The following is a 57,671-nucleotide window of genomic DNA, read 5'->3' as shown; positions in this document are numbered from 1 at the left end:
GACGACCACCGGCAGGCCGGCTTCGACCGCCCGCAGCGCGAGCGGCACGTGCGTGCGGTTGGGCGTGCTGACCACGACGAGGTCGAGGCCGCCGGCGCGCTCGAACAGCTCGTCGGCGCCGGGCACGATCTCCGCGCCCGGGTGGTCGGTGCGGGCCTGGGCGGCGTTGCTCGACGTCGTGATCACGGCCGGGGTCAGCCCGGGCGTCGCCGCCACCAGGGGCGCGTGGAAGACACGTCCCCCGATGCCGTACCCGAGGATGCCCACCCGCAGATCGTCCGCCATGCCGCTATTAAACAACAGCGTTGCCTTATTGACCAGACGTGCGAAGATCCTGCCCATGGCGGACACCGGGGTGAACCTGCGCGACGTGCGCGCGTACAACCGCGCCCTGCTGCTCACGCACATCCTGCGCGCCGGCGGCCTCAGCCGGGTCGAGCTCGCCGAACGCACCGGGCTCACCCAGCAGGCCGTCTCCAAGATCGTGCCCGAACTGCTCGACACCGGCCTGCTGGACGAACAGCGCCAGCCGTCCGCGGGCGTCGGCAAGCCCCGCACGCGGCTGAACATCCGGGCCGGCGCCAAGCACGCGCTCGGCGCCCGGCTCGACCGCGACGAGTTCCACGTCGTCCGCACCAACCTGCTCGGCGAAATCGAGGAGGAGGACGGTGGCCCGCTCCCGGCCGGCTTCACGCCCGCGCAGGCCGTCGAGGCCGTCGGCGCCACCGCGCTCGAACTCGCCGACGGCTTCGACGTGCTCGGCCTCGGCATCGGCGCGGTCGGCCCGCTGGACCACCGGGCCGGCCTGGTCCGCGACGCGACGAACATGCCCGGCTGGCACGCAGTCCCGCTGCGGGCCCTCCTCGAAGCGCGCACCGGGCTGCCGGTGACGCTGGACAAGAACACCAACGCCGCCGCGTTCGCCCGGCTCTGGCCGCACGGCGAGCCGACGGCGACCGCGGTGATCCTGGCCGGCACCGGGATCGGCGTCGGCCTGCTCATCGACGGGCGGCTCTACCGCGGCCCGCGGACCAACGCCGGTGAGTTCGGGCACACCACGATCGCCTACGACGGGCCGCGCTGCGCGTGCGGGCGCCGCGGCTGCGTGGAGATCATGGCCAAGCAGGCCCCCGACACGCGGACCGCGGCGGGGTTCCTCGGCATCGGGCTGGCCGACCTGGTGCAGGTGCTCGACCTGGAGCAGATCGTGCTGGCCGGCCGGGCGGTCCGCGACGAGCCGGGCGTCCACCGCGAAGCCGTTTCGGCCCGGCTCGGGGAGCTGCTGCCGGCACCGCACTGGCAGCGGATCGAGGTCGTCGAAGACGGCTCCGGCGAGGAGATCGTCACCCGCGGCGCGGCCGCCGAGGTCCTGGCCTCGTACTACGCGAATCCGGCATGATCACCGGCTTCACCGCCGCGCACCCCGATCACCGATACCATCCGGCTCGTGCCAGAGGAGACCACGCGGGAGGCGGAGCCCGGACCCGTGACGCTGACCCGGGCGGAACGGGTCGTCCCGAGCTGGACCGACCCCCTCGCGGCGGCGGTCACCAGACCCCTCGGCGGCCCGCTCGGTGAGCACGCCGCGGTCGGCAGGCACTGGTTCTGGTCACCCCAGCGCGTCGGGCTCCTGCTGGCCACGCTCGCGCTGATGCTGTGCTGGTTCGGCAAGGGCTCGTGCATCCAGCAGTACCAGGACGGCAACGGCGTCACCCAGCTCGACTGGCGCGCGGGCCGCCCGTTCGTCGCGATGTGCTATTCGGACATCGTGCCGCTCTACGGCTCCGAGCGGCTCGACCGGCCGGGCACCTTCCCGTACGCCACGTCGTGGAAGGAAAGCTCGCAGACCGCCGAGGACGGCACCCGGTACATGGAGTACCCGGTGCTCACCGGCCTCTTCCAGTGGGCGAACGCGAAGCTCGCGGCGGGCTGGCTGAACGTCGCCGAGTCCGGCTGGCTCCCCGGCGCGCTGCCGGTGGCGATCTACTTCGACATCACCGCGTTCTTCCTGTCGGCCGCGTGGCTGGTCACCGTGTGGGCGACCGGCCGGACGACGAGACGCCGTCCGTGGGACATGGTGCTGGTGGCGGTCTCGCCGCTGGTGCTGGTGCACGCGTTCACCAACTTCGACGCGCTCGCGACCGCGTTCACCGCGACCGGCCTGCTCGCCTGGGCCCGCCGCCGCCCGGCGCTCGCCGGCCTGCTGCTCGGGCTCGGCGCGACGGCCAAGCTGTACCCGCTGTTCCTGCTCGGCGTGCTGTTCGTGCTGTGCCTGCGCGCGGGCAAGCTCAAGCCGTTCTGGAAGACCGCGATCGCCGCCGTCGTGACGTGGCTGGCGGTGAACGCGCCGTTCATCCTGTTCACCACCCGCGGCTGGTGGGAGTTCTTCCGGATGAGCGCGCTGCGGCCGATGGACCCGGACTCGCTGTACAACGTCTTCTCGTACACGACGGGCTGGGCCGGGTTCGACGGCGTGCTGCAGAAGAACCAGACGCCGACGTACCTGAACATCACGGTGGCCGTGCTGTTCCTGGCCTGCTGCGCCGGGATCGCCTACCTCGCGCTGGCCGCGCCGCGACGGCCGCGCGTCGGCCAGCTCGCCTTCCTCGTGGTGGCCGCGTTCCTGCTCACCAACAAGGTGTGGAGCCCGCAGTACTCGCTGTGGCTGGTGCCGCTGGCCGTGCTGGCCATCCCGCGCTGGCGGCTGCTGCTCGGCTGGATGCTGATCGACGCCGTCGTCTGGGTGCCGCGGATGTTCTACTACCTCGGCATCGACCACAAGGGCCTGCCCGAGGGCTGGTTCCTCGGCACGGTCGTGGTCCGCGACCTCGCCGTCGTGGGGCTGTGCGTGCTGGTGGTCCGGGAGGTCTGGCGCCCGGCGGCCGACCTGGTCCGGCTGGACGGCGAGGACGACCCGGCCGGCGGCTTCCTGGACGGCGCCCGGGACGTGATCATCCCGAACGCCACCCGCCGCCGCCGGAAGGCCGTGACCGTCTAACCCAGCTTTTCCCGCAGGTAGGCGATGTCGGCCGCCTGGCCGTCGGGCGGTGTCTCGACGACGACCGGCGCGCCCGCCGCCCGGGCGACGCCGACGAGGACCTCGGGGTCGATCGTGCCCTCGCCCTCGATGACGTTCGCGTGCCGGTCGCGGGTCGAGCCGAACTCGTCGCGGGAGTTGTTGAGGTGCACCAGGTCGATCCGGCCGGTGATGGCCATGACCTTTTCGACGGCGGTGGCGAGGTCCCAGCCCGCGGCGAACGCGTGGCAGGTGTCCAGGCAGAACCCGGCGCCGAACTCGCCGACCTTGTCCCACAGCCGGGCGATCACCTCGAGGTCGCGGGTCATCGCGTTCTCGCCGCCGGCGGTGTTCTCGATCAGGATCGGGACCTTGAAGCCGCCCTTCTCCTGCTCGCGCTCGAAGAGCTTGCGCCAGTTCTCCAGGCCGGCTTCGACGTCGTCGGTCGCGCCGATGTGCCCGCCGTGCACGATCAGGCCCTTGGCCCCGATCGCCGCGGCGCCGTCCGCGTGCTGGGTGACGTTCTTCCGCGACGGGATCCGGATCCGGTTGTTCAGCGAAGCGACGTTGATCAGGTACGGCGAGTGGATGAACACCTCGACCGGGTCGGCCGCGATGGCTTCGCCGTGCGGGTGCGGCTTCGGGGCCTTCCAGCCCTGCGGGTCGGAGAGGAAGAACTGGACGACGTCGGCTTTGCGCTCGGCGACCGCGGTCAACGGGTCGTCGTCACGGACATGGGCGCCAATCAGCATGCCGAGCACGCTACTCCGGATCCCGTTTCCGGCCGGTGGGCCCGGTTGGTGACGCTCGTGGAGTACCGTGAGCGCGTTCCGTGATCCAGATTTGGTCCGACTGCCGGAGGGCATGATGGGGAAGCACGCCGCCCGGATCACCGCACTGGGGTTCACGATCGCCGCCTCGGCCGCCCTGGCCACGCCGGGCGTGGCGAGCGCCGGCAGCCCCACGCTCGGCGGGAGCTGCGAGGCCACGCTGCAGAACGGCAGTGCGTCCGGCCTGGTGCTGGACGCTGGCGCCCCGCTGAACGCCCCGAACCAGCTCACCGTCGGCCTCGATTCCGGCTCGCGGAACACGAACGGCACGGCACCGCTGCTCACCCTGCCGCTGGGCGACACCGTGAAGGCGCTCGGCATCGGCCGGCTGCCGCTGGTCGGCGACGCGACGGCGAAGGGCGTCTGCCCGGCCGCGCAGGGCACGGTCAACGCCGTCGGCAACCTGACGCAGGGCGTGGCCGCCGAACTGCCGCCGCTGCCGCTCCCGCCCCTCCCGCCGGCCCCGAACCCGCCGCAGCCCGCGCCGCCCGGCCCGACCCCGCCGGGTCCCGGCCCGGGTCCGGTGCCGAACCCGCCCGGCAACAGCACCGGCCCGATCGTCACCAATCCGGGCAACGCCGCTCTTCCGGGTGACGCCATTTCGGGCATCTTCACCAACGCCGCCCTGCTGCCGGGCAGCCTGGTGCAGGCGCCGGTGATCGCGCAGGTCATCCCCGGCCAGCAGGTCCCGCCGACCGTCGACGAGCAGCGGTCCGGCACCGCGGAGGCGCTGCCGGGCGGCACGCCGCCGGCGAAGCTGCCGATGCTGCTCGCGGTGCTGGCGCTGGCGATCGTCGCGGCCGCCCTCGTCCGGGCCTGGATCCGTCGCAGCCCGGCCTGACCCACGGTGACGTCCGCTTCCACCCGAATGCCGGACATTTCTGAACGAGCGGGCGTCACCCGGCTGCCTTAGCGTCGTTGTACTGGTAAGTAGGCGACGAGACCAGGGGTGGCGAGCATGCAGGATCGGACACGGAGGGCTACGGCGGTCGGTGCGGCGGCGGTCGTCCTCGCGGGTTCGGCCGTGCTCGGGATGCCCGGTACCGCCTCCGCGGACACGAAGACCGTGCCCTGCGGCAGCACCGTGTCCGCCAAGCCGGGCGACCACATCCAGGGCTCGCTGCTCGGCCTGCCGCTGATCGACCTGGGCTTCGTCACGCAGGCGACCACCGTGCTGACCACCACCGTGAGCGGGCTGCTCAACACCGTCTGCAAGGTCACCGTGAACGTGGTCAACACCGTCGTCTCGCCGGTGCCGGTGGTCGGCGCGCCCGTGGCGAGCGCGGTCAACCAGGGTGTCCAGGGTGTGACCAGCGGTGCCCAGCAGGGCCTGAGCGCGGTGAGCGGGGGCGGCAAGCAGTCGTCGCCGCAGCCCGGCACGGGCGGCAACCCGCAGCAACCGCCGGCCCAGGGCGGGACGGGCGGCACCCCCCAGCAGGGTGGTACCCCGGCGGGCACCACGCCGATCCCGGACGCGAACAGCCCGCTGCTGCCCGGTTTCGCGAGCACCCCGGTGTTCGGCGGCTTCCCCTTCGCCATCGGCACGGGCTACGCGCCGATGCGCGACTACAGCGGCATCCCGTTCGCGACGGCCGGGCTGTTCACGCCGTCGCCGGCGATCCGGTACGGCAGCCAGATCCCGGGTTACGCGCCGCAGTACGGCCTGAACGGTCCGGACGGCACGGCCGACGGCAATTCCGGCGTCCAGACGGCGGGCCAGGCGGAAGCGCTACCCTCCGCACCGGACGGGTTCACGAACGGGTCGAATCTGCCGCTGCTGATTGCGGTTCTGGCACTCTCCGGAGTCAGCGCGGGCCTCGTCCGCACCTGGGTACTCCGCCGAATGGCCGCTGCGAATTGATCTGACTGCCGAGTATCTTTCGCGTATTCCCCTCGTTGATCCTGTTGTCCAGGACGACACCCGATACCCCACGGAGGACTGTGCTCGTGCGGAAGCTGTTGACCGTTGCCGCTCTTGCCGCCTTCGTGACCGGGGGTGCGTTCCTGTCCACCGGCACGGCCGCCGCGACCACGACGCTCGTCAGCAACAGCTGCACCGGCTCGGTCACCGGGCAGATGGGCGACCAGGTGGCGATCGACGGGGCTTCGGTCAAGACGCTGGTCACGAACGGCGCGAACAACGCCGGGACGCTCGCGATCGGCAGCTGGGCGGGCGATTCCATCGCCAAGAACCACTCGATCCCGGTGGGCCAGGTACCGAACACGGCGGGCGGCGAAGCGACCGGCGCCGCGATCGGCAAGGCGGTCCGCACCGCGCTGGCCGCCTCGGGCACGTGGGGCCTCGGGCTCGACTGGAACAAGACGCTCAACAGCGTGGAGAGCACGGTCGCCAAGGGCTGCGGCCTGACGTTGCTCGCGAGCAACTACGTGGCGCCGAGCACCCCGGCCCAGCAGGGCACGGGCGGCACCGGCGGCCAGCAGGGCAGCGCCGGAACCGCCCCCGGCGCGTCCGGCAACCTCTCGAACCTGAACCCCGGCACCGCCGGCGGCACGGGCGGCAGCGCCCCGATGCGCGACTACAGCGGCATCCCGACGGCGACCGCGGGCACGGCCGTCGCACCCGGCGTGCGCTACCCGGCGGACGGCACCCTGCCCGGTGACGCCTCGGCCCCGCAGGCGGGCGCGGGTGACCAGAGCGGCCAGGGCGCGGACGTCCGCGACGCCGGCAACGCGCAGTCGCTGGCCTCGAACAGCGCGTCGAACGACGTGCAGCTGCCCATGCTCATCGCGGTGATCGTGCTCGCCGGCGTCACCGCCGGGCTGGTGCGCACCTGGGTGCTGCGCCGGGCGGCCTGACCCCCCGGCGTCCGGCCCCGCCGGTGCCCCCAGGTAGCCTTACCTGGACAAACCCTCCTGCCACGGACAGCCCGTGGCCGCGAGCCCATAGGAGGTGAGTGGTTGTGTCACGCCATTACGAGGTAATGGTCATCCTGGACCCCACGCTCGACGAGCGCACGGTCGCCCCCACGCTGGACAACTTCCTCAACGTGATCCGCACTTCGGGCGGTTCCGTGGAGAAGGTCGACGTCTGGGGCCGCCGCCGCCTTTCGTACGAGATCAAGAAGCACGCCGAGGGCATCTACGCGCTGCTCGACCTGAACTCCTCGGCCGACGCGGTCAAGGAGCTCGACCGGCAGCTGTCGCTGCAGGAGACCGTGCTCCGCACCAAGGTCATGCGCCGCGAGGTCAAGCGCGCCGCGGCCAAGCCCGCTGCCGCCAAGGCCTGAGCCCGAGGGGAACCCCGATGGCTGGAGACACCGTCATCACGGTGGTCGGCAACCTGACGTCCGACCCGGAACTGCGCTTCACCCCGTCCGGTGCGGCGGTCGCGAACTTCACCGTCGCGTCCACCCCGCGCACCCTCGACCGGCAGTCCGGCGAGTGGAAGGACGGCGAGGCGCTGTTCCTGCGCTGCAACATCTGGCGCCAGGCGGCGGAGAACGTCGCCGAGTCCCTGACCCGCGGCGCCCGCGTCGTCGTGCAGGGCCGCCTGAAGCAGCGGTCGTTCGAGACCAAGGAAGGCGAGAAGCGGACCGTCGTCGAGCTCGAGGTCGACGAGATCGGCCCCTCGCTGCGCTACGCCACGGCCAAGGTCAACAAGGTCAGCCGCGGTGGCGGCGGTGACTTCGGCGGCGGCGGTGGCGGCGGGAACCGCGGTGGCGGCGGTGGCGGCGGTATGCCGGCCGACGACCCGTGGGGTTCCGCGCCCGCCGCGAGCAGCGGTGGCGGCGGCTTCTCGGACGAGCCCCCGTTCTGATCTCGCACACATCCACAAGATTTGAATTTCCAGGAGTAGACAGTGGCCAAGCCACCCATCCGCAAGCCCAAGAAGAAGGTCTGCGTGTTCTGCAAGGCCGAGAAGAAGGGCCGCCCGGAACTGATCGACTACAAGGACACCAACCTGCTGCGGAAGTACATCTCCGACCGCGGCAAGATCCGTGCCCGTCGCGTCACCGGCAACTGCAGCCAGCACCAGCGTGACATCGCCATCGCGGTCAAGAACTCCCGCGAGATGGCGCTGCTGCCCTACACCTCGACCGCGCGCTAAGGGAGGGCACTGACATGGCGAAGATCATCCTCACCACGGACGTGGCCAACCTGGGCGGCCCCGGCGACATCGTCGAGGTCAAGGACGGCTACGCGCGCAACTACCTGCTCCCGCGGGGCTACGCGATCGTGGCCTCCAAGGGCGCGGAGAAGAACGTCCGCACGATCCAGCGCGCGCAGGAGAGCCGTCGCATCCGCGACCTCGACCACGCCAAGGAGATCAAGGCGACGCTGGAGGGCCTCGGCGCCATCCAGCTCACCGGCAAGGCGGCCGAGGGCTCGAAGAAGCTCTTCGGTTCGATCACCGCCGGCGAGATCGTCGACGCGATCAAGGCGGCCGGTGGCCCGCTGCTCGACAAGCGCGTCATCGAGCTGCGCGACCACATCAAGACCGTGGGCAAGCACTCGGTCGGCGCCCGGCTGCACCCGGACGTCAAGGTCGACGTGCGGCTCGAGGTCAAGGCTGTCGCGCAGTAAGGCAGATACGTCGTGAGAAGGCGGGTCACCCCTGGTGGGTGGCCCGCCTTCACGCTTTCCGGGGAACCCCGGACACGACGGCGGCGTCGGAGGAGAATGAGCGGGGACGCGAAGGGGATGGAGCGGGATGGGTAACGAGGTCAACATGTCCGCGCCGGCCGGTGGGGGCGGCGGCTTCACCTTCGACGCCGACAAGATCGACGGCGTCATCAAGAAGTGGCAGGACCTCCAAGCCGACTTGAAGCGCGACTACGACGACGCCAACCTGATGGCGAACGTCAAGGCGCCCGGCAAGGAGTTCGCCAGCGGCGACTGGGAGAAGCTCGCCAACCCGTCCGGCAAGGCGTTCCTCGAGCAGAACCGCAAGATGCAGGAGTACGTCAAGAACTACATCGACGCGCTCACCGCCGCCAAGCAGAAGATCACCACCAAGGAGTCGGACACCCAGGCCGACCTTTCGAAGACGGGGAACCAGGCCACGTGAACCGACGACTGATCGCCGTCCCGGCGCTGGCCTTCGCCGTGCTCGCCCTGGCCGGCTGCGCCGGCAAGACCCGGGGCACCGCCAACCCGGCCCCCGCGTCCGAGTCGAGCACCGAAACCACCACCCGGTCCACCGCCGACACCGCCCCGCACGTGCCGGCCCCGCTGAACACCGGGTCGATCACCTCGGACGCCTGCGCGACGCTGTCGGCGTCGGCGCGCTCCGACCTCGGCCTCGGCGAGGGGCGGCCGCGCACCACCGGCAACGGCCCGAGCTGCACGTTCCAGGAAGCCGCCGACCCGGGCAACCAGATCGACGTGACCACGGTGACGGCGAACAAGAACGGCCTCCAGGACGTCTACGACACGAAGGCCAACGACGCCTACTGGGGCGAGACCCAGGCCGCCGGGTACCCGGGCGTCTACGCCGCCGCGGTGGACGACCGCAAGAACGGCAAATGCGGCCTGTTCGTCGCGGTGACCGACCAGCTGGCGGTCAACGTCCTGGTGCAGTACGACAACGGCGCCGGTGCTTCGGACCCGTGCCCGGTGGCGATGAAGTTCGGCGAGGCGATGATCCACACGCTGGGAGGCTGAAGTGCTGGAACTGGTGCTGCTGGGCGGCTTCGCCGCCTACAACATGGCGACCACGCATTCGGACGACCACACGTCGGTGCAGGGTGACCGCAAGATCGACTGCTACGACATCTGGGAGAAGATCACCACCGGCCCCGGCCCCGGCTCGATCGAAAACGGCCAGGCGGCGGCGAGCCGGCTGAAGGGCGCCTACCAGGAACGGCTCGGCACGATCGACGACCTGGCCAAGGAGATGGACGCCGCCTGGACGGGCGGCGGCTCCGAGGCGGCGCAGAACGCCGGCGCCCACCCGCTGCGGGTGTGGATGGAGGACTCCGGCACCAAGCTCACCGATTCCGACAAGTACCTCGGCGAGCAGCACAACGCGTTCACCACGGTGCACGCGCAGGTGCAGCAGGTGCCGAAGGACCCGCCGAAGAACAACCTGCTCAACGCGATCACGCCGTGGACGACCGACACCGACCGGGCGATCCGCGACTACAACGCCAAGGGCCAGGCCAACGTCGACGCCTTCAACACCTACTACAAGGCGAGCAACGACAACGGCCAGAAGATGCCGACGTACTCCGCGCTCAAGGGGCAGCAGGAGAACGTCGACGTCAACGGCGGCAAGGACGGCAAGAAGAAGCCGGGCGACGACGGCAGCAACGGCAACGGCAACCCGAACGGCACCGGTTCGGTGCCCGGCGGCGTGAACATGCCGGGTCCGGGCGGGGTGCCGTCCTTCCCCGGGCAGCCGAACACGCCGGGCGGTGGCTTCGACCCGTCGAAGGTGCCGGGGTTCGACCCGGGCAAGCCGCCGAACTTCGACCCGTCGAAGGTCCCCGGCGGGAACTTCGACCCCTCGAAGATCCCGGGCGGCGGCAACTACACCCCGCCGAACTTCACCGACGGCACCCACTCGTCGGGCTTCACGCCGCCGAAGATTTCCGGTGCCGGCGGCTTCGGGCCCAGCGGCGGCGGGGGCGGCGCGGGTGACTTCTCCATCCCCGGCGGCGGCTTCGGGCCCGGCGGCTCGGGCGGGATCGGCGACCCGTCGGCGGGCTTCGGGCCGGGCGGCGTGGGCTTCGGACCCGGCGGCTCGACCGGGGCCATGCCCGGTGGCGTGGGCGCGGGTGGCGCGGGCGCCGGCGCCGCGGGGGGCGGCGGAGCGACCGGTGCGGCCGCCGGCCGGCCCGGCAGCTCCGGGATGGGTGGCATGGGCGGCATGCACCCCGGCGGTGCCAAGGGCCAGGGCGGCGGCGACGAGGAACGCACGTCGAAGTACCTGCTCGGCGACGACCCGAACGACATCTTCGGGACCGACGAGCTGACCGCGCCGCCGGTCATCGGCGAGTAGCGCACGCGGGACCGCCGGGCGCGTGCCAAGATGGGCGCGCCCGGCTGCTTCGGGTTCACCAACTGGCTTCAATGGGGGAAGAGCGGTGCTGGACAGGCAAGTCACCATCTCGACCGGCACCCTGATCACCCTGATCCGGCGCCGGGGCGGCGAGCCGCACGTGGTGCTGTCCGAAACGCCGACCTGGTACAGCGACGAGGCCCAGCGCGCCGAGGACGAGCAGGCCAACGCCGAGCTCGCCAAGGCCGGGTTGTTCGGCCCGCGCGGCATGCACCCGGGGTTCGTCGCGACGGTCGAGGCGATCGCGCGGCCGCAGCTGGAGTACTACGGCTGGATCGACGGCGGCTTCCAGGGCAAGCCGGTGAGCTACCGGCTGCTCGCCGGCTCCGCGGGCGGCGAGGCGTTCGTGCTGGCCAAGCACGAGGAGCTGGACGCCGTCGTGCTGGAGTCGACGAAGCCGCACGAGCTGCTCGACGACTTCCTCGGCCAGATCCCCAAGCTGGCACCCGGCCGGGGGACACCGCTCGCGGTGCCGAAGAGCCGGCTCGAGGGGACAGCCCGCGGTGACGACGGCGGGTTCGCCGTGCTCCGCAGCGACCGCCCGGCCGAGGGTTCGCAGGAGGCCGACGAGCTCCGCCGGATCCTCGCGTTACGCCGGATGGGGAGCGGCAGCCTGTACGTCGCGGCCCGCAACCGCACCGGAGCCCGGCACCGGATCGAACGCCCGGTTAACTACATCGATACGTCCGAAGGCCGGTGGCTGACCGAGGAGATTCCGGGACGTGGCGAGAACCGGATCGCCTTCACCCCGGCCGACCAGCGCGTTCTCGCTGACCGGTTACGCAGCGCACAGGGCCGGCTCACCGCGGCCTGACGCGCGGGCCGTTCAGCCCTCCGGGTCACCCCTCCACTCTCCGTGATATTCATCCACAGGCCGCATCGCCCAATGGGTTCGAGCTGGTCCACGACACGCCGAAGAACGGACTTCACGCGACACGCCGGACGAGTTTTCGGCGAGTTCTCCACACCATGTCCACAGCCTTTGACCTGCACTTTCACCAAAGCCGATCACGCTTGTCCCCAACTTGTCCACAGCTCTCGCGGCACCTGTGACTGGTTACCCCCATTCATCCCCAGGTTGTCCACAGAAGGGTCCCCACCCCAAATTGCCATCGGCCTTCCGGGGGATCTAGCGTGCCCGCTCGGGCCTGTACTCACGGTGGCGCTCCGCGTGTCTGCGACAGCTGACCGAGGTCGTCCCCGATCATCGGGGGCGGGTCCGGGGGACGAAAGCACGGGCTCCAGCCGCGTGCTTCGAGAGCGAAGATCCGGCATACTCGAACGGGTGTTCGACGAATGAGGAGGTGTCCGGGGCGGTGGCGCTGACCGACGACCGCAGTCCGATATACGCGGAGTCCGACCCGGGTCCGAGCGACCCCGGCCCTGGGGGAGGCGGCGGCTTCGACCGCCAGCCGCCGCAGGACATCGCGGCCGAGCAGTCGGTGCTCGGCGGCATGCTGCTGTCCAAGGACGCGGTCGCCGACGTCATCGAGGCGCTCGGCCCCGACGACTTCTACCGGCCCGCGCACCAGGCGATCTACGACTGCATCCTCGACCTCTACGGCCGCGGCGAGCCAGCCGACCCGATCACGGTGTCGGCGGAGCTGGAGCGGCGCGGCGAACTGGGCCGCGTCGGCGGCGCGCCCTACCTGCACACGCTGATCGCGACCGTGCCGACCGCGGCGAACGCGGGCTACTACGCGGAGATCGTCTCGGAGAAGGCGGTGCTGCGCCGGCTGGTCGAGGCGGGCACCCGGATCGTGCAGTACGGCTACGGCGCGGCCGCGGCCGACGGCGCCAACATCGACGAGGTGGTCGACCGCGCGCAGGCCGCGATCTACGACGTCACCGAGCGGCGGACCAGCGAGGACTACGTCGCGCTGGAAGAGCTGCTGCAGCCGACGATGGACGAGATCGACGCGATCGCCTCGCGCGGCGGCCAGTCCCAGGGCATCCCGACCGGCTTCACCGACTTCGACGAGCTGACCAACGGCCTGCACCCGGGTCAGATGATCATCGTCGCCGCCCGGCCCGGTGTCGGCAAGTCGACACTGGGCCTGGACTTCGCGCGCTCGGCGTCGATCCGGCACGGCATGACCAGCGTCATCTTCTCGCTGGAAATGAGCCGCACCGAGATCGTCATGCGCATGCTCTCGGCCGAGGCCAAGATCCGCCTCGCCGACATGCGCGGCGGCAAGATGTCCGACGACGACTGGACGCGGCTGGCCCGCCGGATGAGCGAGGTGTCCGAGGCGCCGCTGTTCGTCGACGACTCGCCGAACATGACGATGATGGAGATCCGCGCGAAGGCCCGGCGGCTGAAGCAGCGCAACGACCTCAAGCTGGTCGTCCTCGACTACCTCCAGCTGATGACGTCCGGCAAGCGCGTCGAGTCGCGGCAGCAGGAGGTCTCGGAGTTCTCCCGGCAGATGAAGCTGCTGGCTAAGGAGATCGAGGTCCCGGTGATCGCGATCAGCCAGCTGAACCGTGGTCCGGAGCAGCGCACGGACAAGCGCCCGATGCTGTCCGACCTGCGTGAGTCCGGCTCCCTGGAGCAGGACGCCGACCTCGTCATCCTGGTCAACCGCCCCGACGCCTGGGAGCGCGACGACCCGCGTGCGGGCGAGGCGGACCTGATCATCGCGAAGCACCGCGCCGGGCCGACGGCGACGATCACCGTCGCGCACCAGCTGCACTACAGCCGGTTCGTCGACCTCTCCCACGACTAACCGAGAGCGCTGTACCCGCGGACGAACGCGGTGAGGAGCCGGCCGAACGTCTCGCGGTCCTCGTCCGCCCAGTCCGCCATCACCTCCGCGAAGACCCCGCGGCGGAAGGCGTGCATCTCGTCGAGGTGCGCCTGACCGGCTTCGGTCGGCACGAGCACCGCACGCCGTCCGTCGCGCTGGTCGGCCTCTCGGCGGAGCAGCCCCTGCTCGACCGCGCGCGCCACGAGCCGGCTGGCGCGCGGCTGGTCGACGCCCATCGCCGCGCTCAACGCCGTCACCGTGCCGGCCTCGCCGCGTTCGGTGAGCTCCTCGACGACGTCGAGCAGCTCGTACACCGGGTCGTGCGCGCCGCGGCCTCTCGCCTTGGCGATCCGGCTGAGGGCTCGCCGCTGCTGGCTGCGGCGGATCGCGATCATGGCGCGCTCGACGTCGGCCACCGCGTCCGTCATGGTTGCTTCACCTCCGAACTACATGTACTTTTACATGTAGTTGTTCATCGACATCCAGGAGTACCCGTGAAACCCCTCGGCTGGTGGCTCCGCCACCTCCACGAGCTCCTCGAATCCTCCATGGCCCACGCGCTCGAGGCGGAATCGCTGACCCGCCGGCACTGGCAGGTACTCAACACGATCGCCCTCGGCGCCCGCACGCCGGAGGAGATCGACGCGGCGATGACCCCGTTCGTCACCGCCGAAGGCTCGATGGCACCGAAGCTGGCCGACCTGCGTGCCCGCGGCTGGGTCGCCGAAGACGGCACCTTGACCGGCGAAGGCCGCGAAGCGCACGCCCGCGTCGAAGACCGGGTCAAGGCGTTCCGCACGAAGAGCACCGAAGGCATCAGCGACGACGACTACCGCACCACGATCCGCACACTGGAGCGCTGCGCCGCGAACCTCGAAGCCGCCTGAGGAATATCCCGCGACCGCCAGGCGTCAGGTACTCTAGTAGTTGAACTTTCAATCACTGGAGCGACCGATGACCCGCACCCCGGTTCTCTACCTCAGCCACGGCGCCCCGCCGCTCGCCGACGACGCCACCTGGACCCGCCAGCTCGCCGGCTGGTCGGCCGACCTGCCGAAGCCCCGCGCGATCCTGGTCGTCTCGGCGCACTGGGAGGAGGCGCCGCTGACCCTCGGGGCGACGACGACCGTGCCGCTCGTGTACGACTTCTGGGGCTTCCCGGACCGCTACTACCAGGTGAAGTACGCGGCTCCCGGCGCACCGGAACTGGCGGCGAAGGTCCGGAAGCTGCTCCGCTCGACCGAGACGCCGGTGCACGACGCGCCGGAGCGCGGCCTCGACCACGGCGCCTACGTGCCGCTCGTCGAGATGTACCCGGACGCCGACATCCCGGTGCTGCAGGTCTCGATGCCCTCGCTCGACCCGCGGGAGCTGTTCGACCTCGGCCGCAAGCTCGCACCGCTGCGCGACGAAGGCGTGCTGATCATCGGCAGCGGCTTCTTCACCCACAACCTCAGCGGCATGGCCCGTTCCACCGACGGGACGCCGCCGGCGTGGTCGGCCGAGTTCGACCACTGGGGCGACGAGGTCCTGAGCAGCGGCGACGTCGACACGCTGCTCGACTTCCGGCACAAGGCACCGGCGGCCACGCTCGCGCACCCGCGGATCGAGCACTTCGCACCGCTGTTCGTCTCCCTCGGCGCCACTTCGGACGAGGGATCCGGCCGGACGGTGATCGACGGCTTCTGGCACGGCCTGGCGAAGCGCTCCCTCCAGTTCTCCTGACCTCCCGCGAACGCGAGCGAGCCCCAGGAGCCGGTTGGCTCCTGGGGCTCTTCGTCTCCAGGGAAGGAGAGCTATTCGGTGCTCGCGGGGGAGACCCGCATCCGCGGTCGCGTCGCCGGAGCGCTCCGTGCGAGGTCGCCCTCGCGGCGCGGTGGAGCGCCGGCCGCCGTGACAGCGGGGTTCGTGGGGCCGGCGGGTTCCGGGGAACCCGCCGGCCTTACCGCACTACTTGCGCTTCACCAGGCCCAGCAGCTTCGCGAGGAAGCCGGTGGAGTCCAGGCCCGACATCGCCGGCACCTGCGGGGTGCTGTCCAGCACCGGCAGCTTGGCGTTCACCGGCAGCTGGGCCGGGACGGCCGGCAGGGCCGGGGTGGCGGGCAGGTCCGCACGCTGGGTGTGGGTCGGCAGGACGCCACCCAGGGCGGGCAGCGCCGGCAGACCGGCGGCCGGGAGGGCCGGGGTCGGCAGGTCCGCACGCTGGGTGTGCGCCGGCAGCAGCCCACCCACGGCGGGCAGGCCGGCGGTCGGCAGGAGACCACCCACGGCGGGCAGGCCACCGGTCGGCAGCAGGCCACCCACGGCGGGCAGGGCCGGCAGACCGGCGGCCGGCAGCAGCCCACTGACGACGGGCAGCCCCGCGACCTGACGGTCCGCCCGCTCGGTGTGGCCCTGACCCGGCACGGTCTCACCCACCGCGGCCAGCCCGGCCACGGTGGACAGCGCCGACTCGGTCGGCAGCGCCGGCTTCGGCAGCGACGGGACGCCCGCGGCCGGCAGCTGCACCAGCTTCGTGGCCCCGGCCAGGTTGCCCACCGACGGCACGTCGGCGCGCTTGCTCTCCGGAACGCTGACCGGCGGGAGCCCGCTGGCGGACACGCCGGCGACCGGCAGCTTCGGGGTGGGCAGCCCGGCGACCGGCAGCGCGCTGGTCAGCCCGTCGAACGACGGCAGTCCACCGAGCAGCTTGGTGATCGGCAGGGCGCCGGTCAGCCCGTCCACCGACGGCACGTCGCGGTGGGCCAGGCTGCTGCGAACCGCGGCCAGCGACGGCAGCTCGTCGGCCGCCAGCTCCGAGCCCGCCTCCGGGAACGCGAGGGTGTCCACGGCCTCGTCGTCGATGCTCGTCGCGTTGGTCGCGTACGCGGTCGCGACCCCGAGCAGCTCGAGGGGCACCCCGTAGATCTGCACCGGCAGCGCGAACGCGTGGTACAGGTCGAGGCCCGACAGCGCGGACTCGTCGCCCTTGGTGACGGACGTCCCGCCGTTCTGCGTGGTCAGCGTGTTCTCGCCGACGGCGTTCGCGACGCCGCCCACGGTCACCGCGTCGCCGAACAGCTGCGCGATCGCGGTCACCGGCAGGTCGAGGATGTTGCCGGAGATCGCGCCCTCGACACCGGAGGTGGTGTCGTTGCCCGAGTTCGTCACGTCGGTCATGTTGATGCCGGCGCCCTTGGCGACGCCCGCCACACTGGCGGCGTCCCCGAAGACCTGCGCCACCGGCAGCGCGTCCACGCCGACGATGTTGCCGGCCACGCTGCCGAAGTCACCGCTGGTGGTGGCGTCGCCGCCCGCGATCGACGAGACGTCGTTGGTGCCCACCCCGGTGCCGAGCGCGCCACCGGCGAGCCCGTCGCCGAAGACCGAGCCGGCGCCCGCGATCGGGGCCTTCACGATGTTGCCGGTCAGCGCACCGAACCGGCCGTCGGTCACGGCGTCGCCGCCCGCCGTCGCGTCGGTGATGTTGTCGTTCTCACCGGTGCCGATGCCGCCGACGGCACCGCCGACACCCATCGCCTGCAGCGGCAGCGCGACCGGGGCCTCGATGATGTTGCCCGCGCCGGCCCCGCCGGGACCGTGGGCCTTGACGGGGCCGCCCGCGTTGGACGTCGTGTCGGTCGAGCCCTTGCCGTGGCCCTGGCCGATGAGGGCGCCACCGATGTTGGCGGCCTGCACCGGGATCGACGCCGGGACCGTGCCCAGGTTGGAGCTCAGGAAGCCGCCGTCGTCGACGGTGCTGCCACCGCCGCCGCCGGAGACGACCTTGGTCTCGTCGGCCGCGCCGGAGCCCTGGCCGATGAACGAGCCGCCGATGCCGAAGACCTCGAGCGGGAGGCCGGCCGGCACCTGGACGAGGTTGCCCGAGCCGGACGAGTTGCTGCCCTGCGTGCCGTCGTACGCCCCGGCGGTGACCGTCTTGTCCTCGGTCGCCTTGCCGGTCGCGTTGCCGATGTGGCTGCCGCCGATGCCGAAGACCTCGGGCGCGCCCGCGGCCTGGGTGTTGACGATGTTGCCGCCGAGGAAGGCGCCGTTGCCCTTGGTGTAGCTGCCGTTGCCGGCGTTGGCGTCGGTCGTGTTGTCGTGCGCGGCGTTCGCCTGGCCGATGTAGGTGCCGCCGATGCCGAAGGCTTCGACGGGCAGCGCGATCGACGGGTTCAGGACGTTGCCCGACCCGCTCGAGTCGTCACCGGTGGTCTTGACGAAGCCACCCGAGTCGACCGTGCTGGAGGACGTGCTGGCCCCGGGGATGCCCGTCGAGGCGTTGCCGATCCACGAGCCCGCGACACCCGCGACGTTCGCGATCGGGGACAGCGCGGCCGCCCCGCCGTTGCCGGAGAGGAACGAGTCGTCGCCGCTGGTCTCGAGGTAGGTCGGGATGCCGAGGCGGCCCTTGCGGGTGCTGCCGGCCAAGGCGTCGGCCGAGGTGTTGCAGCTGTCGGAGTTCGACAGCGAGCCCCACACCGCACCGGAGTTGCAGTTGAACTTCACCGGCAGGGCGATCGGCGCGCCGACCACGTTGCCCGAGCCGGAGGCGTTGTCACCGGAGCTCAGCAGCGTGCCGCCGGAGGCCGCGACGGTGTCGGCCGAGTAGCCGTGGCTCTGCCCGTTGCCGAGCAGGTAGGAAGCGGCGTTGCCGGTCACCTGCACCGGGGTGGCGAAGTGGCCCGCCAGCACGTTGCCGGAGAGGGACGAGCCGTCGCCGTTGGTGGCGACGTCGCCGGTCTCGGTCGTGCTCTGGCTGGCCGACCCGCCGGTCACGCGGCCGGTGCCGCCGGCGACCCCGCCGCCGTTCCCGGCGATCTGGACCGGCAGGGCCCAGTCGAGGGCCACGGCGTTGCCCGCGATGCTCGAGTCGCGGCCGGTCGTCTTGACGTCCTGGTCGTGCGACCACGTCTGCGAGTGGTGGCCGCCCTCCACGTTCGCGTCGCCCACGACGCCGATCGCGTTGTCGACGATCTGGATCGGGACGACGACGTCGCCCGTGACCTTGTTGCCCTTGAGGTTGTTGTGGCTCGGGGTGAAGGTTCCCGCGCCGTCGGCCTTGGTGGCACCGCCGATGGTGCTCTGGCTGATCGGGCTGGCTTCGTCGAGCTGCTGCGCGGCCTTGTTCGCCGCGCCGGTGACCGGCTTCGTGCTCAGCTCCGTCTGCCCGGCGGGCAGGTCCAGCTGGCCGAAGGGGGTGCCGACCGCGTTGTTGGCTTCCTGGATCGGAGCCGTGACGTTCAGGTCGAGCGGGGAGGCCGGGGTGTCGGGGTTGACGTTCTCGTCGGCCGAAGCGATGCCGGTACCCAGCATCAGCAACCCACCCGTGACAAGTGCGGTCTGGAGTCCGCGCTTTGCCCACGTCTGCATGGGGTTTTTCTCCTTTATTTCGGGTTCCCTTGCGGGCTTGTGGGGGTGCGCTCGTCGAATTCGGAATGGGTCCGAGCCGCACCAGAGGGGGAAGGACTTCGTGCGGGCGCACCAAGGCGCACCGCCGTGCACGGGAGTTGCGCGGACCCGACGTCGTCAGCGAAGGACGGACGTGAAGTGGTCAGCGACCCGTGGCAGGAGGTGTTCAGTCAGGAGTGACGCCGGGCTGTTCGCCCGGGGTGCGCAGCGAGTGGCGCAGGCCGGCGCGGGTCATCGCCGCGACGGCGGTGTCGACGGCTTCGGTCGTCCAGGACGGGACGCCGAAGTTGAAACCGTCGAGGTGTCCACCGGGGGCAGTGCTGCCACCCGGGGCGGTGGGGACGGCCGGCGCGACCGGAAGCTGCGCCGGGGACAGCGGCGACGGCAGGTCACGGTGCTCGTCGCGGAACTGCTCCGCGGCACCGGTGACGTCGTCGTGCTGGAGACCCGCCGGCGTCGCGTCCTGCAACGCGGCAGGGAGTTCGACGGTGGCGACGCCGGGCGTGCCGGCCGCTTCGCCGGCGCCCGAGGTCACCGGCGCCGTGGCCGAACCGCCACCCGTCAGGCCGCCGGGCAGCGGGACCAGCGTGTCCCGGCCCGCCGGGTCGAGCAGCTGCCACACGTGGCGGCCGAAGTCCTTGGCCGGCTCGGGAGCGATGGTCTCCTCGATGACCTGGCGGGTGTCCTCCGGCTTGCGGGCGATGTGCTCGAACGCGCCGAGGGTGCGCTGCGCCGGGCTCAGCACCGCGTCGTCGGCGAGGTCCGCCACCGAGCCGCTGACGCGGTCGGAGACTTCCTGCTCGACGGTGCGGGCGTCGGTGGGGTCGCACGGGCGGGGCGGCTCGCTCCACGTCGTCGCGTCCTGGTGGCAGGCCGTCTCGGCGACCCCGCCGGCCACGTCGCCCGCGAAGTGCGCAGTGCCGTGGTTCACGTCGCCGAGGCTGCCCGCCGTGGCGTCGCTGACCGGAGTGACGGAGGCGGTGCCGACCTCGACGGTGTCGGCCGAGGCGACCGCGCCGGAGACGAGCCAAGCGGCCGCCGTGCCGGCCACCGCGCCGCCGAGCACCAGCAACGCACGCGACACGAGACGGCCGGCGCGCTTGGCGCCCTGCCCCTCGTTCGTCGCGGTGTTCGCCACTGGTGGGTCTCCTCGGATCGGGTGATCGACCGGCCACATGCCGTTGCGGAAGCGACCTAACCAAATCCGCGCCGGGCCGCGCACCTCCGACCGGACTTGATGCCCCCATCGTGTGAAAGACACACGGTGTAACCCGGTCTGACGAACGGTGATCATGCCTGGCCGCCGGGTGTGTCGGACGCGGCCGCGGGAAAGCGGCCGAATCGGGCGCTCCAGCCGCTACGGTGAGCCGGTGAGCCACGCGCGACGCGAAGACCCGTTCCTGCCGGAGCACGAGGACGTCACCGGGCTGATCCCCCGGGGCCTGCGCATCAGCGCGGCGCTGGCGTGGCGGTTCATCGTGGTGGTCGCCGCCCTGTACGCCGTGGTGTGGGTGATCGGCTACCTGTCCGTGGTCGTCATCCCGCTGGGCATCGCCCTGCTGGTTTCGGCCCTGCTCGCGCCGGCGGTCCAGAAACTGGTGGCGGTGCGGTTCCCGCGCGGGCTGGCGACGGCGATCGTGCTGATCGCCGGGCTCGCCGTGCTCGGCGGGCTGCTGACGTTCGTCGTCACGCAGTTCTCCTCCGGCCTGCCGCAGCTGCAGCAGCAGGTGAACGCGAGCCTCGACCAGATCAAGAACTGGCTGCTCAACGGGCCGCCGCACCTGCGGCAGGAGCAGATCCAGGACTTCATCAACCAGGCGATCGGGTTCATCCAGAACAACCAGGCGTCGATCACGACGACCGCGCTGACCACGGCGAGCACCGTCGGCGAGATCCTCACCGGCTTCCTGCTGACGCTGTTCATCACGATCTTCTTCCTCAGCGGCGGCGACGGGATCTGGACGTTCCTGGTCCGCGCCGTGCCGCAGCGGGTCCGCAACCGCGTCGACGTCGCCGGGCGCCGCGGGTTCGCGTCGCTGGTCAGCTACGTGCGCGCGACGGCCGCGGTGGCCGTCGTCGACGCCGTCGGCATCGGCATCGGCCTGTGGATCATGGGCGTGCCGCTGGTGATCCCGCTGGCGACGCTGGTGTTCATCGGCGCGTTCATCCCGATCATCGGCGCGGTCATCACCGGCGGCGTCGCGGTGCTGATCGCGCTGGTGACGAACGGGTTCATCGGCGCGGTGATCGTGCTGGCCATCGTGATCGGCGTGATGCAGCTGGAAAGCCACGTCCTGCAGCCGCTGCTGCTGGGCCGGGCGGTGAAGCTGCACCCGCTGGCCGTGGTGCTCGCCATCACCGCCGGCCTGGTCGCGGGCGGGATCGCCGGCGCGCTGATGGCGGTGCCGCTGCTGGCCGTGCTGAACGCCGGGGTGCGGTCGCTGCTGCACGAAACCGATCCCGACCCGGCCGAGGTGGACGTCCTGAAGGACCAGGCGGCCCAGCCGAACGACGCCGAGCCCGGCTCGCCGAAGGCCGAGATCGCGACGGTCGGCGAGGACGAAGCCGACTCCTCCACGGCGGAGCCGCCGAAGCGCGCCGAAAAGCCGTGACCGTCCGGCGGTCACCGGACCCGGTCACCCCCATGTGGCGGGGTGTCCTGGCGTTCCGCGTGCTCACCTGGGCGTTCGCGGGCGGCACGGTGATCGTGCAGAGCGGCCAGTACCGGCGCGAGTGGCTGGCGTGGGCGGTCCTCGGCGTGATGGCCGTCTGGTCGGTCGTCAGCAGCTTCCTCTACCTGCGCGAGCGGACACGGCCGCCGTCGCTGGTCGTGTTCGACCTCGTGCTGACCACCGGGCTGCTGCTGACCTCGCCGTGGGTGCTCAGCGACGCGCAGTTCGCGCAGAACGTCCCGCTGATCACGACGGTGTGGGCGGCCGTGGCCCCGGTGGCCGCGGGTGCGCGCTTCGGCGCGGCCGGCGGGGTGCTCGCCGGGCTGGTCGTCGGGGTGGCGACCGGGCTGGCGCGGGAGAAGTTCGACCTCGACGTCGCCCGCGACGGCGTCCTGCTCGCCGCCGCCGGCCTGCTGGTCGGCATGGCGGCGACGATGGCCCGCCGGTCCGCGGCGCGGCTGGAGCAGGCGTTGCGGAAGGAAGCGGCGACGGCCGAGCGGGAGCGGCTGGCGCGGTCGATCCACGACAGCGTGCTGCAGGTGCTCGCCCGGGTCCGCAAGCGCGGCAACGAGGTCGGCGGCGAAGCGGCGGAGCTGGCGCGGCTGGCCGGCGAGCAGGAGATCGCGCTGCGGTCGCTGGTGACCACCGAGCCGGTGCGGCCGAACGACAGCGGCCGGACGAGCCTGCGCGCCGCGCTGCAGGTGCTCGCCACGTCGTCGGTGCAGGTCTCGGCCCCGGCGGACGACGTCGAGCTGCCGGCGCACGTCACCGGCGAGCTGGTCGCCGTGACCCGCGAAGCGCTGTCGAACGTCGAGAAGCACGCGGGCCCCGGCGCGCACGCGTGGGTGCTGCTGGAGGACCTGGGCGACGAGGTCGTGGTGAGCATCCGCGACGACGGACCGGGCATACCGGACGGCGTTCTCGAGCAAGCCGCCGCGGACGGGCACCTCGGCGTGGTGGAATCCATCCGCGGGCGGGTCCGCGACCTCGGGGGGAGCGCGACCCTCGACACCGGGCCCGGCCGGGGCACGGAGTGGGAGGTCAGGGTGCCGAGCACGAGGGGTACGAGATGAGCGACGAGCCGCGGATCTCCGTGATGGTGGTCGACGACCACCCGATCTGGCGCGACGGGGTGGCCCGCGACCTGACCGAACACGGCTTCGACGTGCGGGCGACCGCGCCGGACGCCGGCGCGGCCCTGCGGATCGCCCGGACCGTGCAGCCGGACGTCGTCCTGATGGACCTGAACCTGGGCGGCACCTCGGGCGTGGACGCCACCCGCGAGATCACCGCGGCGCTGCCGTCGACGAAGGTGCTGGTGCTGTCCGCCAGCGGCGAGCACAAGGACGTCCTGGAGGCGGTGAAGGCCGGCGCGTCCGGCTACCTGGTCAAGTCGGCGTCCGCGGCGGAGCTGGTCGACGCCGTGCACCGCACCGCCGCCGGCGACCCGGTGTTCACCGCGGGCCTGGCCGGGCTGGTGCTCGGCGAGTACCGGCGGATGGCCGACGCGCCGGCGGAGGGGGCCGAGCCGCCGCGGCTGACCGAGCGCGAGACCGACGTCCTGCGCCTGGTCGCGAAGGGGCTCACCGCGCGGCAGATCGCCGAGCGGCTCGTGCTGTCGCACCGGACGGTGGAGAACCACGTGCAGTCGACGCTGCGGAAGCTGCAGCTGCACAACCGCGTCGAGCTGGCCAGGTACGCGATCGAGCACGGCCTCGACGAGGAGTGACGCTCAGGGCAGGGTCACGAAGCCCGACCAGACGCCGGCGGGCAGCGCGGCCCGGCTCAGCCGCCACTGCGGTTCGCCGGGGTGCCAGGCGGCGAGGACGCGGTCGGCGAGCACCAGGTCCCCGTCGGCCGACCAGCCGAAGCCGCCGCCGCGCTTGAGGTGCTCGGTGACGAACGGCATGCCCGGCGCGTGGTCCCAGGTCGGTCCGTCCGGGCGCAGCAGCCAGATGTCCCGCGTCTGCGTGCTGGTGGCGCGGTAGGCGGGGTTCGCGAAGTCGACGGCCCAGATCGTCCCTTCGCGCGAGGGCACGACGGTGGGTGCCGAGCCGATCGAGGGCCGGTTGAGCTTCTTGCTGCTGTTGTTCCGCAAGTCGACGAGGGTCAGGTCGGTCAGGCCGTCGAGCAGCAGCCAGTCGCCGGCGGCACCGAGGATGCGCGGCGCCTGCCGGATCGTCCGGCCGGTCGCCGGTTCGATCAGGGCGTCGGTGGACTCGGCGGCGTCGGCGTTGATGGTGATCAGCAGGCCGTGCGGGGTCTCGCTCCGCACCTGCGTGCGGCAGCTGGCGGGTTGGCCGTGGCCGAGCTCGCCGCCGTCGAACGAGACGTGCTGGAGCCGGCATTCGTCCGGCGCGTCCTGCCGGATCAGCCACACGCCTTCGCCGGCCGCGTCCGGCCCCGCCGACCAGGCCCGGCCGAGCGACCGCGGCGGGCTCGACGGCCCGGTGTACTCGAGGATCTCGAAGGGCTCGGCGTCCTTGGGGGAGGCCGGGCGGACCGTCAGGACGACGTGCTTCCCGGCCCGCACCACGTCCAGCTGGTTGTCGCCGCCGGGGTAGCCGGGCGGGGTGGCCACCGGGCCGCGGTCGGCGTCGAACAGGGTGGGCCCGGCGGTCGGCAGCAGCGCGGTGACGCCGATGCCACCGGTCGCCTGGATGCCGGAGAGTTCGGTGAGCGGCCCCGGGGGTGGTGGCGGCACGGGTGCGGCGTTGGTGCACCCGGCCAGCAGGAGGGCGGCCGCGACGGCGGCCATGGCGCGGACTACGGGTCCGTTCAGGGTTTTCCCCCGATCTCCCTGGTGGAATCCAGTTCTACCATCGTGGACATGGGCGAGGAAGAGACCGCGGCGGCGGAACCGGTGACCGAAACCAAGCCGTTGAGCGAGCGCGATCTCCGGGTGTCGGACGACGAGCGCGAGCACGTGGTGGGCGTGCTGCAGAAGGCGATCGGCCGCGGCATGATCGACCTCGACGAGTTCACCGAGCGCACCGACAAGGCGCTGGCATCGCGGACGCGTGGCGAGCTGAACGCCGTGCTGGCCGACCTCGCCGGCCTCTACCACCCGGCCGCGGCCCTCGCCGCCGCTCCGGCGTACGCACCTCCGGCGGGTTACGGCGGCTACTCGCCGGGGCCGCGCGTCGAGCTGAACGCGAAGTACTCGTCCCTGCACCGCGGCGGGCCGTGGGTGGTGCCGTCCGAGCTGGTCGTGCGGAACAAGTACGGCTCGACGAAGCTGGACTTCACCGAGGCCCAGGTGCAGTCGCCGGTGGTGCACATCGAGCTGGACGCCAAGTGGGGCTCGGTCGAGATCATCATCCCGGAGCACGCCGCGGTGGACCTCAACTCCATCGGCGACGTCAAGTTCGGCTCGATGGAGGACAAGACCCGCAGCAACGGGCGGATGGGCAACCCGCGGTACGTGCTGAGCGGCCGGGTCCACGGCGGCTCGCTGGTCGTCCGCCACCCGCGGCGCGGGCTCTTCGGCTAGCCGGGGCCCCTCTGCCCCCGGCGTCAAGAAGGCCTCTCCACCCAGGCATCGGGTGGGGAGGCCTTCGCCGTCGTCAGGCGGCCGCCGGCCGGATCGAGCGCAGGTTCCGGGCGACGAACCAGAAGAGGACGGCGAAAGCGACGGCCGCGAGCCCGGCGACGACGTGCAGCCCGGCGGGCAGCCCGTGGGCGCGGACGACGGCGTTGCCCAGCGTGCCGACGGTCGCGAGGCCGAAGGCGTAGCCGAACTCGTTGACGGTCTGGGCCAGCGAAGCGGCGGCACCGGCCTTGCGCACCGGGACGGAGCCGACGACGAGGTCGGTGCCGAGGGCGACCATCGGCCCGACACCCAGCGACGTCACGGCGAACCCGAGCGACGGCCACACCGGCCCGGCGGCCGGGTCGGCGAGCGCGAGGATCACCATCCCGGACGCGGCGAGGGCGACGCCGCCGGCGATCAGCGCGCCCGGCCGGACGCGCCGGGCGAGCACGGGCGCGGCGAGGAAGCTGACGGTCGAGCAGGCCATCCCGGGCAGCAGCCCCAGCGCGGCCCCGACCGGCGACAGGTGCTGGGCGAGCTGGAAGAACTGCGCGGCGAACAGCATGGTCGTGCCGCCGAGCATGCTGAACAGCAACATCCCGCCGAGCGTGGTGCGGAACGCCTTCGCGGCGAAGAGGCTGAAGTCGATCAGCGGGTCGTCGAGCCGGCGCTGCCGCTTCACGAAGACGTAGCCGACGACGACACCGACGACGAGCGCGAGCAGGGGAACGGCCCGGACGCCGTCGCGGGCGAGTTCCTTGACGCCGTAGACGGCGGGCAGGATCGCGGCGAGGGAGAGGGCGACGCTCGGCAGGTCGAGCCGCCCGGCGGTCTCGTCGCGGTACTCCGGCAGCAGCTTCGGCCCGACGACCAGCAGCAGGACCATGGCGGGCACGCCGAGCAGGAAGACCGAGCCCCACCAGAAGTGTTCGAGCAGGAAACCGCCGACCATCGGCCCGACGATCGCCCCGACGGAGAAGCAGCCGGCCCAGATCCCGATGGCTTCGGCCCGCTGCCGCGGGTTTTCGAACAGGGTCCCGATGAGCGAGAGGGTGGAGGGAGCGAGCGTGGCCCCCGCGATCCCGAGCACGGCCCGCGCGGCGATCAGCATGCCGGCCGTGGTGGAGAAGGCGGCGGCGACGGAGGCGACCCCGAAGGCGGCAGCCCCGATGAGCAGCAGCTTCCGCCGCCCGATCCGGTCCCCGAGCGTCCCCATGGTGACCATGAACCCGGCGACCATGAAGCCGTAGGTGTCCATGATCCAGAGCTGTTCGGTCCCGTCGGCGTGCAGGCTGACGGCAAGCTTCGGCAGGGCGAGCACGAGCACGAAGACGTCGAGCGAGACGAGCAGGGTGGGCAGCGCGAGCACGGCCAGCCCGATCCATTCCCGACGTCCGGCCCTGACGGCATCAGCCGGGGCGGCGATGGTGGCGGTCATGGTGAGGTCCTCTCGGCTCGATCGTTCGCTTCTCACCCCTGCGTCGAGCGGAGGAGGGCAGGATCGACAACCGGCCGGAGTTTTTTCTGGGGGAAGCCCGTGAAGGCCACCTCAGGATTGCCAAGGTGACCTTCACGGACTTCGGGCGAGTTGCCCACACCCCTCGATCAATGTGGACAACCACGCCGGTCCAGGTTCGCACAGCCCGGCACGGTCGGTGATGACCGATAGACTGAAAGTGGGGGGGCGCCCCTGCGGGTGGGGATGATTCGCTTGGCGGCGAATGGTCCGGAAGTAGCGTTCTACCTGGGGTAGTTGTCGGCCGGCCGGGGATTGCGGGACCGCGGGTGGGTGTCGGAGCGGGCTCGCGCCCCGAACCGGCACTCCACCATGGCGCCGCGGGTCTAACCGCCCCCGAGCCGCCACGCCACCTCGGAGCGGTACGCGCCCTCGAGCCGGCACCCACCATCGCAGCGGGCCGGCGCCCTCGGGTCCATACGCCCCCGAGGCGGCACCCACCTCGGAGCGGGCGCACCCCAACGTCGCAGCCGACCCTCGTGAGCGGCAGGCACCCGCTCACCGAGCCGTGGCCAGCCGACCCCCGGCCAAGCAGGAGCCGACCGAGCCTCAGGGGCGAGCCGCCGCGCGGGCTGCCGCTGGGTCCGAGGTCGCCAGCGCTGCCTCCGCCAGGGCTTCGCACTCCGCCAGGCTTGCCGTCGCCAGGCTCGCACCCACCGTGCGGATCGCCGGGGCGTTCATCGACAGGCTCGTCAGGCCCAAGCCCGTCAGGACCAGCGCCAGTCGCGGGTCCGCGGCCGCTTCGCCGCAGACGCCGGCCGGTTTGCCCGTGGCCTTGGCCGCGTCGCCGATCAGCTTCAGCAGGCGCAGGAGGCCCGGCTGCCACGGGTCGTTGAGCTTGGCCACCGCGCCGAGCTGGCGGTCGGCCGCGAACGTGTACTGGGCCAGGTCGTTCGTGCCGACCGAGACGAAGTCCACCGCGTCGAGGATCTCGCGGGCGCTCAGCGCCGCCGCCGGGATCTCGATCATCACGCCCGCCCGGCTGATGCCCGCCGCGCGGACGCGGCCGGCGAACCAGGCCGCCTCTTCGACCGTCGCGACCATCGGGGCCATCACCGAGACCTCGGCGCCCGAATCCGCCGCCGCGCCCGCGATGGCCTCGAGCTGGCGGTCCAGGACCTCGGGGCGGTCGAACGCCACGCGCAGCCCGCGGACGCCGAGGGCCGGGTTCGGCTCGGCGTCCGGCGACAGGAAGGCCAGCGGCTTGTCGGCGCCCGCGTCCAGGGTCCGCACGATCACCGGCTTGCCCGGGAACGGCGCGAGCACCGCCGTGTACGCGGCGCGCTGGTCGGCCACCGACGGCTCGTCCGAGGCGTCCAGGTAGCAGAACTCGGTGCGGAACAGGCCGACGCCCTCGGCGCCCGCGTCCGCCGCGGCCCGCGCGTCGGCCGGGGAGCCGACGTTGCCGTAGACCTTCACGCGGTGGCCGTCGGCCGTCGCGCCGGTGCCGTTCCACTCCGCCAGCTGGGCCACCGTCGCCGTGACGACCGGGGCCGACGGGTCCGCGACCTCGACCGTGCCGGTGTCGCCGTCGACCGCAAGCGCTTGCGCGTCCAGGTTCAGCAGGCCGCGGACCGCGACGACGGCCGGGATGCCGAGTGCGCGCGCCAGGATCGCCGTGTGGCTCGTCGGGCCGCCCTCCTCGGTGACCAGGGCGAGCACCTTCGCCGGGTCGAGGCCCGCGGTGTCGGCCGGGGCGAGGTCACGCGCGACCAGGACGCTCGGCGACGCCAGCTCGGGCACCCCCGGCGGCGCGATGCCGAGCAGCTCGGCGATCAGCCGGTCGCGCACGTCACGGACGTCACGGACGCGCTCCGCCATGTACCCGCCGGCCGCGGCCAGCGCTTCGGCGAAGCCCTCCGCGGCCTGGTACACCGCACGCGCCGCAGGGAGCCCCTGCGTCTTGACCAGCGTCTCGGCCTGGGACGCGAGCGCCGGGTCGGCGGCCATCGCGGCCGTCGTGAACAAAATGGTCGCCGCTTCGCCGGTCGCGCTTTCGGCCTGCTTCTCCAGCCGGCCGGCGACGGTCGCGGCCGCGGGGGCGATCCGGGCGGCTTCGGCGGCCGGATCGGCCGGGGCCGGGGTGGCTGCGGGCTCGCCGAGCGGCTCCGCGACACGGACGACGGGACCACTCGCACGGCCGGGGCTGACGGCGACCCCGGACAGAAGCTCAGACGACATGGTCTAGACCATAGCTCAGATAGGTCTCGATATCTCGTGGTGGCGGGCACAAACCGCGTTCACGCACCTGTTCGAGCACCGGCCGGACCTCCTCGTGCCACCAGGCGTCGGCCAGTTCTTCGCGGCTGCGCACCGGCCGTCCGGCCAGCATACGGCGGAATCCCCAGGCTTCGGCCGAGTCGGCGAGCCGGAACCAGTCGGCCGGGTCGTCGAGCCACAGCCCGAGCCGGACGTCGTCCGGCAGCGGCACGCGCTCGAGGAACATCCGCTCGGCGGTCTTCGACGGCAGGTCGGCCAGCGTCAGGCAGCGCAGCGCGCAGGCGACCGTGCTGATCCAGCGCACCCGGGCGCGGATCGTCCGGGCCCCGCGGGCGCGGGCGATCGCGACGCGGTGGTGGCCGTCCTCGACGAAGAACATGTCGGAGAGCCGGACCAGCCGCACCGGCGGCAGGTCCGCCGACGTCCGCGTCAGGTGCTCCCAGCGGTCCCGCAGCGCCCGGTTGCGCGGCCGGAACTCGCGGTCGAAGTCCCCGGCACGGGCGACGGTGCCGACCACGCCCTCCAGCGGCACCTCGTAGACGCCTTCGTCGACCTCGGTCTGCTTGCCGAGCGCCTTGAGGGTCTCGTCGAGCGGCATGATCGCGAGGTGGTCCGGCCGGCGCGCCTCCGCGATCGCCCGCAGCTGCGCGACGTGGCCGCGCCACCAGGCCGAGCCGAACGAATCGCCCATGTGAGCTGCAACACGGGCGGCCGGATGATCATTCCCCCAGGTCGGCGGCGGTGGGGTAGGACGGCTGGGCGCCGGCCCGCGTGACGCTGAACGCCGCGACCCGCACCGCTCGCTTCGCCGCCGACACGAGATCGGCGCCGTCGGCGAGCGACGCGGCGAGCGCGCCCGCGAAGGCGTCCCCCGCCCCGGTGGTGTCGACGGCCGCGACCTCCGGCGACTCGACCCGGCGCAGCGAACCTGCTTCGACGACGACGGCCCCGGCCGCGCCGAGCGTGACGACGGCCGCCCGCGGCCCGAGGTCGAGCAGCTTCCGGAAGTCGGCGCCGGGCCCGGTCAGCCACGCGGCCTCGTGCTCGTTGACGAGCAGGACGTCGAGTCTGGCCAGCGTCTCCGGCGAGAGCTTCGCCGCCGGCGAAAGGTTGAGAAGCACCTTCACGCCCTTCTCGGCGGCGCGCGCGACAGCGTGCTCGACGGTCGGCAGCGGCACCTCCAGCGAGACGACCATGATTTCGACCCCGTCGAAGACGGCGTCGACGTCGGCGGGCTCCAGGCTGGAGTTGGCGCCGGGGGAGACGAGGATCGAGTTCTCGCCGTCCGGCGTGACGGTGATGTAGGCGATGCCGGTCGGCCGGTCGCTGGTCCGCACGAGGCCGGTGTCGACCCCGGCGGCCCGCAGCGAGTCGAGCAGCAGCCGGCCGTATGGGTCGTCGCCGACGGCGCCGAGCAGCGCGACGTCCGCACCGAGCCGCCCCGCGGCGACCGCGGTGTTGGCGCCCTTGCCGCCTGGCGAGAGCACGGTGTCCCCGCCCAGCACGGTCTCCCCGCCACCCGGCCGCCGGTCCACCGCGACGACGAGGTCGGCGTTGGCGGATCCCACAACGAGCACGTCAGAGTTCATGCCCCGCACTGTGCCACGAAGCCGGTCCGCTCCAGGTCAGCACGGGCAAGGAAGGGAAAGTGAAGGTTTTTGTAACTTATCCGGGGCTGAGTGCGACAATCATGCGAGCAGCGGAAGCCCGTCACTCGATCGGGGGATGACCGTCCCCCGGCCGTCACTACGTGGCCCGGTCCCGCTCTCCTGGTGCGTCATCACGCGAGCCGTGGTGACGTTGCCCCAACCGGCGCCAGCCGGGCAGGGCATCGGGTCGCCGGCGCCGATCACGTAGCCCCCCGAGTGATCGGCGTCGGCGGCGCCCCGCCCCCGATGGTCAACGCGACTTCGCGGGGCAGCAGCGCCGGCGCGCGCGTCGCAAACCTCCGCATCGCGGCAGAGCTCAACCTCCGCGGCAGGCGGTACCAGCCAGCACCCCGGGCGAAGTGCTCCGCGTCGCCGTGGCGCAGCGGGAAGTCGAGGTCGACCGGGCGGAATTCGAGGTTCCCGTCCGCGAGCAGCCGCAGTTCGGCGACTTCGCGCCAGCCGAGCTCGAGTTTCCGGGTGTACGTCGTCCACCGGAAGCCCAGGTTGGACAGCCGCAGATCGGCTCGGAGCTGGCGCTTGTGGCTGTTGAACTCGAAGGCGTGAACGACGCCGAGGAGCACGACGACCGCGCCCAGCACGATCCGGCAGCCGGTGGGCAGGAAGCCGGCCGGCCCGAACTCGGCGGCCACGTACGCCCCGATACCGAGCACGGCCATGACGAAGTCGAAGAGCAACACCTTCCGGCGGTCCCAGCCGTTGACGTGGATGCTCACGTGGTCCAGCTCGGGCACGCTCGCCCGGTGGGGACCCGGCGCCACCGGGGTGACCGGCCGTTCGGCGATTCCGGCGTACTTCCCGGAGATCTCGCGTACGCGTCCGGCTTCGGCGGCCGACAGCGTGATCCCGGGTACGAGGAACCCGCCTCCGGCCACCGGGGTGAGCCCTCGGTGGTGCTCCGCGAACCGGGCATCGACCGGCTCGAGAACGACCCGGAAGGAGTGCGCCCGGCCGGGCTCGGCCGGAACGGCGACGGCCGTCAATTCCCCCCAGCGCACCGCCCAGACGACTCCACCGACGACGCGCGAGATCCCCGAGGCGTCGAGAACGAGTTCGTCGACGACCGGTTCGGGCAGCGAGCGGGCGACCAGGATCAACCCCAGCAGCACGAAACCGCCCCCGAACACACAGCCGGCCACCCGTGGACTCTGCTGGGACGCCGACAGGCCCAGCCAGACAATCCCGGCGCCGACGGCGAGGAGCACTCCCGCCAGGATCCAGTGGCGTCCGGCGGTCCGCGACACGACAAAACGGTCGCTGTCCGGCGAGATCACTCGAGCGACCCCGAGATTCGCTGCGCCCCTCTGTTGTCGAAGAGGGGCGCCGCGTCCGTCTCCGGCGGCTCGTCATCGTCGCCGTCCGCTGCTTCGGCCAAGTGCTTCAGAACCTCTTTGCCCGCCTCCTTCAAGGTCGCGTGCTTCAGCTCAGCACCGAACTTCTCGCTGAGCTCACGCCGGGCGTCGTTCGCGAACTCCCGGCCGGCGTCCCGGAGGTTCTCGCCGATGGAGTGCTCCGAGGAAACGACCTGGCCCCACGTCCGCCGATCCGGCCGGGCGTCACGCACCTTGTCGGCGAAGGACTTCGCATCCTTCGCCTCGAGCACGCCGCCGACACGGCGCAGCGGACCGGGCAGCCTTTCGGCGCCCCTCCGCAGGACATCCCGCACCCGGTTGAAGACTTCGCCGATGCGGTGGAAAAGAGCCTGTGCCCGCCGGAACGCCCGCACCAGCTTCTGGATCCACTGCATGCACCTGCTGCCGGTCTTCACCGCCTCCGCGGTGCCTTCGGTGGCCATGCCGGCGGGCAACGCGGGTCCGGGGTAGCGGCAGGCGATGCTGATCAGCTTGCCGACGCACTCGGAGATCAGGTCGCGGACGATCGAGCGCACGACACTCAAGATCGTCTTGCAGATCTCGACCAGTTTCGAAATCGCGTTGGCGCCGGTCGCGACACCCGCGTAGGTCGCCGCGCGGTCTTCGGCGAACGCGCGGTAGGCGTCCGCTGAGGCGCCTTCCCAAGCGGCGCTGTCCTTCTTGACGGTGTCCTGGAGGTCGGTGCTGATCTTCTCCAGTTCCTTGCCGACGTTCTCCCAGGTCCCGACCATGTTCTCCAGGGCGACCTGGTCACCGGTCAGCCAGTCGAGCGGCTCCCGCAGCCACGGGAAGAACTCCATCGCCCAGCCGACGGCCGCCGAGGCGAGGGTGCCGATCGGATCCGCGACGAGGCCCGCGATACCGGTCGCACCGAACCCGGCGTTCACCAGGCCCTCGGTCCAGTTGCCGTCGGCGACGGCGGCACCCGCGTCCCAGAAGTCCTGGAGGAGGCCGGCGCCTTCGAGCGTGCTGCGGTCGTCCGCCGCATCCGTCTTGAGCAACGGGTTGTCGGCCACGCCTCAGTCCTCCACCTTGAACAGGTCCTCGAATTCCGCCTCGTCGGCTTCCTTCAGCTGTTGCCAGAGCTGGATCCGGGTCGAGTGGTCGTACGACGACGTCGACGCCGATTCGATGGCGATCTCCGCCACCTGCTGGGCGATCGCGCAGATCGCCGCGAGCGGGATGCCGAGCAGGCCGAACGCTTCGGGGTGCTCGGTCGCGCGGGCGGCTTCCTTGCACTTGTCGATCCGGTCGGTGATGGCTTCGATGTGCTCGCGGTGCTTCTGCAGCTCCTGCGGGTCGACCGCGAAGCCCGGGCCACTGGGTGCGGCCATGGTTCCCTCCCTCGCCCGCGCTTCAGCGCAGGTAGTCCCCGTCGCCGAAGTAGTCGTCGTCGTGGCCGTCGTCGGACGACGGGCGCGGTGCCCGCGGCGGTTTCGGCACCGCGGGCAGCTGCCGTTCCTCTTCCGGCACGAACCGGTCACCGTCGTCGCGCGGCGGCGGGGCGAACCCTTCGGGCTCGGGCGGCGGGAACGCCTGCTCCAGCCGGCTGACCAGCTGGTTCATCACCTCGGGCCCGACCGGGTCGGTGACCCCGGCCCGCACCGCCCCGGCGAGCTTGCTCTGGGCGGACTTGACGGTGCGGAGGATCTCCCCGGCGAGGTCCGGTTTGTCACGCACGCTCGGGCCGATCTCCAGGCCGACGAGGTTGCCGGCGTGATCGACCCGCACGCCGATCTGGCCGTCCTTGCTGCGCTCGGAAACCGAGACCGCTTCGATCTCGCTGACCATCCGATCAGCTTTCCGCTGGGACTCCGCCATCCGGGCTTCGAAGTCCGCGATCAGCTGCTCAGGGTTCGACACGCGAACCTCCCCGTTCACGTCAGTAGCCGTACGGCGACCGAGTGTGGCACACCGGTCCGACAGGTTCGGCGGAGTTCCGGTTTTCCCACGTCAGGGAGTTCGCGTTGCGGCAGGATCCGTCGTACCGACCACCTAGACTGTTCGGATGAGCCACCCCACGCGGAGGGGTCGCGCGCGTGCGGCTACCGAACAGGACATCCGGCGGACCGCCCGGAAACTGCTCGTCGAGCAGGGGCCGGAGGCGGTCACGCTGCGGGCCATCGCGCGGGAGCTGGGGATCACCGCGCCCGCGCTGTACCGGTACTACGAGTCGCGGGACGACCTCGTCGAGAACCTGCGGCTGGACGTCTGCGCCGACCTGGCGGACGAGCTCGCCGAGGAGATCGCCGAGCTGCCGGACGACGGTGTGCTGCAGCTGTTCGCCATCTGCAAGGGCTTCCGGCGGTGGGCGCTCACCCACACGAAGGAATTCACGCTCGTTTTCGCGTCGCCGACCGGTGGGGTCGGGTCGACGGCCGGGAGTGCGCTGAGCCGGGTCGACGAGCCGTTCGGGCGGATCTTCCTGGCCGCCGCCGGGCGGGTGCTCGCGCGGCACGACATCGTGCTGCCGTCGGCCAGTGGCGTTCCGGACGAGCTGCGCGACGACCTGCAGACCTTCCAGGAGTCGCTGGTCGCCGTGCTCGCCGAGTCCGACCAGGGCGTTCCGGTCGAGAAGATCGACCTCGGCGTGACGTACCTGATGATCCAGTTCTGGGCCCGGCTCTACGGGCACGTCACGCTCGAGGTCTTCGGCAACTACCCGATCCCGATGTCGAAGCCGGACGTCCTGTTCGAGTCCATGCTCATCGACCTCGCCCGGGAGATCGGGCTCTACTCCGGTTAGGCCGCGTGGCCGCCGTCCACCGACAGCACCGCCGCCGTCACGTACTCGGCGCCGGGTGAAGCCAGGTAGGACACCGCCGCGGCCACTTCGGACGGCGTCCCGTAGCGGTCGAACGCCGTCAGCGCACGCTGGTCGGCCGCGTACGGCCCGTCGGCCGGGTTCATGTCCGTGTCCGTCGGGCCCGGGTGGACCAGGTTGACCGTGATGCCGCGCCCGCCCAGCTCGCGCGCCAGCGCCTTGGTCAGGCCGACCATCGCCGCCTTGCTCGTCGCGTACAGCGCCATGCCCGGGCCGGGCACGCGGTCCGTGACGCAGCTGCCGATCGTGATCACGCGGCCGCCGTCGCTCAGGACGCCGGCCGCGGCCTGCGTCGTCGCGAACACGCCGCGGACGTTCACCGCCAGCACCCGGTCGACGTCTTCCAGCGCGGTCTCGGCGAACGCGCCGACGAACCCGACGCCCGCGTTGTTGACCAGGACGTCGAGCCGGCCGAATTCCGCCACCACAGCCGAAACGGCGGCCGACACCGCGGCCGCGTCCGCCGAATCCGCCTGGATCGCCAGCGCGCGACGGCCGAGGTGCTTGATCTGCTCGACCACCTCGGCCGCCTGCGCGCCGTTGTGCTGGTACGTCAGCGCGACGTCCGCGCCGTCCTCGGCGAGCCGCCGTGCCGTGGCCGCGCCGATGCCCCGGCTGCCGCCCGTCACCAGCGCCACCTTGCCGTCGAGGGTCATCCCCGGTTCTCCTTCGATCGAGCGAAATTCGTTGACTGCTCAATCAAATCGGGAACGACCGGCGACCACCGGCGGCTTTCCGACAGCGCGTTAGAGGACGATGTTGACCAGCCGCCCCGGCACCACGATGACCTTCCGCGGCGAGCCGTCGCCGACCATCGCCGCGACCTTCTCGTCCGCCAGCGCCGCCGCCTGCACCTCGTCCTGCGAAGCGGACGCCGGGACCGTCACCCGGGACCGGACCTTGCCGTTGACCTGGATCGGGTACTCGACCGAGTCCTCCACCAGGTACTTCTCGTCCACCACCGGGAACGGGCCCTGCACCAGCGAGTCCGCGTGGCCCAGCCGGTGCCACAGCTCCTCGGCCAGGTGCGGGGCCAGCGGCGCCAGCATCAGCACCAGCGGCTCGGCCAGCTCGCGCGGCGTCGACGCGGCCCCGCCGTACACCTTGGTGACGTGGTTGTTCAGCTCGATCAGCTTCGCGCCGGCCGTGTTGAACCGCATCTCCGCGTAGTCCTCGCGGACGCCGGCGATGGTCCGGTGGAGGACCTTCCGGTCCGCCTCGGAAGCGGCCTCGGCGGACACCCGCAGCTCGCCGGTCTCCTCGTCGACGACCAGGCGCCACAGCCGCTGCAGGAACCGGTGCGCGCCCACGACGTCCTTGGTCGCCCACGGGCGTGACATGGCCAGCGGGCCCATCGCCATCTCGTAGAACCGGAACGTGTCGGCGCCGTAGTTCTCGGCCATCTCGTCCGGCGTGACGACGTTCTTCAGGCTCTTGCCCATCTTGCCGTACTCCTGGGTGACCTCTTCGCCCTCGAAGAAGTACTTCCCGTCGCGCTCCTCGACCTGCTCGGCCGGGACGTAGACACCGCGCGAGTCGGTGTACGCGTACGCCTCGATGTAACCCTGGTTGAACAGCTTCCGGTACGGCTCCTTGGACGTCACGTGGCCCAGGTCGAACAGCACCTTGTGCCAGAACCGCGAGTACAGCAGGTGCAGCACCGCGTGCTCGACGCCGCCGACGTACAGGTCGACGCCGCCGGTGTCGTCCGCGCCGTACTCGCCGGGCCGCGGGCCCATCCAGTACTGCTCGTTCTCCGGCGCGCAGAACGTCTCGCTGTTCGTCGGGTCCAGGTAGCGCAGCTGGTACCAGCAGGAACCCGCCCAGTTCGGCATGGTGTTGATGTCGCGGCGGTACTTCTTGACGCCGTCGCCCAGGTCCAGCTCGACCTCGACCCAGTCGGTCGCGCGCGCCAGCGGCGACGACGGCATCGAGTCGCGGTCCTCCGGGTCGAACGTCACCGGCGAGTAGTCGGCGACCTCGGGCAGCTCGATCGGCAGCATCGACTCGGGGACGGCGTGGACTTCACCGGCCTCGTCGTAGACCACCGGGAACGGCTCGCCCCAGTAGCGCTGGCGCGAGAACAGCCAGTCACGCAGCTTGTACTGGACGGTCCCGGTGCCGGCGCCCTTCTCGGCCAGCCAGTCGATGATCGTCTTCTTGGCCTCGGCGACGTCCATGCCGTCCAGGAAGCCCGAGTTGATCGCCGGGCCGTCGCCGGTGAACGCCTTGCCGTCGAAGCCTTCCGACGGCTGCACGGTCCGGATGATGTCCAGGCCGAACTTCTCGGCGAACTCCCAGTCGCGGACGTCCTGGCCGGGGACGGCCATGATCGCGCCGGTGCCGTAGCCCATCAGCACGTAGTCGGCGACGAAGATCGGGATCTGCTTGCCGTTGACCGGGTTCGTCGCGTACGCGCCGGTGAAGACGCCGGTCTTCTCCTTGTTCTCCTGCCGGTCCAGCTCGGACTTCCGCGACGCGGCGACGCGGTACTCCGCGATGGCCTCGGCGGGCGTCGCGGCGCCACCGGTCCAGCGCTCGTCGACGCCCTCGGGCCAGGCCGACGCGACCAGCTTGTCGACCAGGGGGTGTTCCGGCGCCAGCACCATGTACGTGGCGCCGAACAGGGTGTCCGGCCGGGTCGTGAAGACCTCGATCGCGTCTTCGCCGGCCTTGAAGGTGACGCGGGCGCCGTGCGAGCGGCCGATCCAGTTCCGCTGCATGGACTTGACCTTCTCCGGCCAGTCCAGCAGGTCCAGGTCGTCGACCAGCCGGTCGGCGTACGCGGTGATCCGCATCATCCACTGCCGCAGGTTGCGGCGGAAGACCGGGAAGTTGCCGCGCTCGCTGCGGCCGTCGGCGGTGACCTCTTCGTTCGACAGCACCGTGCCCAGGCCCGGGCACCAGTTGACCGGCGCTTCGGAGATGTACACCAGCCGGTGGTCGTCGATCACCTTCTTCCGCTCGGACGCGCTCAGCGACGCCCAGTCACGGCCGTCCGGCGTCGGGCGCGAGCCGTCCGCGAACGCGGCCTCCAGCTCGGCGATCGGCCGCGCCTTGCCCGCTTCGGTGTCGTACCAGCTGTTGAAGATCTGCAGGAAGATCCACTGCGTCCAGCGGTAGTACTCGGGGTCGATGGTGGAGATGCGACGGCGTTCGTCGTGGCCCAGGCCCAGGCGCCGGATCTGGCGCAGGTAGGTCCGGATGTTCTCCTCGGTCGTCTTGCGCGGGTGCTGCCCGGTCTGGACCGCGTACTGCTCGGCGGGCAGGCCGAACGCGTCGAAGCCCATCGTGTGCAGCACGTTGCGCCCGATCATCCGGTGGTACCGGGCGAAGACGTCGGTGCTGATGAAGCCCAGCGGGTGCCCGACGTGCAGGCCGGAGCCCGACGGGTACGGGAACATGTCCTGGACGAACAGCTTGTCGCTGGGCACCGGCTGCCCCTCGACGGCGAGCGGCCCGACGGGGTTCGGCGCGTGGAAGGTGCCCTGGTCGGCCCAGTGGTCCTGCCAGCGCTGCTCGATCTGACCCGCCAGCGCGGCCGTGTAGCGGTGCGCCGGGACGTCGGTCCCTGTCGCCTCAGTCATGCCGTCTTCCTTCGTCGCGAGCTACTCCAGAAACAACTCGACCCCTCAGCCACCAGGGCATGAGGGGTCGCCGCGCCGGCCGGGCCGGGCCCGGTCAGCGCGGCAGGCTAAGGAGCAGCCGAGCCGTGTTCATGTGCACATCGTAACTTGCTGGTCAAAGCCGTTCGGAGGGGACCGCCAGTGCGACGAACTGCGTAACCTGGGTCGGCGAGAAGTTGTTGTCGCTGACCAAGATCAAGCTGCGCTCGCCGTGCGGCAGCTTCGGGCCCCACGTCATGCCCTCCAAATTGTCCACAGTGGACAGCCCGAGGTCGGCCGCGTCGAAGAGGAACCGCTTCTTCACCGGCTTGACGTGCTTGGCATCGGCCAGCGACGGCACGTTCAGGACGTTCGTCGCGCCCTTCGTGTCGATCTCGTAGACGCGGACCTTGTTGCCGACGCCGGTGACGAACGCGCGCTCCATCATGAGGAACTTCGTCGGGTCGGCCTGATCGACGGCCAGCATGGAGGAGACACCGGTGGTGGCGAACGCACCGTCGGGCACCGGTGACGCGAAAATCGGCTCCTGCGGGTAGGCGAACTGCGCCAGGACCGGGCCGAACCGCGACTGGAGGGTGATCCGCGACAGCGCGCCTGACGTCGTCGTCGGCATCGGACCGTCTTGCAAGAGCGGCCCTTCGACCTCGCTGGCCAGCAGCGAGCCGAAGCCGGTGAACGTGATGCCCTCGAGAACGAGGTTCTGCCGCGGACCGGCCGTCGGCGTCATCTTCTCGTTGGCGGGGATCGGCAGGTCGCGGACGTATTTTCCGTCGCGGCGGGCCTCGCGGACCGACGGGTCGATCAACGTCGTCGCGGTCCGCTCGCCCTCCTGCGACCAGTAGTAGCTGCCGGTCCACGGGTCGACGCGCAGCTCTTCGGGGTCGATCGTCTGCTCGTTCTGCGGCTGCGACGGGTCGTTCTTCGCGAGCGGCGGGTACGGCGTGCCGTCCGGGCGCAGGAACGGCTTCGTGCCGGTGAAGGTGACGTCGCCGACGCCGTGGGCGGTGACCGGGAACTGCGCGGTGTAGAAGCGGGCCGGGTTGATCGCCGACCGGTCGTCGCAGATCAGCGCGTAGCCGCCGGTCCGCGGGTCGTAGTCGATGCTGGACAGGCCACCGACCGTGGTGTCCTGGAACTGCAGGTTGAGGGGGACGATCTTTTCGCCGAGCAGCCGGATCGGCCGTTGGTGACTCTCGGTGGCGCTCGCCGGCGCGGCAGCGAGGATTCCCCCGATCAGGGCAGCGGTCAGGACGGTGGGCAGTACACGCGGTGACATGGCCTGTAGCACAGTCGATCAGGGTATCCGGCAGGTTGCCGGGACGTCACGCTTATCCTTGACCCCGTGTTCGCTATCGCGCTGGTTCCGGTCGTGCTGGGTCTGCTCGTCGGTTTTGGTGGGTTCCTCGGGTTCCGCGAGCGCTTGACGCGCGAAGGCGGCACCGGGGTGCGCACGGAAGCGGCGTTGCGCAGCGAAGAAGCGTTCAAGCTGGCAAACCGCGTTGCGGGCCTGCCGACCATGGCCGGGGGCGCGATCGCCGTGCTCGCCGGGCTGGCCGGGCTGGCCATGCCGACGACCGGGCTGCTGGTTTCGGCCGCGCTCGCGGGCGTGCTCGCGATGCTCGTGCTGGTGATGGGCGGCGGCGTGCTCGGCAACCGGGCCGCGCTGACCGTGCCCGCCCCGGCTCCGGCGGCGCCGGCCGGGTGCAGCGGCTGCGCGTGCGGCGCCGGCGGCTGCGGCGTCTTCAAGAAGGAAGAGGCCTAATTCCGCTGGAGGTCGCCCGGATGGGTGGCCAGCAGCGCGAGCGGGATGCCCTGGCGGCGTAGTACCTGGCTCCACAGGTCGCCGTCCGGCGAGGCCAGGATGTCGCTCGGCAGCGCGGGCACGATGACCCAGTCGTCGCGCTCGATCTCGCCGGCCAGCTGCCCGGAGTCCCAGCCCGCGTAGCCGGCGAAGACCCGCACGCCGCGGACCTTCGGCACCAGCGCTTCGGGATCGGTGTCCAGGTCGACCAGCGCGACCGGCCCGCGGACCGCGATCACGCCCGGCACGCTCGCCGCCGTCTCGCCGGTGCGCAGCGCGGCCAGGCACAACGCCGTCTTCTTTTCGACCGGGCCGCCGACGAACACGGCCTGCGGCTCGGCGACGTGCCCGCCCCAGTTGGGCAGCACGTCGTGCACGGCGACGTCGCTCGGCCGGTTCAGGACCACGCCGAGCGTGCCCTCTTCGCGGTGATCGATGACGAACACCACGGTCCGGCGGAAGTTGGGGTCGACCATGGTGGGGGCGGCGACCAGGAGCGTTCCCGGCTCAACCTCGGCGTCCGCTGGCACGGACCCATGATCTCACCTCTGGCCCGGCGAATTACTTCGGCTCGGGAACAATCGCCCCACGAGCCCCGTTTGAAACATGTGGCCGGCGCACTCCGTGTCCCCCGGGCTCACTGAAGAACCGCCTTTGTGGAATACCGTCCGGCTGGAGCCACACTGCGCATAGCCGCCGAGAGGCGACCTCAGTGCGTCGGCCACCTCCTACTAGGTGGCTTCGCCACCTTCGCGCACTCGCACTGAGGGCGTTCGACCAGGGGGCAAGCCCCCTGGAACCCCCGGAGTGCGTCGGCCACCCCTTACTCTGGCTTCGTGACGATCAGCTCCGAGTCGACGACAGCGCGAAGAGGCCCCCGGGAGCTGCTCAAAGACCCGGACTTCCGCCGTCTCCTCTTCACGCGCTTCGCCGCCAGCTGGGGCGACGGCGTCTTCCGCGCCGGGCTCGCCGGAGCTGTCCTGTTCAACCCCGAACGCGCGGCCGACCCGCTGGCCATCGCGGGCGGGTTCGCCGCCCTCCTCCTGCCGTACTCGGTCGTCGGGCCGTTCGCCGGTGCGCTGCTGGACCGCTGGGACCGCCGCCGCGTCCTCGTCTTCGCGAACCTCCTGCGCGGACTCGCGATCCTCTGCGCGGCGGCCGCCGTCGGCTTCGGGTTCGGCGGTTTCGGCCTGTTTTCGCTGGCCCTGGCCGCGGAAGGCATCTCGCGTTTCATCGGATCCGGGCTCTCGGCCTCGCTCCCGCACGTCGTCGAAGAGGAAAGCGTCGTGACCGCGAACGCCTTCGCCACGACGCTGGGCTCGGTCGTCGCCGTCATCGGCGGTGGTTGCGCGATCGGGTTGCGGGCACTGTTCGGCAGCAACGACGTCGGATCGGCCGAGACCACGGCGTTCGCGGTGCTCGGCACCCTCGTCTCCGCGTTCATCGCGCGCGGCTTCGCTCGCGGCGTGCTCGGGCCGACGGTGGTCGACGAGCCGCCGAACCCCGTGCTGGCCGTCGCGCGCGGCCTGGCGGACGGTGCCCGGCACGCGTGGCACGCGCCCAGCGTCACCGCCGGGTTCATCGCGCTCTTCGCGCACCGGGCGTCGTTCGGGGTGTCGCTGCTGGTCACCGTCCTGCTGATGCGCAACTACTTCACCGACCACGGCGTCTTCCGCGCCGGCCTGCCCGGGCTCGGGCAGATGGCGGTGCTCGCCGGAGCCGGGCTACTGCTGGCCGGGCTGCTGACCGCGCGGATCATCCGCCGGTTCGGGCGGCTGCGCGCGGTGCTCGGGTCGCTGCTGCTGGCGGCGATCGCGCAGTCCGCGTTCGGCCTGCCGATGGTGCTGCCGCTCGCGCTGCTCGCGTCGTTCGTGATCACCGGCGCGGGCCAGGTGCTGAAGCTCTGCGTCGATTCGTCGATCCAGCTCGACGTCGCCGACGAAGCCCGCGGCCGGGTGTTCGCGCTGTACGACACGCTGTTCAACATCACGCAGGTGGCGGCGGTTTCGCTGGGCGCGCTCGTCGTGCCGGACGACGGCCGTTCGCCGGGCCTGCTCGTGGCCGCGACGGTCTGCTACCTGGTCGGCGGGGCCGGGTACGTGCTGGCCCGCCGACGTGCGATTCGCTGAGGCAAACACTCGAACCGGTCACGGGGACTGCTCCATTGGCATTAGGGTGACCGCAAGTCATTAGTAGGTTCGAGGGACACCGGGGGCACCTGTGACCACCGCGGGCGACGACCGTGCACGGCTCGAAGCACGGAATGCCGCGATGAAGGACCAGATGGACACCCTCCTGGAGAACTTCGAGCGGCAGACGGCGCAGCTGCGCGACGCCCAGGCCGCGGCGGCCGAGACCACCGCCCAGGTGAGTTCCCCCGACGGCCTGGTCCGCGCCACCATCGACGCCGGCGGCAGCCTCGCCAAGCTCGAATTCGCGCCCCACACCTTCGAGCGCACGACGCCGGCGCAGCTCGCGAACACCGTCCAGACGCTGGTGCGCCAGGGATCGCTGCAGGTCAAGCAGAAGATCGCGGACCTGATGGCGCCGATCACCGAGGGCCTGCCGGACCTCGCCGACCTGGTCGAGGGCGCGCCGTCGCTGGCCGGCCTGGTGCCGCCGATCCCGGCGTTCGACGACGTCGTCGAGGAAGCCCCGCGGCACGAGTCCTTCGAGGACGGCGGTTCGATCCTGCGCAACGAGCAGGCGCCGCCGGTCCCCGCGCCCAAGCCCGCACCCAAGCGCGTCCGCCCGCCGCGTGACGAGGACGAGGAGCCGCCGTCGTCCTGGATGACGAGGGGCGACTGATGCCGGACGGCGGTGCCGGCTTCACGGCGGAGCCGGACGCGGTGCTGCGCGCGTCGAACGGCCTGATGACGGCGGCCGACGCCCTCGACAACGCGGCGAAGGCGCTGTCGTCGGCGCTGGCCGCGCAGGGCGAGTGCTGGGGCGGCGACGACTCCGGCAAGGAGTTCGCCAAGGACTACGTGCCGGGCGCGCAGGGCGCCGTCGAGGGGTTCACGAACCTCGTGCAGGGGCTGCGGGGGATGCAGCAGAACGTCGCCAAGTCGATGAAGGCCCTCTCGGGCGCCGACGAAGACGTGACGTCCCAGCTGGGCAAGGGGCATTGACGCGTGGGGATGGAGATGCCCGACGCGGTCAAGTGGCTGCTGCCGATCGTCGTCGGGGAGAGCTGGCCCGAAGGTGACGAGACGAAGCTGCGCGCGCTGCGGGACGCGTGGCACACGGCGTCGTCGGCGATCGGGCCGGTGTCGGAGACGGGCACCCAGGCGGCGTCCGGCATCCGCGACAACTGGACGGGCGACGGCGCCGACGCGTTCGCGGAGCAGTGGAAGAAGTTCGTCGAGGGCGACGAGGCGTACTTCAAGCAGCTGGCGGACGCGGCTCAGGCGCTGGGCGATTCGTGTGACCAGACGGCGCTGGACGTCGAGTACACGAAGTACATGATCATCATTTCCCTGATCATCCTGGCGGCCCAGATAGCGGCGATGATCGCGGCGGCCGCGGTGACGTTCGGCGGCTCGACGGCGGGCATCGCGCCGGCCCAGATCGCCACCCGGATGACTGTCCAGATGCTGTTCCGGCAGCTGCTAGAGAAGCTGGCGCAGCAGGGGTTCAAGCAGGTCGCGAAGGAGCTGCTGGAGAAGCTGCTCAAGCAGGGCCTCAAGAAGATCGGCATGGAGGTCCTCAAGAACGAGGCGATCAACCTGGGCATGGACGCGGGCATCCAGGGCCTGCAGATGGCCAAGGGCGACCGCAAGGAGTGGGACTGGTCGAAGACCTCGGACGCGGCGATCTCGGGCGCGGTCGGCGGAGTCGTGGGAGCGGCATCGGGATCGATCGGCCGGGGAGCGACCGAGGGGCTGTCGCACAGTGCCGGCGGCCAGGTGGCGGACGCGGCCATGCGAGCGGGAGCGCGGGGCGCGGTCGAGGGGGTCGCGCAGACGGTCGGCCAGGCGGCGGTGACGGGGGATCTGGGGTCGCTGACGCCGGAGCAGCTGCTGATGGGGGCGTCGAGCGGGGCTGTCGGAGGCGCGGTCGGGGGCGCGAAGGAACAGCTGCACGCGGTTCACGAGGCGAACATTCCGCGGGAGGCGGACGGGGGATCGCCGGATTCGGCTGGGGCGGAGGAGCCGCGCGGCGAGGGTTCGCCTTCGAGCGAGGAGCCGCGGCGGGAGGCGGCCGGGTCCGAGGAGGCGCGGAGCGATGAGCCGCGGCGGGAGGCGGCCGGGTCCGAGGAGGCGCGGAGCGAGGAGTCGCGGCGGGAGGCGGCTCGGTCGGAGGAGCCGCGGGGCGAGGCGGCTTCCGAGCCGCGCGGCGAGGAGGCGCGGCGGGAGGGCACTTCTTCCGAGTCGCGGGGCGAGCACGCGGGACCGCCGCCCGAATCGCGGGGCGAGGAGCCTCGGCACCAGGCAGCTTCTGAGGCTCAGTCGCGGGCCGAAGAACCACGCCCGCAAGCGGAGCCCCGGAGCGAGGCGTCTCCGGAACCGCGGGGTGCAGAGCCTGCGGCGGGTCCGCGCGGCGAGGGAGCACCTCCGCCGGAAACGCGGGCCGCGGCGGAACCGGAGATCCGTCGCGAGGCTGAGGCACCTCGCCCGCAGGCGGAACGCCCGATCGCTCAGCAGCCGGAGGCGCCCCGCGCGGTGGAGTCGCCGCAGCAGGCGGCGAGCTCGCAGGGCGGCTACGGCATGGCCCCGCCGGCGGGCCCCGGCCCGGAGCCGGGACGGCAGAGCGGCGGACGTCCGCAGGACAACGTCGGCGCGGCCGGGTTCACCGGCGGCGCGAACCAGCCGTTCGCGGCGGATGCGGGGACGGTTCAGAACGGTCCGTCACCGCAGCAGGCGGCGCCGCCGCCCGGAGGTGGGTTCACGCCACCTCCGGCTCCGCCGGGCGGGATGCCGAACGGCGGCGGTCCGGGACGTGCCGGTGGGCCGGTGCCGCCGCGGGGTGGGCAGTTGCCGCCGGAGCAGCCGCGACGGGTCCCGCCGCCGGATCCCCGCCGGATGTTGCAGGGCGGGCAGCCACCGGTCCGGCCGCCCTCGGGGGCTCAGCACGGCGGACAGCCGCACCAGGGCGGACCGGTTCGCCCGGGCACGCAACCGTTCCAACACGGCGGGCCGCTGCCGGGCCGCCCAGGCGCGCAGCCGTTTCCAGGCGGACCAGCGCCGACGCGGCCGGGCGGACATCCACATCCGCCGACCAACACGGGCGGGCAACCGTTGCAAGGTGGGCCGCCGCCGACTCACCCGAACGGGCAGCCGCCGGTCCACCCCGGCCCGCAGCCGTTCCAAGGCGGGCCGCGACCGACTCAACCCGGCGGGCAACCCCATCCAGTTCACGGCGGCACGCAACCGTTCCAAGGTGGGCCGCCGCCAGCGCAACCCCACCCGGGCGGGCAGCCGCCCACTCACCCGGGCGCGCAACCGTTCCAGGGTGGGCCGCCGCCTGCTCACCCGGGCGGACCGCCGCCGGTTCACCCCGCCACCCAGCCGTTCCTGGGCGGCCAGCCCCACCCGGGCTCACAACCGCACGCTCACCCCGGCGCGCCGCCTTTCAACCAGGCCGGCGGGCGATCTCACCCGAGCGGGCCGTCCGCTGCTCAGGCCGGTGGGCAACCGCCGGGTTGGCAGGCTCCGCACCGTGGGCCGCAAGCTCCGGGGCAGCCACCTCACGGTCCCCACGATCCGCGGCGGGTGCCGCATTCGGGGCAGCGTCCCGGTGGGTATCCGGGTCCGCAAGGACCGGGTGGGCGACCGCCGACGCCGCCTCTGCATGACCCGCGTTCGCGGTTCGGGGCGCCTTCGGAGCAGCGGCCCGTCGAGCCGCCGCGGGCCTTTGAACCGCCACCTCAGGAACATCCGGTTGTGCACGAGCCCGTGGCCGAACCGGCGCCCGTCCACGAACAGCCCGCAGCGCACCGGACCGACGAGCCCTACCTCGCCGACCAGCGGTTCCACACCGATGACCCCGTCGGGATCCGGCGGATCGAGGACACCTTCCTGGACTCCGGGCGGCACAGCTCGGAGTCCGGTGAGTGGCGGCACGAACAGGTCCGCCGGGAGGCCCTCGCCAAGCGGGACGAGTTCCACCCCGGTGTCTCCGATGCCGGGGCACTCGCCGTGCACGCCTACACGCGGTACGAAATGGTCGGGCCGCTCAACCGGGCGCTGCGGCTGGGTGGCCCGGAGCTCGTGGACCTCGCGCCGCAGGCCGGGGCGCTCGTCTCCGGGCTGAACGAGCTTCCGCCGCACGTCGGGACCGTTTCGCGGCGGGTCGACTTCCACGGGGATCCCGCGCGGCTGCAGGCATTCCTCGGCCGGTTCCACGAGGGCGCGCACATCACCGAACCGTCCTTCCTCAGCTCGTCGAAGGTCGACGCGGACCACCCGCGCAGTTCCTTCCCCGGCGAGGTCGAGATGCGGATCCAGTCCAGGACCGGCCGTGACGTCGAAGCCATGGCCAGCATCGGGCACGAACGCGAAGTCCTCTTCAAGGCCGGGACGCAGTTCGAGGTCACCGGCGTCGAAAAGGGCCCCGGGCACCCGGACAACCCGAACCGGCGGCCCGGTGAGCCGCAGTGGATCGTGCACGCCGAGGAGGTTGCTCCCGGGCATCCGCGGCACCTCGGCGAGGCCGATGCCCGGCAGGCGATCGAACAGCGGCGGGCCGCCGAGCGCGCCGACGAGGATCGCTTCCAGCGGGAAGCCGACGCCGAGCTCGAACAGTTCTACGCCGAGCACCCGCACCTGCGGCCGAGCGGTGACATGTCGAAGCTCCTCACCGCCTTCGACGACCCGAGCGCGCCGCCCCCGCCCGTGCGGCGGCCGCCGGCCACCGCGGCTCCCGAAGGTGGCTGGGCGCAGCTCGCCGAGCCGCTCCGGCCAGGTGGGACGCCGGTGCTGCACGCCGGGTCCGTCGAGACGCCGCAGCAGCACGCCCGCCTCGTGCGCGACGCCGTTCCCGAACTCGCTGCCGTCAACACCCGCAACCACTACCGCCCTGGCGAACACGGCTTCCGGACCAACGCCGCCGAGTCGATGACCGCCTTCGACCGGCGGATGAACGGCGAGGACGTCGTCGCCGCGCCGGCTCGCGGCGAAACCCTCGACGGGCCCTGGCGCGACCGGGGCAGCTTCGACGACGTCGTTCGTGACCTCGGCGAACGGCCCGTCGGCGCGCGGTCTGCCGTCTCCTTCGAACACGGCGGCCACGAACAGCTGGTCGCGGTCGTCCACACCGAGCACGGTGTCCTCTTCGCCGATCCCGTCACCGGACGGCTCGCCGAGCTGCCGCACGACGCCGCCGGGATCCGCGAGCTGCCGCTCGGTCCGCACGAAACGATCACCGACCGGCTCGGCCCGGCACCCGAACGGCCGCCGCACGACGAGGGCTACCTCTTCGACGGCGACCACCGCGGCACCCCGGCCGACCACGAAAGCATCCGCCACGCGGTCGGCAACGAGGACGTCTACCAGCAGATCCACGACCGCGCGCTGGCCCGCCGGGACGCCGCCGGGCTGCCGCTGACCGACGAAGCCGCCGTCGCGGTGCACGGCTACACCCGCGGCGAGTACGCCTACGACGTCAACGAGGCTCTGCGCCGCGGCCCCGGCCACCCCGGCTTCGACCTGGCGCAGGCGAACGCGCGCGCCATCGTCGACGGCCTCAACCAGGTCCCGCGCACGTCCGGCGAGAGCATCCGCGCCTTCGACGTCGGCGGTGACCCGCGGCTGGCCGAGCTCGTCGCGGGGCCGTACGAGCCGGGCGCGGTGGTCGTCGAGCCCGCGTTCTCCAGCGCGTCGATCAAGACCGACGAGTTCTCCACCAGCAAGTTCGGCGACGACGTCGAGCTGCACGTCCGGTCGGACAACCTCCGCGACATCTCGAAGCTCGCCGAGAACCCGTCCGAGCGCGAGTCGCTGTCGCCGCCCGGCACGCAGCTGCTGGTGCACGAGCGGCGGCTGGAGATCACCCCCGACGGCCGCCGCAAGTGGGTGATCGAGGCCGAGGAGATCGGCCCCGGCCACCCGCGTTACCTCGACCCCGACGCCGCGCAGCACAAGATGGCCGAGCGGCGCGCCGAGAACGAGCACAACGCGGCCGAGTTCGAACGGCGACGGCAGGCCGCGCTGATGGAACGCCTCGGCGGCTTCGGCGAGCCCGAGCACGTGGCCCCGCCGCCGGAGCACCCGACGGTCCACGACGCCGCCGACAGCCCGGCCGAGCCCCTGCCCGTTCCCGAGCCGGGGCCGGACTACTCCCGGCTGGCGCGTGCGACGAACCCGCCGTCCGAACCGGCCATCCACGCCGACGGGACGACGCCGAGCGAGCGCGCGGCCTACGTCCAGGACCGGCACCCGCACCTGCGTGACGTCAACCCGGGCTTCCACCAGCCGGGCGCGCTGGAGAACGGGTACATGTCGAACTGCACCCGCGGGCCCGAGGCGTACATGGACCGGCTGCGCGGCGGCGACCTGACGGCCGAGCCGATCCTCTTCCACGAGATGGGCACGCGCGGCACGCTCGAGCACATCGAAGGCCGGTTCGGCGAGACGTTCTCCGAGCGCGGCAGCTACGACGACGTCATCAGGGAGATGCGCGGCAAGCCGCTCGACCACCACGCCGTGGTCGCGGTGAAGTACGAGGGCCCGAACGGCGTCGTCTACGGGCACGTGGCGATGGTTGTGCACACCCGCGAGGGCGTCGCGTTCATCGATCCGCAGTCCGGCGACCTGATGCACCTGCCGCAGCCGCCGAAGGGCATCAAGCTGATGCACGTCGGCACGCCGGACGAGGTGCACGTCCAGCCCGAGCACGCCCCGAACGAGACCCACGGCGGCTACGGCCACGCCCCGCAGTCCCGGCTCGACGAGCTGCTCGCCCAGCCGCGGGTCGCCGAGGCGCTCGCGGGCGCGACCACCGACCTCGTCGTCAAGGACCACGAGGGCAACCCGCAGAACCTCGGGCCGGTCGGCGAGTTCGTCCGGACGCGGCTGGCGGAGCACCCGGAGCTGGTCGACCTGCTCCACGACCCGGCCAACGAGTTCCTGACCCGGTCGCTGCTGCGCAAGCCGGAGACGATCGCCAGCCTGCTGGTGCACGACGAGGCCATCCCGATCCTGGCCGACGCCGTGCACGAGGTGCACCACCCGGACCCGGACGCCGAACCGGTGGGCCCGCACGCGGAGCCGACGCCGCTCACCCCGGAACAGGCGGAGGTCTCGCGAGAGGTGGTCGACCAAGCGGCGGACCACCCGAACGCGCACCGCAAACAGGCACCGTTCGACCAGGGCCGCCTCGGGGACGAGGCTTACACGCGGGAGTACCTGGCCGAGCGCTACCGGGAGGCGGCCCGGGCCGACCTCAAGCTGAAGGAAATCCTGCCGCCGCTGGCCGAGGAGACCGGCGGCCACGCCGGGTTCCGCCCCGGACCGAAGTCCGAAGGCCGGGCGATGGACAAGATCAACACCAACTACAACGGCGACGCGTCGCGGCTGGTCGACCTCGCGGGCGCGATGATCCAGTTCGAGCGCGTGCAGGACGCCTACGCGGCGTTGGCGCGCATCGCGGAACATCCCGGCCTGGAGATCGTCGATTTCGACGACCGGTTCGCGAACCCGGCTCCGGCCGGTTACCGCGACCTGCAGATGAGCGTGCGCATCGACGGGCACGTCGCCGAACTGCGCCTGCACCTGAAGGCACTGGACGATGTCTCGGCGTACGAGCACTCGCTGTACGAGGTCCGCCGTGACCTCAAGGCCCTCAAGAAAGCCGAAGACCGACCACACACCGACGAGGAACAGGCCCTGATCGACGGGCTGATCAAGCGCGAACGAGAGCTGTTCTGGGACGCGCTGCAGGGGAGTCTCTAGATGGTCCAGACGCCGTCCTACTTCGAGTACTACAACCACACGTACGTGGTCGACAGCACGCCCGACGGCGGGCTGACCGGTCGCATCCTGAACTGGCAGACCGGGGACTTCGAGGAAAAACCGGAACACGTCATGGACGTGCTCTTCGACCACGGCCCGGACATCCGCAGCCTCGACCGCGAACGGTTCGTGCGCCGGACCGAGGAGGAGCGGCACAACTACCTCCGCGGCGACGGGCCGATCTTCGCGCTCTACCAGACCATCGACGCGATCTGGGCGGCCGTCGAGGAGGAGCACCGCAAGATCACCAAGGAGGAGCGCGCGCTGATCGACTCGATCTACCGGCGCACCTTCAAGATGTGGGAGGACGAGTTCGCCCGCCGCGCGGCCGGCGAAGCCCCGGCCTTCACCTTCACCTCGGTGATCCCGCAATGATTCACGTGGAACATCAGCTTTCCCCGGAAGCGCAGCGGACTCTCCTGGTACGGCTGGGAAAGCTCGTCCGCGAGCACCGGGCCGACGCCGACGCGCCCGCCGTCGTCGACTTCCGGCAGGTCGGCGCGCACACCGAAGCCGTCGGCCACAACACGGCGACACCGGACGAGCTGACCGGGCTCTTCACCGAACTGCGGTCCGGCATGTACACCGAGGACCGCGGCACCTGGCTGCAGGCGCGCTTCACGCTCACCCCCGACGGCGCCTTCGACTTCGACTTCGCGGTGGACGACGATCCGGTGTGGACGGACGCCCCGGAGCCGGCCGCCTACCCGGCGGAGCTCGCCGCGTTCCCGCGGGCCGACGAGCACATCCCGGACTGGTGGCGGCTGCGCGCGCAGCTGCCGCTCGGCGTGGTGTTCCGGCACGCCGACGTCGGCGGCCCGGACGTCGAGCGGCCGCCGCTCACCGACACCGAGGTGCCGCTCGTGCTGCAGTACCTCGAGCGCGAAGCCGTCGTCCACGAAGACGGCGACGAGCGGTTCCACACCGACGGCACGTGGATCTGGTCCGAGGCCGTCCCGCTCCTGCTCGCGAAGCACGGCGTACCGCCGGAGCCGGACCTGGTCGCGCACATCCGCCGGCACCACTTCCAGCCGCCGTACGTCGAGCCGCTGGTGCGGCGGACCGCGGAGGCGGACCTGCTGGGCAAGCCGCGGCCGAAGCCGGGCCGCGCCGACGTGAAGAAGACCAGCGGTGACGTCGCCGCGGAGCTGGAGACCACGCCGGACCCGAAGCTCGCCGACGAGGAACTGCTGATCGTGCTGGTCCAGCGGCTCGGCGAGCACGGCGTCTGGCCCGAGGCGTACCGCGTCGGCGAGCGCGCGGACGGCGCGTGGTGCCTCAACTACACCCCGGACGGCTGGGAGGTCGCCGCGTACGCCGGCGGCAAGCCCCGCGAGCCCCGGTACTTCGGCCGCCTCGAAGACGCCGCCCAGCAGCTGCTCGGCGCGTTGCTGCTGCACCCCGCCCGGATGACCGCCGGGCACGAAACACCGCTGGAAACCGCGAAGGAGCTCGACGACTGGCCGGTGCACCCGGCTCCGGGTGAGCCTCCCCTCACCCTGCTCCGCAACAAGCGCATCACCCGGCTCGTGGCGGGTACGGTCGTCCTGCGCTTCGGCGAGGAACCCGGCAATCTCGTTCACCACGGCGAGGTACGGTTCGCCACGACGTCGCTGCCGCTGGAACGCGAGCGGGAACGGCGGAGCTACCGGCTGAGACGCCCGCTGCACGTGATCACCGGCATCACGGTTCCGTGGGCGAATCTGCCGGGTGGCGCGGTGGCCTTCGTGCTGCCGAAGACGATCGCCGAGCACGAGTCCGACGGAAGCCTGGAGAGGATCGAGTAGGTGGAAGCGGCGGAAGCGATTGCCAAGGTCGGCCAGTGGCTGCGCGCGGTGCACGGCCCCGACGTCTCCGGCCCCGCGGGCCTGCGGGTGGACACCGAGAAGGTGCTGCGCATCCCCGAGGGCTGGTCGGTGCCCTACAACACCATCGCGTTCCTCGACGAGGGCCGGCCGGAGAAGGAGATCTTCCCGCCGCCGTCGGTCGTCGTGCGCGAGCCGGACGGCGAGCTGCGCCAGGCGCACCCGCACCCCGGCGGGCTGTCGGTGCCGGTGGCGTTCCCCGGCCAGGAGAACTGGCGCGAGGTCGTCGACCCCGAGTACGTGAAGGCCGGGCTCGGTGAGCTGGGCGTGCCGCTGCAGGCCGTCGCGGGCTGGGTGAAGGTCGACGCCGAGGGCAACCAGACCGGCGAAGAGCGCGAAAACCCCGAGTACAAGGCCGGGCCGATCCGCCGCGGCTACCCGAAGCCGGAGAACACCATCGAGACGCTGCTGTCGTTCGGCAGCGTCGGCTGGCTGACCCGGGAGCTGCTGCTCATCGGGCTGATCCGGTGCGAGGTGTTCGTCCCGCTCGACCTGGAGACCGGCAAGACCGACCGGTTCTACTTCGCCGAGGAGCGCAACGAGCTCAAGGTGTTCAGCTCGACCCGGCACCTGCCCTCGCGCGAGCACGGCTGGTGGAAGGTCGACGTCGCGACGCTCGCCGAGTTCGAGCACCCGCCGAACCTGGTCATCAACGGCGGCCCGACGACCATCGAGGACGTCTCCAGCGGCGAGCTCGCCGAGATCGTCAAGCGGTTCCCGCGGCACGAGCCGCGCATCGACGTGCACGGCCGCTGCCCGGAGGCGGAGGAGGACCTGATCCGGGTCGCCACCGAGACCGCGTCCCGGATGGGGCTGCCGGATCCGGTGAAGCCGCCGCTCGTGGCGGCCGAGAAGGCCCGGCGGCGCGGTTTCGAGCTGACCGCCGAGGAGTGCGCGAAGACCGTGCTCGGCGAGTCCTGGCTGAAGCGGCTCGCCATGCCGGAGCCGCCGCGCAGCAAGCCCAACGACCTGCGCGCGAACGGCCTGGCTCCGGCGTACGACAACGCCGGCCGCACGGTGCCGCGGCTCGACACGTTCGGCAAGTACTTCGAGCGGGACCTCGACGGCTTCCGCTACGGCTGGCAGCGCGTTACGGGCGCGTACGTCGGCTTCGCGCTCGGTGAGGCCCTCGGCGCGGCCGTCGACCGGATGATGCTGCACGACATCCACGCGAAGTACGGCATCGAAGGCGTCACCGACCTGGTCCCGGCGTTCGACCAGCCCGGCCGGATCGGCTCGCTGACGCAGCGGCTGCTGTTCTACACCGAGGCCGCGATCCGCAGCCCGCACCGCGAGCAGCCGGAATCGCGCGAGGCCGAGCAGCTCTTCCCCGACGTCGTCCGCGGGGCGCTGCAGCGCTGGCTGCGCACCCAGGGCGCGCCGATGGACGCCGTCGACGGCTGGCTCGTGCAGGTCCCGGACCTGCACGCCCGGCGTGACGCCGACGACGCCGAGCTCAACGCCTACCACCAGCTCGCGACCGGGGGCGCCGGTGCGCAGCCGATGACCGGCCCGGCTGCGCTCATCCCGGCGCTGCCGGCCGCGCTGACCATGGCCGGGCCGGGCAGCGGGCTCAGCGGCGGCGCGCGGCAGGCCGTGCGCGAGCTGGCCGGCGTCACCCACCCGACCGAGCCCGACCTGGCCGCCGCGACCTACCTGACCTGGCTGTTCGAGCACGCGCTGACCAAGGAGGCGTTCAGCTTCCCGATCTGGAACACCAGCCGCGAGGTGCTCAACCCGGACAACCAGTACCAGCAGGGCCCGGAGTGGACGGCGATCGCCGAGATGGTGGCCGAGTCGGTGCCGTTCTTCGGCGAGCACGGGCTGCCCGACCTGCGGATGCCCGAGCTGATCGGCGACGGCAAGACGACGCTGTCGGTGCTCGGACGCGCCTTCGCCGCGTTGTCGGGCTTCGAGAACTACCCGGAGCAGGCGCTGCTTCGCGCGGTCAACCACTCCGGCCGCAGCGCGCTCACCGGCGCGATCGCCGGTGCCCTGCTCGGCGCGCGGACCGGGATCCCCGGCCTGCCGCAGAAGTGGGTCGACCAGCTGGAGCTGCGGTACCTGGTGGAGAACGTCGCTTCGGACGCCTACTGGCACTTCGACCGGCATTCGGCGCTGAGTGCCCTCGGTGATCAGTGGATCGAGCGGTACCCGCGGCATTAGCGCGAGGATGGGGAGAATGGCAGAAGCGGAAGACGGCGGCTTCGTCGAGTGGCGTCCCGACGTCGACCCGGAGTTCGACGAGAAGGCGTTCCCCGAACTCGGCATCCCGGTGCGTGCCATCCGCGGCTGGACGCAGTACACGCTGTTCGGGGAGCCGACCGGCCCGCGCCGGGGCAACGAGCAGTACACGCCGGGCCCGGTGTGGCGCGGGTTCCCGGTGCCCACCACCGACGCTGAAAAGCTGCTGAACTACCTGAGCGTCAACTGGATCAGCCGCGCCGATTTCGCGCGCGCTCTGCTGGACTGCGAGGTGTTCGTTCCGCTGCTGAACGGCGAGCCGCTGCTACGGCCGGTGCCCGGCACCGGCGGCCGCGAAGTCATCGCCTACAGCTCGTCGGCGAAGGTGCCCGGGCGGTATCCGCGCCGGTGGCGGGTGGCCGTCCGCGAGCTGCCGTCGTCCGGGCTGACCCTCGACCCCGGCACCGGGCTGGTCCGCAGCCTGACCGCGGCCGAGCTGACCGAGGCCCGCGGCGGTGCGGCCGAGCCACGGGCCCGGGTCGAAGAACCCGCGCCGGAAGCCGGGCCCGAAGTCGCCGAGGCGCTGCCCGGCCTGGTCGCCGAGTTCGGCGTCGAGCCGCCCGACCTGCTGGAACGGCACCTGCGGTACGCCGTGGACCACGCCCGCGACCACCACTTCGAGCTGACACCCGCCGAGTGCGTCCGGTACCTGCGCGGGTTCGCCTGGCAGTACCGCAACGGCGTCCGGCGCCGGGCGGGCCAGGAGGCTGAATGGCCCGCCGACCTGGCCGCGAACGGCCTGATCGCGCACGTGGACGAGGACGCTCGCCCGCGGCCGGTGCCGTGGACGTTCGGGAAGTTCTCCGCCTTCGGCACGCTCGCCGGGCGCTTCGCGTGGCACCGGATCGTCGGCGCGTACGTCGGCTTCGCGATCGGGGACGCGCTGGGCGGCGGCGCCACCGGCCCGCTGCCGTTGGGCGGCCTGACGCGGCACCTGCTGTTCCACACCGACGCGCTGCTGCGCGGCCTGCCGCCGGTGCCGACCGGCGAGGTCCCGGCGACCCTGCCCGAACCGGACCCGGTCGGCTGGCTGGCCATCGCGACCCGGCACGCCGGCCCGGCACCCGCCGAGTTCTCCGCGCTGCTGGCCACGGCCTTGGCCGCGACCCCGGCCGGCGCGGTCGCCCTGGCCGACGTCGACGGCGAGCAGTACGCGAAGGACGTCGCCCGGGAGCTGACCGGCAGCGCGGCCGGCGCGGAGGTCACCGAAGGCGTCGAGCTGCTGGTTTCGCTGTTCCAGGCCCTGCTCACCCGTGACACGTTCGCGCTGCCGGTGCACGTCCGCCTGCGGGAGCTGGGCGGCGACCTGGCGGCGTCGACGCTGGCGCTGCGCGAGGACCGCGACGCCGACGACGTCGCGCAGCTGGAGAGCATCGGCGACGGCCGGAGCGTGCGGTCGGTGCTCGGCCGCGCGCTGTTCGCCGCGGCCAAGCGCGGCTACGACCCGGAAGCCGCGATCACGCTCGCCGCGCGGTCCGGCCCGGTCGCCGGGGCGCTGGCCGGGGCGATGGTGGGCGCGCGGCTCGGGGTACCGGGGCTGCCCGCCGCCTGGGTGGCCGCGCTGCCCGACCTCGGCCTGCTCGACGACGTGGCCAGCGACGTCTTCTGGTACTTCAACCGCAACGGCCTCCAGACGGAAGCCGCCGAACACGCCCGCTGGGAGCGCCGGTACCCGAGCGGGCGGTTCACCCCGAAGGGACCGGACTTGCGATCACGACTGCGGGGCAGCCTGCTGGCCGGGGCGATCGGCGACGCGCTGGGCGCCAAGACGGAGTTCGACTCGATCGACCGGATCCGCGAGATCGCCGGACCGGCCGGCATCACCGACTTCATCCCGGCGTACGGCGGCGTCGGCCGGATCACCGACGACACGCAGATGACGCTCTTCACCCTCGAAGCGCTGATCAGGGCGCACGCCCAGCAGCGGCGGACCGGCTCGGCCGACGTCGTCCACTCGCTGCAGCTGGCTTACCAGCGCTGGCTGCACACCCAGGGCGTCACGTGGGACCGGGCGCGCGGGCCGCAGTCGGCGGTCGAGGCGCCGGACGGCTGGCTGATCACCCACCAGGAGCTGTTCAGCCGGCGCGCACCGGGCCTGACCTGCTTCGGCGAGCTGGAGGCGTACGGCCGCTCGGGCGTGCGCGGCACCATCGAGCGCCCGGTGAACAACTCGAAGGGCTGCGGCGGCGTGATGCGCGCGGCGCCGATCGCGCTGTGGTCGGACGACCTCGCCGAGGTGTTCCGGCTCGGGGCCGAGAGCGCGGCGCTGACCCACGGTCACCCGAGCGGGTACTTGTCGTCGGGCTGCTTCGCGGTGATCGTCCACGAGCTGCTGCACGGGAAGCCGCTGCTCGACGCGGTCGCGACCGCGCGGGCCGAGCTCGTGCAGCACCCTGGTCACGAGGAGCAGAGCGAAGCGCTCGACGCGGCCTTGGCGCTGGAGGGCCCGCCGACGCCGGAGAAGCTCGAGACGCTCGGTCAGGGCAACGTCGGCGAGACCGCGTTGTCGATGTCGGTGTACGTCGCCCTGACCACCACGGACGCCGATTCGGCGTTGCTCGCGTCGGTCAACCACAGCGGCGACAGCGACTCGACCGGCTCGGTCTGCGGCAACCTCGTCGGCGCCATGTACGGCGAAGCAGCCCTGCGGAAAAGCTGGCTCGACCGGCTGGAACTCCGCGATGTCATCGTCGGCCTCGCGGACGACGCGCTCACCGAGTTCGGCCCGGGTGCGCCGGGCGACGACCGGTGGTTCGCTCGGTACCCGGTCGACTAGGTTTTTCGGGGATCACTGGGGACGGGGAGGACGAAACGTGCGTTACCGGGTAGAGGTGGCCGAACGCCCGGACGGCCTGTACGCGACGTGGGGTGAGGGGACCTTCCGCGCGCAACGGTCGACCACGGACGGCACCGTGCTGCTGTCGGTGCTGCCGGAGGAAGAGGCGCCGGAGGGCTTCGACAAGGAGTTCGAGGGCCGTCCGGCGAAGGTCGTCCCGGCGAGCGAGGTGCCGTCGACGTTCACGCTGCGGACCTTCGCCGAGTTCGACGGCGAGGTCTTCGAGGTCGCACCGGACGCGCGGCCCGAGCTGACCCTGCGCTGGGTCCGCGACGACGCCGTCCGCGCGGCGCAGCTGGGCCTGACCGACTTCTCGGTCACCGTGCCCGCCAAGCAGGTCACGGCGTTGTGGCAGACGCGGCTGGACTTCACCGAGGCGCCGGAAGCGCGGCCGCAGCCGGGGACCGGCGACCAGAACGCGCTGCTGCGCGCCATCGGCCGGACGCTGCTGCACACCGTGCCCGGCGGCTGGACGCGGGTCGGCGCGCAGTTCCGGCAGGTCGGGGACTACGCCGAGGTCGAGGTCCG

At 72.0% G+C, this 57,671-nt stretch carries 49 protein-coding genes (2 of these 49 running past the window's edge); 31 read left to right on the top strand and 18 right to left on the bottom strand.

The features are described from left to right. Positions 1 to 285, bottom strand: partial view of a Gfo/Idh/MocA family oxidoreductase gene (locus OO60_RS07395; protein ID WP_003098763.1) — the beginning only. It extends 762 nt beyond the left edge of the window; 285 of the gene's 1,047 nt are visible here — the first part of the coding sequence; it begins with the start codon at positions 283 to 285; its stop codon lies off the left edge, out of view. A 55-nt stretch (positions 286 to 340) separates the two neighbouring features. Between OO60_RS07395 and OO60_RS07390 the strand changes: the two genes are divergently transcribed. Beyond that, positions 341 to 1,399 carry an ROK family transcriptional regulator gene (locus OO60_RS07390; RefSeq protein WP_003098761.1) on the top strand — a complete coding sequence of 353 codons (1,059 nt, stop codon included), beginning with the start codon at positions 341 to 343 and terminating at the stop codon, positions 1,397 to 1,399. Positions 1,400 to 1,447: 48 nt separating this feature from the next. Then, positions 1,448 to 2,998: a glycosyltransferase family 87 protein gene (locus OO60_RS07385; RefSeq protein ID WP_033261058.1), complete on the top strand. Its 1,551-nt coding sequence runs from the start codon at positions 1,448 to 1,450 to the stop codon at positions 2,996 to 2,998. Here OO60_RS07385 and OO60_RS07380 read toward each other — a convergent pair. After that, positions 2,995 to 3,768 carry a deoxyribonuclease IV gene (locus OO60_RS07380; protein WP_033261109.1) on the bottom strand — a complete coding sequence of 258 codons (774 nt, stop codon included), beginning with the start codon at positions 3,766 to 3,768 and terminating at the stop codon, positions 2,995 to 2,997. The genes OO60_RS07385 and OO60_RS07380 overlap by 4 nt on opposite strands. A gap of 115 nt (positions 3,769 to 3,883) precedes the next feature. On the opposite strand from OO60_RS07380, the gene OO60_RS07375 reads away from it, so the two are divergent. The 12 genes from OO60_RS07375 to dnaB all read left to right on the top strand — a co-directional run bounded on the left by OO60_RS07375 (position 3,884) and on the right by dnaB (position 13,599). Next, positions 3,884 to 4,687 (top strand): hypothetical protein, encoded by an 804-nt coding sequence (locus OO60_RS07375; protein WP_003098755.1) that lies wholly within the window; start codon positions 3,884 to 3,886, stop codon positions 4,685 to 4,687. A gap of 117 nt (positions 4,688 to 4,804) precedes the next feature. Then, positions 4,805 to 5,707: a hypothetical protein gene (locus OO60_RS07370; protein WP_240490768.1), complete on the top strand. Its 903-nt coding sequence runs from the start codon at positions 4,805 to 4,807 to the stop codon at positions 5,705 to 5,707. An 80-nt stretch (positions 5,708 to 5,787) separates the two neighbouring features. Beyond that, positions 5,788 to 6,663, top strand: coding sequence for a hypothetical protein (locus OO60_RS07365; protein ID WP_003098750.1), 876 nt, complete (start codon positions 5,788 to 5,790; stop codon positions 6,661 to 6,663). Positions 6,664 to 6,767: 104 nt separating this feature from the next. Continuing rightward, positions 6,768 to 7,094 (top strand): 30S ribosomal protein S6, encoded by a 327-nt coding sequence (rpsF, locus tag OO60_RS07360; RefSeq protein ID WP_200876551.1) that lies wholly within the window; start codon positions 6,768 to 6,770, stop codon positions 7,092 to 7,094. A gap of 17 nt (positions 7,095 to 7,111) precedes the next feature. After that, positions 7,112 to 7,624, top strand: coding sequence for a single-stranded DNA-binding protein (locus OO60_RS07355; RefSeq protein WP_003098746.1), 513 nt, complete (start codon positions 7,112 to 7,114; stop codon positions 7,622 to 7,624). Between the two features lie 42 nt (positions 7,625 to 7,666). Continuing rightward, positions 7,667 to 7,915 (top strand): 30S ribosomal protein S18, encoded by a 249-nt coding sequence (gene rpsR, locus OO60_RS07350; protein WP_003098744.1) that lies wholly within the window; start codon positions 7,667 to 7,669, stop codon positions 7,913 to 7,915. Positions 7,916 to 7,929: 14 nt separating this feature from the next. Beyond that, positions 7,930 to 8,391, top strand: a complete 462-nt coding sequence (rplI, locus tag OO60_RS07345; RefSeq protein WP_003098743.1) for a 50S ribosomal protein L9 — start codon at positions 7,930 to 7,932, stop codon at positions 8,389 to 8,391. A gap of 127 nt (positions 8,392 to 8,518) precedes the next feature. Then, positions 8,519 to 8,875, top strand: a complete 357-nt coding sequence (locus OO60_RS07340) for a hypothetical protein (protein ID WP_003098741.1) — start codon at positions 8,519 to 8,521, stop codon at positions 8,873 to 8,875. Then, positions 8,872 to 9,471 carry a DUF3558 domain-containing protein gene (locus OO60_RS07335; RefSeq protein WP_003098740.1) on the top strand — a complete coding sequence of 200 codons (600 nt, stop codon included), beginning with the start codon at positions 8,872 to 8,874 and terminating at the stop codon, positions 9,469 to 9,471. Before OO60_RS07340 ends, OO60_RS07335 begins: the two co-directional genes overlap by 4 nt. Before the next feature lies 1 nt (position 9,472). Beyond that, positions 9,473 to 10,810 (top strand): hypothetical protein, encoded by a 1,338-nt coding sequence (locus tag OO60_RS07330; protein WP_033261056.1) that lies wholly within the window; start codon positions 9,473 to 9,475, stop codon positions 10,808 to 10,810. Between the two features lie 85 nt (positions 10,811 to 10,895). Continuing rightward, positions 10,896 to 11,684, top strand: a complete 789-nt coding sequence (locus OO60_RS07325; RefSeq protein WP_033261055.1) for an ESX secretion-associated protein EspG — start codon at positions 10,896 to 10,898, stop codon at positions 11,682 to 11,684. A gap of 502 nt (positions 11,685 to 12,186) precedes the next feature. Then, the gene (dnaB, locus tag OO60_RS07320; RefSeq protein ID WP_033261106.1) at positions 12,187 to 13,599 is read left to right on the top strand and encodes a replicative DNA helicase; all 1,413 of its coding nucleotides are present in this window, start codon (positions 12,187 to 12,189) and stop codon (positions 13,597 to 13,599) included. Here dnaB and OO60_RS07315 read toward each other — a convergent pair. Beyond that, positions 13,596 to 14,048, bottom strand: a complete 453-nt coding sequence (locus OO60_RS07315) for a MarR family winged helix-turn-helix transcriptional regulator (RefSeq protein ID WP_033261054.1) — start codon at positions 14,046 to 14,048, stop codon at positions 13,596 to 13,598. The two genes, dnaB and OO60_RS07315, sit on opposite strands and share 4 nt — an antisense overlap. Before the next feature lie 66 nt (positions 14,049 to 14,114). On the opposite strand from OO60_RS07315, the gene OO60_RS07310 reads away from it, so the two are divergent. Together OO60_RS07310 and OO60_RS07305 are read left to right on the top strand one after the other, a co-directional pair. Beyond that, a complete protein-coding gene (locus OO60_RS07310; protein WP_033261053.1) occupies positions 14,115 to 14,507 on the top strand; it encodes a helix-turn-helix domain-containing protein in 393 nt (130 codons plus the stop codon). Positions 14,508 to 14,574: 67 nt separating this feature from the next. Then, on the top strand, positions 14,575 to 15,345 hold the full coding sequence (locus OO60_RS07305) for a dioxygenase family protein (protein WP_033261052.1): 771 nt from the start codon (positions 14,575 to 14,577) through the stop codon (positions 15,343 to 15,345). Between the two features lie 225 nt (positions 15,346 to 15,570). Here OO60_RS07305 and OO60_RS07300 read toward each other — a convergent pair whose 3' ends face one another. Both OO60_RS07300 and OO60_RS07295 read right to left on the bottom strand, forming a co-directional pair. Further along, positions 15,571 to 18,975: a beta strand repeat-containing protein gene (locus OO60_RS07300; protein ID WP_244885496.1), complete on the bottom strand. Its 3,405-nt coding sequence runs from the start codon at positions 18,973 to 18,975 to the stop codon at positions 15,571 to 15,573. Between the two features lie 205 nt (positions 18,976 to 19,180). Then, positions 19,181 to 20,152, bottom strand: coding sequence for a hypothetical protein (locus OO60_RS07295; protein WP_033261050.1), 972 nt, complete (start codon positions 20,150 to 20,152; stop codon positions 19,181 to 19,183). 232 nt (positions 20,153 to 20,384) lie between these two features. Here OO60_RS07295 and OO60_RS07290 point away from each other — a divergent pair, with 232 nt between their 5' ends. The 3 genes from OO60_RS07290 to OO60_RS07280 are packed head-to-tail and all read left to right on the top strand — an operon-like array spanning position 20,385 to position 23,415. Further along, positions 20,385 to 21,626 carry an AI-2E family transporter gene (locus OO60_RS07290; protein ID WP_051767647.1) on the top strand — a complete coding sequence of 414 codons (1,242 nt, stop codon included), beginning with the start codon at positions 20,385 to 20,387 and terminating at the stop codon, positions 21,624 to 21,626. Between the two features lie 32 nt (positions 21,627 to 21,658). Next, entirely contained in the window at positions 21,659 to 22,759 is a 1,101-nt protein-coding gene (macS, locus tag OO60_RS07285; protein ID WP_244885494.1) for a MacS family sensor histidine kinase, read from the top strand. Beyond that, positions 22,756 to 23,415: a response regulator gene (locus OO60_RS07280; protein ID WP_033261048.1), complete on the top strand. Its 660-nt coding sequence runs from the start codon at positions 22,756 to 22,758 to the stop codon at positions 23,413 to 23,415. Before macS ends, OO60_RS07280 begins: the two co-directional genes overlap by 4 nt. A gap of 3 nt (positions 23,416 to 23,418) precedes the next feature. Here OO60_RS07280 and OO60_RS07275 read toward each other — a convergent pair whose 3' ends face one another. Next, a complete protein-coding gene (locus OO60_RS07275) occupies positions 23,419 to 24,444 on the bottom strand; it encodes a hypothetical protein (RefSeq protein ID WP_033261047.1) in 1,026 nt (341 codons plus the stop codon). Between the two features lie 72 nt (positions 24,445 to 24,516). On the opposite strand from OO60_RS07275, the gene OO60_RS07270 reads away from it, so the two are divergent. Then, positions 24,517 to 25,179, top strand: a complete 663-nt coding sequence (locus OO60_RS07270; protein WP_033261046.1) for a DUF1707 SHOCT-like domain-containing protein — start codon at positions 24,517 to 24,519, stop codon at positions 25,177 to 25,179. A 73-nt stretch (positions 25,180 to 25,252) separates the two neighbouring features. Here the strand turns inward: OO60_RS07270 and OO60_RS07265 are convergent, their stop codons facing one another. From OO60_RS07265 to OO60_RS07230, 8 genes are all read right to left on the bottom strand, one after another. Next, positions 25,253 to 26,656, bottom strand: coding sequence for an MFS transporter (locus tag OO60_RS07265; RefSeq protein WP_033261045.1), 1,404 nt, complete (start codon positions 26,654 to 26,656; stop codon positions 25,253 to 25,255). Between the two features lie 627 nt (positions 26,657 to 27,283). Further along, positions 27,284 to 28,915: a phosphoenolpyruvate--protein phosphotransferase gene (ptsP, locus tag OO60_RS07260; RefSeq protein ID WP_003087383.1), complete on the bottom strand. Its 1,632-nt coding sequence runs from the start codon at positions 28,913 to 28,915 to the stop codon at positions 27,284 to 27,286. Next, positions 28,905 to 29,645, bottom strand: a complete 741-nt coding sequence (locus OO60_RS07255) for a hypothetical protein (protein ID WP_003087384.1) — start codon at positions 29,643 to 29,645, stop codon at positions 28,905 to 28,907. The genes ptsP and OO60_RS07255 overlap by 11 nt, the downstream gene beginning before the upstream one ends. Before the next feature lie 28 nt (positions 29,646 to 29,673). Continuing rightward, the gene (locus OO60_RS07250; RefSeq protein ID WP_033261044.1) at positions 29,674 to 30,543 is read right to left on the bottom strand and encodes a ribokinase; all 870 of its coding nucleotides are present in this window, start codon (positions 30,541 to 30,543) and stop codon (positions 29,674 to 29,676) included. A 260-nt stretch (positions 30,544 to 30,803) separates the two neighbouring features. Next, positions 30,804 to 31,865 carry a hypothetical protein gene (locus OO60_RS07245; RefSeq protein WP_155848916.1) on the bottom strand — a complete coding sequence of 354 codons (1,062 nt, stop codon included), beginning with the start codon at positions 31,863 to 31,865 and terminating at the stop codon, positions 30,804 to 30,806. Positions 31,866 to 31,891: 26 nt separating this feature from the next. Next, on the bottom strand, positions 31,892 to 33,010 hold the full coding sequence (locus OO60_RS07240) for a WXG100 family type VII secretion target (RefSeq protein ID WP_003087387.1): 1,119 nt from the start codon (positions 33,008 to 33,010) through the stop codon (positions 31,892 to 31,894). 3 nt (positions 33,011 to 33,013) lie between these two features. After that, positions 33,014 to 33,328: a hypothetical protein gene (locus tag OO60_RS07235; RefSeq protein ID WP_003087388.1), complete on the bottom strand. Its 315-nt coding sequence runs from the start codon at positions 33,326 to 33,328 to the stop codon at positions 33,014 to 33,016. 22 nt (positions 33,329 to 33,350) lie between these two features. After that, a complete protein-coding gene (locus OO60_RS07230; protein ID WP_003087389.1) occupies positions 33,351 to 33,857 on the bottom strand; it encodes a YbaB/EbfC family nucleoid-associated protein in 507 nt (168 codons plus the stop codon). A 145-nt stretch (positions 33,858 to 34,002) separates the two neighbouring features. On the opposite strand from OO60_RS07230, the gene OO60_RS07225 reads away from it, so the two are divergent. Further along, positions 34,003 to 34,740, top strand: a complete 738-nt coding sequence (locus OO60_RS07225) for a TetR/AcrR family transcriptional regulator (RefSeq protein WP_003087390.1) — start codon at positions 34,003 to 34,005, stop codon at positions 34,738 to 34,740. Here the strand turns inward: OO60_RS07225 and OO60_RS07220 are convergent. From OO60_RS07220 to OO60_RS07210, 3 genes are all read right to left on the bottom strand, one after another. After that, entirely contained in the window at positions 34,737 to 35,474 is a 738-nt protein-coding gene (locus tag OO60_RS07220; protein WP_003087391.1) for an SDR family oxidoreductase, read from the bottom strand. The two genes, OO60_RS07225 and OO60_RS07220, sit on opposite strands and share 4 nt — an antisense overlap. Positions 35,475 to 35,564: 90 nt before the next feature. Then, entirely contained in the window at positions 35,565 to 38,405 is a 2,841-nt protein-coding gene (gene leuS, locus OO60_RS07215; protein WP_003087394.1) for a leucine--tRNA ligase, read from the bottom strand. Positions 38,406 to 38,559: 154 nt separating this feature from the next. Beyond that, positions 38,560 to 39,720 (bottom strand): esterase-like activity of phytase family protein, encoded by a 1,161-nt coding sequence (locus tag OO60_RS07210; protein ID WP_003087396.1) that lies wholly within the window; start codon positions 39,718 to 39,720, stop codon positions 38,560 to 38,562. A 66-nt stretch (positions 39,721 to 39,786) separates the two neighbouring features. Here OO60_RS07210 and OO60_RS07205 point away from each other — a divergent pair, with 66 nt between their 5' ends. Beyond that, the gene (locus OO60_RS07205) at positions 39,787 to 40,206 is read left to right on the top strand and encodes an SdpI family protein (protein WP_003087398.1); all 420 of its coding nucleotides are present in this window, start codon (positions 39,787 to 39,789) and stop codon (positions 40,204 to 40,206) included. Here the strand turns inward: OO60_RS07205 and OO60_RS07200 are convergent. Further along, positions 40,203 to 40,775, bottom strand: coding sequence for a YqgE/AlgH family protein (locus tag OO60_RS07200; RefSeq protein WP_003087401.1), 573 nt, complete (start codon positions 40,773 to 40,775; stop codon positions 40,203 to 40,205). The two genes, OO60_RS07205 and OO60_RS07200, sit on opposite strands and share 4 nt — an antisense overlap. A gap of 306 nt (positions 40,776 to 41,081) precedes the next feature. Between OO60_RS07200 and OO60_RS07195 the strand changes: the two genes are divergently transcribed. The 9 genes from OO60_RS07195 to OO60_RS07150 all read left to right on the top strand — a co-directional run. Beyond that, positions 41,082 to 42,374, top strand: a complete 1,293-nt coding sequence (locus OO60_RS07195; RefSeq protein WP_003087403.1) for an MFS transporter — start codon at positions 41,082 to 41,084, stop codon at positions 42,372 to 42,374. A 142-nt stretch (positions 42,375 to 42,516) separates the two neighbouring features. After that, positions 42,517 to 43,053, top strand: a complete 537-nt coding sequence (locus OO60_RS07190; protein ID WP_081655870.1) for a YbaB/EbfC family nucleoid-associated protein — start codon at positions 42,517 to 42,519, stop codon at positions 43,051 to 43,053. Then, positions 43,053 to 43,376, top strand: coding sequence for a hypothetical protein (locus OO60_RS07185; protein WP_003087406.1), 324 nt, complete (start codon positions 43,053 to 43,055; stop codon positions 43,374 to 43,376). The genes OO60_RS07190 and OO60_RS07185 overlap by 1 nt, the downstream gene beginning before the upstream one ends. 9 nt (positions 43,377 to 43,385) lie before the next feature. After that, the gene (locus OO60_RS47680) at positions 43,386 to 50,138 is read left to right on the top strand and encodes a WXG100-like domain-containing protein (RefSeq protein WP_244885501.1); all 6,753 of its coding nucleotides are present in this window, start codon (positions 43,386 to 43,388) and stop codon (positions 50,136 to 50,138) included. Next, on the top strand, positions 50,139 to 50,573 hold the full coding sequence (locus OO60_RS07170) for a hypothetical protein (RefSeq protein WP_003087414.1): 435 nt from the start codon (positions 50,139 to 50,141) through the stop codon (positions 50,571 to 50,573). It begins immediately after the preceding gene. After that, on the top strand, positions 50,570 to 51,985 hold the full coding sequence (locus tag OO60_RS07165) for a glycohydrolase toxin TNT-related protein (protein WP_240490703.1): 1,416 nt from the start codon (positions 50,570 to 50,572) through the stop codon (positions 51,983 to 51,985). Before OO60_RS07170 ends, OO60_RS07165 begins: the two co-directional genes overlap by 4 nt. Beyond that, a complete protein-coding gene (locus OO60_RS07160) occupies positions 51,986 to 54,229 on the top strand; it encodes an ADP-ribosylglycohydrolase family protein (RefSeq protein ID WP_003087420.1) in 2,244 nt (747 codons plus the stop codon). Positions 54,230 to 54,245: 16 nt separating this feature from the next. Further along, positions 54,246 to 57,083, top strand: coding sequence for an ADP-ribosylglycohydrolase family protein (locus OO60_RS47675; RefSeq protein ID WP_244885493.1), 2,838 nt, complete (start codon positions 54,246 to 54,248; stop codon positions 57,081 to 57,083). 37 nt (positions 57,084 to 57,120) lie between these two features. Beyond that, on the top strand, positions 57,121 to 57,671 hold the beginning of the coding sequence (locus OO60_RS07150; protein WP_081655872.1) for a TNT domain-containing protein. The gene runs 1,357 nt beyond the window's last position; the window shows 551 of its 1,908 coding nt (coding positions 1-551); the start codon lies at positions 57,121 to 57,123; its stop codon lies beyond the right edge, outside the window.

The organism is Amycolatopsis vancoresmycina (assembly GCF_000716785.1).
Taxonomy (GTDB): domain Bacteria; phylum Actinomycetota; class Actinomycetes; order Mycobacteriales; family Pseudonocardiaceae; genus Amycolatopsis; species Amycolatopsis vancoresmycina.
This window is presented reverse-complemented; position numbering and strand designations above follow the sequence as displayed.

Excerpts from the sequence above, each read along its gene's own strand:
- OO60_RS07270 (WP_033261046.1), top strand. The coding sequence starts at position 24,517 with ATGGGCGAGGAAGAGACCGCGGCGGCGGAACCGGTGACCGAAACCAAG.
- OO60_RS07275 (WP_033261047.1), bottom strand. The coding sequence starts at position 24,444 with ATGGCCGCCGTCGCGGCCGCCCTCCTGCTGGCCGGGTGCACCAACGCC.
- OO60_RS47675 (WP_244885493.1), top strand. The coding sequence starts at position 54,246 with ATGGCAGAAGCGGAAGACGGCGGCTTCGTCGAGTGGCGTCCCGACGTC.
- OO60_RS07300 (WP_244885496.1), bottom strand. The coding sequence starts at position 18,975 with ATGCAGACGTGGGCAAAGCGCGGACTCCAGACCGCACTTGTCACGGGT.
- OO60_RS07190 (WP_081655870.1), top strand. The coding sequence starts at position 42,517 with ATGAAGGACCAGATGGACACCCTCCTGGAGAACTTCGAGCGGCAGACG.
- OO60_RS07185 (WP_003087406.1), top strand. The coding sequence starts at position 43,053 with ATGCCGGACGGCGGTGCCGGCTTCACGGCGGAGCCGGACGCGGTGCTG.
- OO60_RS07265 (WP_033261045.1), bottom strand. The coding sequence starts at position 26,656 with ATGACCGCCACCATCGCCGCCCCGGCTGATGCCGTCAGGGCCGGACGT.
- OO60_RS07305 (WP_033261052.1), top strand. The coding sequence starts at position 14,575 with ATGACCCGCACCCCGGTTCTCTACCTCAGCCACGGCGCCCCGCCGCTC.
- ptsP (WP_003087383.1), bottom strand. The coding sequence starts at position 28,915 with ATGTCGTCTGAGCTTCTGTCCGGGGTCGCCGTCAGCCCCGGCCGTGCG.
- OO60_RS07380 (WP_033261109.1), bottom strand. The coding sequence starts at position 3,768 with ATGCTGATTGGCGCCCATGTCCGTGACGACGACCCGTTGACCGCGGTC.
- OO60_RS07315 (WP_033261054.1), bottom strand. The coding sequence starts at position 14,048 with ATGACGGACGCGGTGGCCGACGTCGAGCGCGCCATGATCGCGATCCGC.
- macS (WP_244885494.1), top strand. The coding sequence starts at position 21,659 with ATGTGGCGGGGTGTCCTGGCGTTCCGCGTGCTCACCTGGGCGTTCGCG.
- OO60_RS07170 (WP_003087414.1), top strand. The coding sequence starts at position 50,139 with ATGGTCCAGACGCCGTCCTACTTCGAGTACTACAACCACACGTACGTG.
- OO60_RS07355 (WP_003098746.1), top strand. The coding sequence starts at position 7,112 with ATGGCTGGAGACACCGTCATCACGGTGGTCGGCAACCTGACGTCCGAC.
- OO60_RS07255 (WP_003087384.1), bottom strand. The coding sequence starts at position 29,645 with ATGGGCGATTCGTTCGGCTCGGCCTGGTGGCGCGGCCACGTCGCGCAG.
- OO60_RS07225 (WP_003087390.1), top strand. The coding sequence starts at position 34,003 with ATGAGCCACCCCACGCGGAGGGGTCGCGCGCGTGCGGCTACCGAACAG.
- OO60_RS07340 (WP_003098741.1), top strand. The coding sequence starts at position 8,519 with ATGGGTAACGAGGTCAACATGTCCGCGCCGGCCGGTGGGGGCGGCGGC.
- OO60_RS07370 (WP_240490768.1), top strand. The coding sequence starts at position 4,805 with ATGCAGGATCGGACACGGAGGGCTACGGCGGTCGGTGCGGCGGCGGTC.
- OO60_RS07280 (WP_033261048.1), top strand. The coding sequence starts at position 22,756 with ATGAGCGACGAGCCGCGGATCTCCGTGATGGTGGTCGACGACCACCCG.
- OO60_RS47680 (WP_244885501.1), top strand. The coding sequence starts at position 43,386 with ATGGAGATGCCCGACGCGGTCAAGTGGCTGCTGCCGATCGTCGTCGGG.
- OO60_RS07375 (WP_003098755.1), top strand. The coding sequence starts at position 3,884 with ATGGGGAAGCACGCCGCCCGGATCACCGCACTGGGGTTCACGATCGCC.
- OO60_RS07235 (WP_003087388.1), bottom strand. The coding sequence starts at position 33,328 with ATGGCCGCACCCAGTGGCCCGGGCTTCGCGGTCGACCCGCAGGAGCTG.
- rplI (WP_003098743.1), top strand. The coding sequence starts at position 7,930 with ATGGCGAAGATCATCCTCACCACGGACGTGGCCAACCTGGGCGGCCCC.
- OO60_RS07165 (WP_240490703.1), top strand. The coding sequence starts at position 50,570 with ATGATTCACGTGGAACATCAGCTTTCCCCGGAAGCGCAGCGGACTCTC.
- OO60_RS07390 (WP_003098761.1), top strand. The coding sequence starts at position 341 with ATGGCGGACACCGGGGTGAACCTGCGCGACGTGCGCGCGTACAACCGC.
- OO60_RS07220 (WP_003087391.1), bottom strand. The coding sequence starts at position 35,474 with ATGACCCTCGACGGCAAGGTGGCGCTGGTGACGGGCGGCAGCCGGGGC.
- OO60_RS07210 (WP_003087396.1), bottom strand. The coding sequence starts at position 39,720 with ATGTCACCGCGTGTACTGCCCACCGTCCTGACCGCTGCCCTGATCGGG.
- leuS (WP_003087394.1), bottom strand. The coding sequence starts at position 38,405 with ATGACTGAGGCGACAGGGACCGACGTCCCGGCGCACCGCTACACGGCC.
- OO60_RS07250 (WP_033261044.1), bottom strand. The coding sequence starts at position 30,543 with ATGAACTCTGACGTGCTCGTTGTGGGATCCGCCAACGCCGACCTCGTC.